We start from the raw sequence: 56,883 nt of genomic DNA, 5'->3' as shown, positions 1-56,883 counted from the left end.
ATCGTGCGCGCCGCGGCCCGAATGGTGGACGAGTTCGTGGCTCTTGCAGCTCCTCGCGCCTTTGATCCCGCTTTTGCTGCGGCAACGGTGACCATATCGTGCAACTACTATGAACGCGCCACGCTGGTGCCGGTTCTGGTGCAGCGGCTGCGCGCCACTGCGCCGGGACTCAAGCTGCGGGTCATCACCTCGACGGTGCGCGGGCGCGAGCAGCTGAGCCGAGGTGAAAGCGATCTTCTGATCGGTCCCGTCAAGATCGACGAGGCTGGATTCTATGGCCGCCGCTTGCTTGGGGATCACTATGTCTGCGTGCTGGCTCATGACAATCCGCTGGGTGATAGCCCTCTGGATGTGGCGCGGTTCGCGGCGGCCCCGCAGGTGGTTATCACCTATGGCGGCAACTGGCGCTCGCGCTATCTGGTCGAGATGGAGGCGGCGGGCCTTGCCCCCAACATGGCGCTGGAACTGCCCAGCCCCGCAACATTGCGCGAAATCCTGCCCGGCACCGATCTGATCGCCACTGTCCCGCTGCGATCGGCACGGACTTTCGGAGCAGGGCTCAGGATTGTGGACTGCCCGTTTCCGGCGCCGTTCGGGATTGACCTCTACTGGACCACGCGCACGCATCACTCGCCGATGCATCGCTGGCTGCGCGGTTTGATCGGCCACATCGCCGCCGAGCTTGAGACCGATCAGCCGGGAAAGTGACAGGCCACGCGGTTTTGCCCGCGCGACTCCAGCAAGGGTTGCACACGGCGGCAGATATCCTGTGCCTTGGGGCAACGCTCGACAAAAGCGCAGCCTTTGGGCGGGTTGATCGGGCTGGGGGGATCGCCGCTGATCTTGACGGGGCGCACATAGCCGCGAGATTTGCGCCGCGCGAGGCTTGGGGCGGCCGATAGCAGCGCCTGCGTATAAGGGTGCTGCGGCGTGTCGAACAGCGCTTCGCGCGGGGCCATTTCCACGATCTTGCCCAGATACATCACCGCGACATCATCGCAGACATGCCGCACCACGCCCAGATCATGGCTGATGAACAGATAGCTAAGGCCCAGTTCCGCCTTGAGCCGCGCCAGCAGGTTGAGGATCTGCGCCTGAATAGCCACATCCAGCGCCGAGACGGGCTCGTCGCAGACCAGCAGTTTCGGATTGGTCGTCAGGGCGCGCGCAATCGAGATGCGCTGCCGCTGTCCACCGGAAAACTGGTGCGGGAACAAGCTCAACTGGTCAGGGCGCAGCCCGACCAGACGGAACAGGTCGGTGACGCGGGCCCGGCGTTCCTCGGGGGTGCCGATTTCCATCAGGTCCATCGGTTCGCGCACGATATCGGCGACACGGGCGCGCGGGTTGAGGCTGCTGTAAGGGTCCTGAAAGATCAACTGCACATCGCGGCGGCGCTGGCGCATGGCTGCATCATCCAGTTGCAGTAGATCCTCTCCCTGAAAGATCACCTTGCCGCTGGCCGCCTCGACCAGCCGGATCGTGGCCATCGCGGCGGTGGTCTTGCCTGATCCGCTTTCGCCGACAATCCCCAAGGCGCGGCCCTGTTCCAGTCTGAAGGACACCTGCCGCACCGCCTCCAATACAGGGCGCGGGCCGAACAGCCCCTGACGCGGCAGCGTGAATTGCACGGTCAGATCCTGCACATCCAGCAGCACGCTCATATCCGGCCTTCCTGCACGGCATGGCAGGCAGCGGGGTGGTGGCCATGGTTGACCAGAAGCGGCTTGCCACTATCGCAGCGCCCGTTGCGATGTGCGCAGCGCTCGGCAAAGGCGCAACCCGCCCCCAGCCTGTGCAGCGGCGGCACCACGCCGGGGATTTCGCGCAGTTCCGTATCGCCCTTGCCAAGCGCGGGGATGCAGGAAATCAGGCCCCGCGTATAGGGATGCTGCGGATGATCCAGCACATCATCGGCATCGGCTTCCTCGATCACCCGGCCGGCATACATCACGGCGACACGGTCGGCCATTTCGGATATCGCGCCCATATCATGGGTGATCAGGATGATCGCCGCGCCGAAATCGCGCTGGATCTCGTTCAGCAGATCGAAAATCTGCGCCTGCACTGTGACATCCAGCGCCGTTGTCGGCTCGTCCGCGATCAGCACGCGTGGACGGCAACTGACTGCCATGGCGATCATCACCCGCTGGCGCATGCCGCCTGACAACTGATGCGGATAATCCCGTGCCCGCCGGTCGGGGCTGGGGATGCCCACGCGGTCCAGCAGCGCCACGGCATCGCGGAACGCCTGCGCGTGCCCCACTTTCTGATGCAGCATGATCGCCTCGGCGATCTGGTCGCCCACGGTGAAGACGGGGTTGAGGCTGGTCATCGGCTCCTGAAAGATCATTGCCAGTTCGGCGCCCCGCAGCGCGCGCATACGTGCTTCGGACACGCGGGTCAGATCCTCGCCCGCCAGCCGGATCGCCCCGCCTGCGATGCGTCCCGGCGGGCTGGGGATCAGGCCCATCACCGAAAGAGCTGTGATCGACTTGCCACAACCGCTTTCACCGACCACGCCCAAGGTCTCGCCCGCGTTGACGGTCAGGGATACGGAATCCAGCGCCGTCACCTCGCCATGCCGCGTGTTGAACGCGACGCGCAGATTCTCGATCTCCAGCAGCGCGCTCATCTTTCCCTCAGTTTCGGATTGAAGGCGTCGTTCAGCCCGTCACCGATCAGGCTGACGGAAAACACGGTTAGGAAGATCGCAAGGCCTGGAAAGGTGACAGGCCACCACGCATCCAGAATATAGGCGCGGTTCGATCCGATCATCAGCCCCCAACTCATCGTGTTGGGATCGCCCAGTCCCAGAAAGGACAGCCCCGCTTCGAAAAGGATCGCCACGCCGATGGTCAGCGTGGCTGACACGATCAGGGGCGGTGCGGCATTGGGCAGGATCACCTGCCAGATGATGCGCCGGTTCTTGGCGCCGATGGCGCGGGCCGCGGTGACATATTCCAGTTCCTTGATCTTCATCACCTCGGCGCGGGTCAGGCGGGCGGTTTGCGGCCAGCTGACCACGCCGATTGCCAGCGCGATGGTTGTGAGCGTGGGCGAGAACAGCGTGACCAGCACCATCGCGAAAAGAAGCGTCGGCAGCACCTGAAAGAACTCGGTGATCCGCATCAGCAGATTGTCCACCCATCCGCCATAGAACCCCGCCAACGCGCCAAGGCTGATTCCGATCACCATGGTGATTGCCGCCGCCGCCGCGCCCACCGCCAGTGTCGGCCCGCCGCCTGTCACAAGGCCTGCAAAGATATCGCGGCCCAGATAGTCGGTCCCAAGCAGAAATTCCGGCGCGACACCGGGCGCTTCATGCGGCGCCCAGACGATTTCGTAGGGGTTGCCGGCAAAAAAGAATGTCCCCCACAGCGTAGCCAATACGATGATGCTCAAGACGACCACGCCGATCATGGCAGGAATATTGCGGCGGAACATTCGCCATGCCTCGCGCGCGGGGCTTTCGGGTTTGAATGCGACAGCGTCGGTCACGCGCCTCTCCTTCCGGTGTCTTCTTGCCTCAAATATCCATGTGGACCCGTCGGGCAGTAAGTGACGCAAGAGGTTGGGTCCGGTCCGTCTGCGTAGATGATCCCTGCGCCGCCGCTCATGTCTTGCCCCGCAGGCGCGGATCGGCCAGCCGGTAGCTGAGGTCCGTCAGCAGGTTCGCCACCACGACCATAGCGCTAGCAAAGAACAGCACGCCCAGCACGGTGGGATAGTCGCGCCGCAGGATTGACTCGAAGGCCAGCCGCCCCATGCCGGGCCAGTTGAACACGGTCTCGACCAGCAGCGCGCCGGAAATCAGGTTGCCGAATTGCAACCCCGCGACCGTCAGGATCGGCAGCGAGGCGTTGCGCAGCGCATGTTTGAACAGGATCGAGTGTTCCGGCGCGCCCTTGGCCCGCGCCGTGCGGATATAATCCGATCCCAGTACGTCCAGCATCGAGGCGCGGCTCAGGCGCGCATATTGCGCCAGATAGATCAGTGCCAGCGTAAAGGCCGGCAGCACCAGATGATGCGCGATATCCACGGATCTGACCCATAGACCGGCATCGCGCAGGCGGACCGATTGCATGCCTTCCACTGGAAAGATCGGAAAGACGCTTGCGAACAGTATGATCAGCATGATCCCTGTCCAGAACACCGGCACGGCATAGCCTACGGTCGCCACCACCGACACGACTCCCGACAGCACGCCATTGGGTTTGCGCGCGGCGATCACGCCCAGAAAGACGCCCAGCAGGATCGACAGAACTTGCGCGCTCAGCACCAGCAGGATCGTCGGACCGATGCGGTTCCCGATCAGGGTCGCCACCGGCTGGTTGAAGAAAAAGGACTGCCCCAGATCGCCTTGCAAGATGCTGCCCAGATAAATGCCAAGCTGCGTCAGCAACGGCTTGTCCAGCCCGTATTGGGCGCGGATCGCATCGAGCAGGGCGGCATCCCCGCCGCCCATCTCGCCCGCGATGACCACGGCAGGATCGCCGGGGGCCAGACGGATCAGAATGAAGTTCAGAACCACAACGCCCAGCATCAGGACGAGGCCGTAAACCAGTCGCCGGAAGAGGAAAGATGCGCTCATAAAACCTGCCTGACTGGTGGGATGCGAAGGACAGATTCGCAGGCCGTGGGCATATCCTGCACCACGGCCTGCGCGTTTTTCAGGTCAGTTTGCGTCCGGCAACTCGACCATATCCATCGGATGCATCGGTCCCCAGATGCCCAGCGGCGGGTTGACCATGCTGCTGGTATAGGCCGTGTGATAGGGGGTAGCGTTGATGAAATAGACCGGCACCTCGCCCACCACGATCTGCTGGAACTCGGCATATAGCGCCTTGCGCTTGTCTATATCCAGTTCGACTGCTGCGGCGGCCAGCAATTCATCCACCCGCGCGTTGGAATAGCTTTGCGTGTTCGACCAGATCACGCCCTGCCGGATGTTGTCGGTCAGGTAGGTGCGGTGCACCCCGATCACCGGATCGCCCCAGTTGAACACGTTGTCCATGGTCAACTCGAAATCATGGCCGGCAACGCGTCCGGCCCAAGTCGGGAAATCGGGTGCCGCGCGCACGGTGACGGTGATGCCGATCTTGTCCAGTTGCGACTTGAGGTATTCGGCAATAGTTTTTTGCTGCTCCGCAGGGCCGGGGATGTAGTCGACGCTCAATTCCATCCCGTCGGCAAATCCGGCCTCGACCATCAAGGTTTTGGCCTTGTCCAGATCCACGTTGAAGGGCTCGACCGAGGCGTCAAAAAACGGGCTGCTTTCGATGATCGGCCCGCGTTGCTGGGTCGAAACCCCGCGATGCAGCGCCTTGGTGATGAAATCGCGATCCACCGCATAGGCAATAGCCTGCCGCACGCGCATATCGCTCAGTTTGGGCGAAGCAGTGTTGAAGGCCAGCCAGTTGATCGGGCCGATGCCGGCATAGCCCTCGTTGGTGATGGTCAGGCTCTCGACCTTTTCCAGACGGCGGATATCCTGACTTCCGGCCAGAAACGGATACATATCCGCCTCGCCATTCTCCATGGCGATGACCATTGCGGAAGGGTCCTGAATGATCCGCAGAATGATCTCGTCCAGTTTGGGGCGGCCCTCAAGGAAGAAATCGGGGTTTTTCTTGAGGACAATCGCCTCGCCCGGAGTGAATTCGGTCACGATGAACGGTCCCGATCCGACGGGCATCGCATTGGCGGGATGCGCTTTCACATCCTGCCCGTCCCCGAAGACATGTTTGGGAATGATCGGCGCCAGCGCGGGTGACAGGGCCAGTAAAAGCGCGGGATGCGGTTTGCTCAGGCGGATGATGGCGGTATGGGCATCAGGTGTGTCGATGCTTTCGACGGGCGCGAACATGGTCTGGAAAGGGTGGTTTTCCTTGATCGTCATGATCGAAAAAGCCACGTCTTCCGACGTGACAGGCTTGCCGTCATGGAAGGTTGCATTCTGCACAAGGTTCAGCGTCAGGCTCAGGCCGTCCTCTGACATTTCCCAGCTTTCGGCAAGATAGGGCTGCGGCGTCCAATCTTCGTCATAGCGCAGGGGCGAGGCGAAAATCTGCGTGCTGGGCACCGCGGTGGCGATGCCGGACTGGACCGCACCGTTCAGGTGGCGCGGCACCTGGTTGGCGACGATCACAAGCGTGCCGCCTTCGGCGAACAGGGGGGCAGAGGACAAGGCAGACGCGGCGATCACGGCGGCGCCCATCAGGCGGGTCATTAATTTCATGTCAGTCTCCCGATTGAATGTTTTTGTGGTCTTAAAGCCTTTTCCTTTCACGTTACCCGCCTGCCTATCTTCGGAAAAGAGCGTTTTTTATGCATGATAAAGCGAAGTTTCAGCGGCATTGGCCTTGGCAGGAGACAGGATCAGGTCGTCCGGAATCCCTTGACGCGCAAGATTGGTGCTCATGTCCTGCACCGTCGGCCCGATGGTCGAGCGGCGCGAGGTCTGCGTATAAGCGACGGCGAATTCAGGCGTATCCACCTGCCCTGCAAAGGGCCGCGTGATGTAGCCATTCGATCCGTCACGCTCAAGCCGCGTCGACGCAACGACGCGGCTTGAGCGTGAAGAACATTCCTGTCCCTATCACACCGCGTTTCTCTGGATGGTAAAAGCATTTTGCCTAAGGGCCGAGCTAGTTTACCTCTTGGGGGAGCAGCAGGAGGGTGACATGACGGAAATTACTGTTTTCGGCGCGAAAAAGATCATCACAATGGACCCCAACCGCCCCGAGGCAACGCATGTTGCCGTGTTGGATGGCAAGATATTGGCCGTGGGTGGTGCGGATTGCGCCGGTGCGTGGCAGGGTGCCGGCCACAAGCTGCGGCACGATGACAGCCTCGGCGATACCGTTCTGATGCCCGGTATGGTCGAGGGCCATGCCCATATGATGGCAGGCGCGATGTGGAAATTTGCCTATGCCGGATTTCATGACCGGATGGACCCAAAGGGCAAATGGTGGAAGGGCAAGCCGGACCTTGATGCCGTGGTGCGCGATCTATCCGCCTATGAAAAAATCCTCGCACCCGGACAGCCGCTGCTGGGTTGGGGGCTTGATCCGATTTTTTTCGACGGCGAGCGCCTGAGCCGTAGGCATCTGGATAAGATCAGCAGCGATCGTCCCGTGGCGATCATGTTCTCGAATTTCCACCTGATGTGTGTAAATTCGAAAGCGCTGCAGATGGCGGGTTTTGACCGGTCGATCAATGCCGACGGCGTGGTCAAGGACGCGGATGGAGAGCCGACCGGCGAATTGCAGGAAATGGCGGCGATGTTCCCTGTGATGCGGCGCGTCGGGATGGATTTCCGCGGGTTGTCGCAAACCGAACCGGCCATGCGCAGCTATGGCGAGGTGTGCATGCGGGCGGGTGTGACCACCGTGACCGATCTTTATTCGCAGATGGAAGACAGCGATCTTGCTACCCTGCAAGCCGTAACCGGCGATGCGGCCTTTCCCGCAAGGCTGGTACCTGTGCTGGGTGTCGCGGGCAGCGATCCCGCACAGGCCGCCGCGCGGGCCGTTGCCCTGCGGGCGCGTTCCAGCGACAAGCTGCGCCTCGGGGCGGTCAAGCTGATGACCGACGGCTCGATCCAGGGGTGGACCGCGCGGGTGAAATGGCCGGGCTATGTCGGCGGGCAGGCCAACGGGGTCTGGAACATGGCCCCCGAAGAGATCCGGCGCATGGTCACCGCGATGCAGGCGGCGGGCGTGCAGATGCATATCCATGTCAACGGGGACGAGGCCAGCGCGGTCGCGATCGACGCCATCTCGCAGGCCGCGCGCAGTCACCCCTGGGCGGATGCGCGCCATGTGCTGCAACACTGCCAGTTGATGGGCGCGGACCAGTTTGTGGCCTGCGCGGAACTGGGCATCTGCACCAATATTTTCTCGAACCATATCTGGTATTTTGGCGACCAGCACATCGCCTTGACCGTCGGCGAGGATCGCGCCTGTCGCATGAACGCCGCGCGCGCGGCGCTGGATGCAGGCGTCCGTGTGGCGCTGCATTCCGATGCGCCTGTCACGCCACTTGGCCCGCTCTTTACCGCATGGTGCGCGGTGAACCGGCAAACCATGTCGGGCCGCACGATGGGGGCCGCGCAATGTATCACCGTGGCCGAAGCGCTTTATGCCGTGACGCTGGGGGCTGCCTTTACCCTGAAAATGGATCACGAGATCGGCAGTATCGAGACCGGCAAACGCGCCGATTTCGCGATCCTTGGCGATGATCCCACGGCGGTCGATCCGGTGGCTTTGAAGGATGTGCCGGTGCTGGGCACGGTTCTGGACGGGCGGGTGCATCTGGCATGAGCCAACCGCGCCTTCCCCTGACCGTAATCGGCGGCTATCTGGGCGCGGGTAAAACGACCCTGCTCAACCGCTTGCTGCACGAGGATCACGGCCAACGGATCATGGTCATGGTCAATGATTTCGGCGCGATCAATATTGACGCCGATCTGATCGCCGCAGCGGATGGCGATACAATCACGCTGACCAATGGCTGCGTCTGCTGCACGATGGGTGCGGATCTGTTCATGGCGATGGGCGATGTGCTGGATCGAAACCCGCGCCCCGATCATCTGGTGATCGAGGCTTCGGGCATTGCCGATCCGGCCCGTATCGCGGCGGCCGCCAAGGCCGAACCCGATATGGCCTATGGCGGTATTGCGGTTGTGGTGGACGCGGATCACTGGCCCAAATTGGCGGATGACGCGCAAATCGGCGTGCAGATGCGCGGGCAGGTGGCGGTGGCCGATCTGCTGCTGGTCTCGAAAACGGGGGGCACAGTGCCTGTGCCGCTCGCTATGCGTCTGGCCGCGTTGAGCGCTGCCCCTCTGGTCGATCTGGCGGACTGCAGCGCTGTTGCGCCCCTGCTTCTGGGCGGGGTAACGCCTTTGGTGGACAAGGGAGTCGCTGCCCCGCATCCGGACTATCTGGGCTGGAGCCATGACAGCGATCAAGTCTTTGACCGCGACGATCTGGCCGCGAAACTGGCGGCGGCACCTGCTGCGCTTTACAGGATCAAGGGTTTGGTGATGGCAATTGAGGGGCCGGGCTGGGAGGTGCAGGTCGTGGGGCGAAGCGTTGCGATCAAGCCCGCTAGAGCACCTGTGGATCGCACGCGACTTGTCGCCATTGGCCCCCACGCGGATCTGACGCGCGCCGATGTTGCCGCGTGGTGGTCAGCGCCTTGAACCCTCAGCAGGACGTGCGGGTCGTGTCCTTGCCTTCGGGGCTGCAAAACAGCCGGTAGAGTAAGCCAATCACCTCATAGGTATTCTCGTCCGCAAGGCTGTAATAGATCGTCTTGCCCTCGCGCCTTGTGGTCACAAGACCTTCCTCGCGCAGCCGCGCCAGCATCTGGCTGACAGCCGCTTGCCGTATTTCCAGCAGGCTTTCCAACTCGCCCACGGATTTCTCGCCCGATCCCAGATGGCACAAGATCATCAACCGGCCTTCATGGGCCAGTGTCTTGAGATATGTTGCCGCTGCTTCGGCACTGCGCGCCATCTCGGATGGCGGGGCGGGTGGGCTTTGTGTCGTCAATTCTGCCGTTTCCTGCATCCTGTTGCCCTTTTCTTAGCACAGCCCTTTGACCAGAGCGAGATTACTCCTCATAGGCCGGAGCACCGCCCTCAAAATGGTTCTCGTTCTGGTAATCGCAAGGGGCATCCTGCATTTGCAGATGCAGGCCGGTTCCAGTGAATGGATTCGCGCGGGCCAGATCCTCATCCACTTCGATCCCCAGGCCGGGGGTTTCGGGTGGCACCACATAGCCGTTTTCAACCCTGATCGTGCCCTTGATCAACCCGTCATGGAACGGTGTCTCGATCGTTTCGATCATCAGCAGGTTGGGAATGCTGGCGGCGAGATGCACATTCGCGGCCCATTCCACGGGGCCTGCATAGAGATGCGGTGCCACCTGCACATTGAAGGCCTCGGCCATCGCGGCCACTTTTTTCACCTCCCAGATGCCACCGGCGCGCCCCAAGGCAGGTTGCAGGATTTCCGCGCCACCCGTGCGCAGCAGTGTGGCGAATTCCGCCTTGGTGGTCATCCGCTCGCCCGTCGCCAGCGGGATACGCACGGCCTGTGCCACCTTCTGGAACTCCAGCAGATTGTCCGGCGGGATCGGCTCCTCGTACCAGAGCGGGTTATAGGGTTCCAAGGCCTGCCCCAGCCGGATCGCCCCTGCTGTGGTGAATTGCCCATGCGTGCCGAACAGCAGGTCTGCACGATCCCCTACTGCCTCGCGGATGGCGCGGCAGAAGGCGACAGAACGGGTGATGTCGCGCATCGCAGGCATATGTCCGCCGCGCATCGTATAGGGGCCGGCAGGATCGAATTTGACGGCGGTATAGCCGCGGTCCACCGCGTCCAGCGCCGATTCAGCCGCCATTTCGGGCGAGACCCAGAAAGGTGCGTGTTCCTGATGCGCCAAAGGGTAGAGATAGGTATAGGCGCGCAGCCGGTCGTTGATCTTGCCGCCCAGCAAGGCCCAGACAGGACGCCCGCGATCCTTGCCAAGAATATCCCAGCAGGCAATCTCCAACCCCGAAAATGCCCCCATCACCGTCAGGTCTGGCCGTTGCGTGAAACCGGATGAATAGACGCGGCGGAACATTTTTTCTATGTTTTCAGGGTTCTCGCCCTGCATATGCCGCTGGAACACATCCGTGATGACGGCGCGCATCGCGTCCGGCCCGACACTTGCGGCATAGCATTCACCCCAGCCGGTGATGCCGGTATCGGTTGTCACCTTCACCAGTATCCAGTAGCGCCCGCCCCAGCCAGGTGCGGGCGGTGCGGTGACGATGATATCAAGGTCGGTCAGTTTCATCGCCGGTCGCTCCTTTTGAGTGTTCGGGGCAAGATGACGGGCGGGTCAGTCGTTCAGAATGATGACGTTGCGCCGTGCCGCACCTGATTTGGTATCGGCGATCGCCTCGTTGATCTGGTCTAGTGTCCAGCGACCCGAGATCAACTCGTCCAGCTTGAGCCGCCCCTGCTGGTAGAGGTCCACCATCCAGGGAATATCGCGCTTGATCACCACATCACCCATTTTCGAGCCGATCATGCCTTGGCCGACAGCGGCCATGACAACGGGTTCATAGCTTGAGGTCTGGCCGGAATGAGGCATGCCCACCATCACGACGCGGCCCCCATAGCCCAGATAGCGCGGGGCGGTGTCATAGGCGGGGATCGCGCCCACGGTCACGATGACTGCATCCGCGCCGCGCCCCAGAATGCGCTTGGCGCGGCTCCAGGGTTTGGGGTCGGTGGCAAGGATGCCGTCGGTCGCGCCGAATTCGCGCGCGACTGCAAGCTTTTCTTCGCTCATATCCACGGCGATGATGCGGCGTGCACCGGCAATCCGCGCGCCCTGAATGGCGTTCAGCCCGACACCGCCTGCGCCGATCACGACGACATCCTGCCCCGCACGCAGCCCTGCGGCGTTGACCACGGCACCCACACCGGTGATCACACCGCACGACAGGAGCGAGGCCACATCCTTGGCCATGTCATCAGGGATTTTTACGATCTGGCTTTGATCGACGACGACCGCTTGCGCAAAAGCACCGCAAGCCATGGCCTGGTGCAGTATGCCGCCATCCGCTGTGCTGAGAGGGCCTTGATCGCCGTTATAGGGCGTCTCGCAAAGGGTCGGCTTGCCTGAGCCGCAATTGGAACAGCCACCACACGCACGGATCAGCGTGACCGCGACGCTGTCGCCCACCCCGATGCCTGCCACGCCTGCGCCGACGGCTGTCACCTTGCCTGCCGCTTCATGCCCGTAAACCGCTGGCAATGTGCCTCCCCATGCGCCTTCGGCAAAGGAAATGTCGGAATGGCAGATCGCCACCGCGTCCAACCTGACCTCGACCTCACCCATTTCCGGTGCGCGCAGGCGCACATCTTCGATGGTCAACGGGGTGCCGAAAGCATGGCACACGGCGGCCTTGATGGTTTGCATGGGGTGGTCCTTCCTTGGGCGATTGTCGTCCGGTTCTGCCAGAACCTGCCCGCGCCGGATCGGTGGCGCAAGTGCAAAAGTATTTTCCGCTTGCCGGAAAAAGATATGGATGACTAGCCCTATCCGGCCAGCCGCCGCCCGCGCAGCAGATAGAGAGCCGTTGCCAGCGCCATAATCACCGCTGAAAGCAGAAACGGTGCGCCTGGCAGATAGATCGCCGCATCCGCCCGTGAGAAGGCCGAGAATGTCTGCGTCATCAACAGCGGAGCCAGAACCATTGCTATCGCTGTCAGACTGGCCAGAACGCCTTGCAACTCGCCCTGCGCGTTGTCTGCCACGGCACGCGAGAGGATGCCCTGCAAGGCAGGCAGACCGATCGCGCCCAGAGCTGTGACAGGGATCAGCAGCAACAACAGCACGCCCGACGAAATGAAGCCGAGGATCACCAGCGCCACCACCTCGATCAGCAGGCCCAGCATCACCGCGCCCGCGTCCCCCAGAATGCGTGTGGCCGGACCGACAAGCGTGCCCTGCACGACCGCGAGCGAGATGCCATAGATCGCCAGCGATACACCGATGAGTCCCGGCGACCAGTCGAAACGCTCGGCTGTGAAATAGGCCCAGATCGCGGGATAGACGACGGTGGCGAAGTGATAAAGGAAATAGACCCAGATCAGCGGCCCGACGCCCGCCAGACGCGAGACAGACCGGATCGCACCGAAAGGATTGGCGCGGCGGGCCTCGAACTTGCGGCGGATGCGGTCGGTCACGGTCTCGCGCAGCACGAACCAGCCGAAACCGGCATTAGCCAGCGCCAAGAGGGCGGCTGCGATGAACGGCGCGCGTGTGCCCCATTCGGCCAGCAGGCCGCCGATCACCGGTCCCAGCACAAAGCCGATGCCGAAGGCTGCCCCGATCAGCCCGAAATTGCGCGCCTTTTCATGTGGTTCCGAGATATCGGCCATATAGGCCGAGGCCGTGGAATGCGTGGCCGCCGTGATGCCCCCTACGATGCGCCCCGCCAGCAGCAGCCAGATCGACCCGGCCAGCGCCATCACCACGTAATCTGCCGCCATCACCAGAAGCGAGATCAACAGCACCGGACGCCGCCCGAACCGGTCCGACAACGCGCCCAGGAAGGGGCCGAACAGGAATTGCATCAGGGCAAAGGCGGTGGACAGGACGCCGCCCCAGACGGCCGCTTGCGCCAATGATCCGCCCGTGGTCTCGCGGATCAGACCCGGCATCACGGGCAGGATCAGCCCGATCCCTATGGCGTCGATCACCACCGTGATCAGGATGAACAGAACCGGCAAGCGCATCTGGGGCTTTCGCTATGTTGAAGCTACCAACCTAGACCTCGTCCGTCACGCAGGGAAGCCTTGCCGCAGGGGAAAGACCTAGCGGGTATAGAGCACCGGAAACCAGTCCTCGCGCAGTTTTTGCCCCGGCTGCATCTCATGCCCTGGAAAAGGTGGCGAGGTGCGGCCCGGCCTTTTGACATAGCGCGCATCATCGCCCACCAGCCGGAGCGAGAATGCGCGGCGGCGCTGGGTGGTTTCGTTTCCGCGTGCGCCGTGCAAGGTGCTGTAATGGAATGCGACCGCATCACCCGGTTCCATATGCCATTCGCGCACCTCCATCCCTTCCGCGTCAGGATCGGGGACAGGCATATAGGTGTCGGCATCGGGATAGAAATTCTCCTCGGACAGCCAGCGGGTCGGCAGAACGGGGCGTGACCATAGATGCGAGCCTGCGACACAACGCAGACTGGCGGCCTGCACCGGATCAAGCGGGGACCAGAAGCTGACGGTCTGGCGACCCTCGACGAAGTAATAGGGTCCGTCCTGATGCCAAGGCGTCGGCTTGGATGTCCCCGGCTCCTTGACCAGAATGTGGTCGTGGAAGAGCTGCACGCTTTGTGATCCCATCAGATCGGCGGCGACCTCGGCAGCAGGAGAATCGCGGATCACGGATTCGAATTCGGGGATGCGCTGCCAGTTGCAATAGTCGTCGAAAAAGCGCCCGCCCTCGCCTGCTTTCAGGTTCTCGGCACCGTAAGGGCCGGGATCGGTCATATTGCGCTCGATCCCTGCGGCAAGCGTGTCGACATGATCCTTGAATAGACCCTTGATCAGGACAACGCCATCGCGCTGGTAATCGGCGATGTCTTTGGGGGTCACAAGCGGATGGGGCATCGGGCGGTTCCTGTTGGGGGCAGGTTCACTATCAGCGCAAAGCATCGGTGCGGTAAAGCGTGACTTTCAGCCCGCCATTCGACACCGGCGGGGTTGGGGGTAGAAAAGGCAGGCCGGTGGCTTTGGCAAGGGAGGGGTCGCTGGTCACGATACCTACACGCCAGCCGCGAAACCGCTCGGCCAGTGTTTTGCCCAAGGCACCGTAAAGCGCGAAGAGCAATTTGCGCTCGCCGATGCGCGCGCCGTAAGGCGGGTTAACCATGACCAGTCCCGGCGGACCTTCGGGGCGGACAAGATCGCTGATCGCATGGGTCTTGAAGCTGGCAATCTGCGCCACGCCCGCCCGTTCCGCATTGGCCGTGGCGCTGCGGATCGCACCTGCGTCGCGGTCCGAGCCGTAGAACCGCAAAGTTGTTTCTGTTGCTGCGGGCGCGCGCATCTGTGCCCATGCACCTGCGTCGAAACTGGCCAGATCCTCGAAGGCGAAATGCCGCGACCGGCCCGGCATCAGGCCAAGGGCGGTTTCGGCGGCCTCGATCACGAAAGTGCCCGAACCGCACATTGGGTCAAGCACAGGCTCGGTTCCGTTATAGCCGCATTGCTGCAGGAAAAGTGCGGCCAGCGTTTCGCGCAAGGGGGCCTTGGCCATCGCCTGTTTATGTCCGCGCTTGTGCAGCGATGCGCCGGTCGTGTCGATGGAGAAGGTGCACAGATCATCCTCGATCCGCGCTTTCAGGCGCAATTCGGGTGCGTCCTCGACCGCTGGGCCGGTCAGTATTTCGACCCCAAGCGTTTCGCGTAAAGCGGTCTCGATCCGCTGTTTCGCCGCCCCCGCGTGATAGATCTTGGAGGTTCTGCACGTGACTTCGACCCTGACGGGCACATCGGCGCGCAACACCGAAGCCCAGTCGAACTTGCGCGCCCGCTTATCCAGTTGTGCCAGATGCATGGCGCGGAAACCGCCGATCCGGGCCAGCACGCGGGTCGCACCGCGCAGACACAGATTGGCGCGCCAGACATCGGCCCATCCGCCCTGCAGAGTGACACCGCCATGGGTGATGGCAGGGCTGACAAAGCCTGCGGCGCTGACCTCGGCCAGCAATGCGGGCTCCAGCCCCGGAGGGACGGCAAGAAATATCTCAAAAGGGGTGTTTTTCTCCATGCGCCCGCTTATCCGCTGCGCCATGCGGCAAGGCAAGCGCGAAGGCATCCGGCACCGATGGTCAAGGTATTGGCGCAGGCTTTTGCCGACAAGCGGATTTCCGGCGACGGCATCGGTTTTCTGTATGCGAAAGCACAGGATTTGCGTTACTTTGTGTACAAAGACAGCGAGGACTTATGACCGACAACCCCAGCACCCCGCGACAGGTCCGCAGCCAGTCGATCGCGACTGCGCTCGAGGCCGAGATCCTGTTGGGTGATCTTGCATCGGGCAGCCGTCTGGACGAGGTGGCGCTGGCGCGGCGCTTCGGCGTGTCGCGCACGCCGGTGCGCGAGGCGTTGCAGATGGTGGTGTCGCGCGCGCTGGCGGTGCGCCTGCCCTATAAGGGGGTGATTGTGGCGGATATCTCGCCCGAACGGATCGACCAGTTGTTCGAGGCGATGGGCGAGATCGAGGCGCTATGCGGCCGCTTTGCCGCGCAGCGCATGACGATGGAGGAACGTGCGGATCTGCTCAGCCAGCATGAGGCGATGGCGAGCATGGCGCTTGTGGGCAATTCCGAGGCCTATGAAGCGGCCAATACCCGCTTTCACCAGTTGATCTATACCGGTAGCCATAACGAGGATTTTGCCGAAATGGCAGAAACCATGCGCCTCAAGCTGTCGCCTTTCCGACGCTCGCAACTGGCCGACCGGGACCGGATCGCGCGGTCTACTGCCGAACACGCGCAGATCGTCGAGGCGATCATCGAACGCGACGGGCAGTCGGCGGAAAAGGCGCTGCGCCGCCATCTGCTGAGTGCGGCGCAGGCGATGCTGGAGAAATGGGCCCGCAACAGGGGCGATACTATGCCAGCGCGGTCCAAAGCATCCTGAGCGAGGTGATCGCCAGAAAGACAGCAAAAGCGCGTTTTACCCATTTGGCATCGAGCGCATGCGCCAGTTGCGCGCCGCGCGGGGCCAGCGTGGTGGAAATCGGCAGGATCAGCGCGGCGGCCACCAGATTGACATAGCCCAGCGACAGGGGCGGCCGGCCCTCGACGCCCAGTCCCGCGATGATCAGGGCGATCACTGCAGGCACAGCGATAATCAGCCCGAATGCGGCAGCCGTGCCCACGGCGCGGTGCACCGGCACCGAACAGGCGGTCAGGACCGGCACACCCAGTGTGCCCCCGCCAATGCCCATCATGGCGGATACCGTGCCGATAAGTCCCGCCAGCGCAGGCTGTGCGGCCTTGCCCCGCGGCAGATCATCCGACAGCACCAGCGTCTTGGGGCGGGCAAGGTTCACCGACACCGCCAGGCCGACAATGCCGAATACCAGAAGCAGCGCGGTCCCGTCGACCAGCCCCGCCACGGCACCGCCCAGCAAGGCACCAGCGGCCATCCAAGGCCCCCAGCGCTTGACCAGCAACATATCCACCGCGCCGCGTTTGTGATGCGCGCGCGCCGAGGACAGCGCCGTTGCGATGATCGTGGCAAGTGACGTGGCCACGGCCAGAGGCATGGCAAGTGCGGGATCGAACTGGATGAAAGTGAAGACCCAGAACAGCACCGGCACGATCACGATGCCGCCGCCCACACCCAGAAGACCCGCAAGGATTCCCGCAAAGGCGGCGGCAATCATCACGCCGCCGACAAGCAGGGCGATCTCGGTATAGCTTAGCAGTTCCAATGGAGTATCCGATCGGTTGGTGAGTATTCTTGTAGATCAGAAGGCCAGCGCGGCCCCGTCGGCACGCGGATCGGATGCCGCCTCTATCAGGCCCTGCGGGTGGAGCACAACCGCCCCTGCATGGCCTGCGGTATCCGAAAAGGGCGCGATCATCTCGACCTCGTGACCCGCGTCCTTCAGGGCGCTGACCAGCGCCGGATCGAAACGGTCTTCCAGTTTGAGCGTCGTCGTTGTCTCGCCCCAAGTTTTACCCAGCAGCCAGCGCGGTGCGGTGACAGCGGCTTGCAGGTCTTGTCCATAGATCACGTGGCGGGTGAAAACAGCCGCTTGCGTCTGGGGCTGGCCTTCGCCGCCCATCGTGCCATAGGCCATGACGCGGCCATCGTCCAGTTGCGCCAGCGCGGGGTTCAGCGTGTGGAACGGGCGGCGGTAGGGGCCAAGCTGGTTCGGCCCGTCGGCGAGCGCGAAACCCGCGCCACGGTTCTGGAAGAACACGCCCGTATCCCTGCAGGTCAGGCCCGATCCGAATTCCCAGAACACCGACTGGATGAAGCTGACGACCATGCCGTCGCGGTCGGCTGCGCCCATCCAGATCGTGTCTCCGGGCTTGGCCTCATGCGGCCAAGGCAGGGCGCGGGTCATGTCGATATTGGCCGCCAGCGCGTCCAGATGTCCGGGATTCAGCCAGTCCTGCGCAGGGCTGGGCATCGTGTCTGGATCGCCCAATTCGGCATTGCGTTGGATAAAGGCTTGCTTCGTGGCCTCGATCAGCCCGTGAAGATGCTCGAACCCCTCGGCTTTGGTTGCGCGCAGACGGTCAAACAGGGCAAGGATCATCAGGGATGACACGCCCTGGGTGGGGGCAATCATGTTGTAAAGCTGCCCCGCGCTGGTGGTCACGGTCAGCGGTGTGACCTGATCGGCAGCGAAGAGGTGGAAATCGGTCAGCCGCAAGGGGCTGCCTGTATCTTCTAGAAAGGCGGCATGGGTGGTGGCGATATCGCCCCTGTAATAGTCGTCCAGCCCGACCTCGGCCAGCCGCGCCAGCGTATTGCCAAGCGCCGTCTGGCGCAGAAGGTGGCCGGGCGCGGGCGGCGCGCCATCCACAAGGAAAGCCGCATCAAAGCCTGGCACACCTTTGAGCGTGTCCAGCTTGGCCGCCGTTGTCAGCGATTGGTTGGCGGTGACGGCGATTCCGTCATGGGCCAGGGCAATCGCAGGAGCGAGCAGGTCCGACAGCGGCATGCGGCGATCCTTTGGCACCAAGGCCAAAGCCTTGGCCCATCCGTCGATTGTGCCCGGCACGGTCAATGCGGCCAGCGGACCACGGGCGGGCAACACGCCTGTGACGCCGCGTTCGGTATACCATTGCGGCGTGGCAAGGCCCGCCGCACGACCACAGCCAGAGATACCGACCGGCGCTTCGCCCGGGCGGTGGATGACCCAGAAGCCATCGCCGCCGATACCGTTCATATGCGGATAGGCCACGGCGACCGCTGCGGCCGCGGCGACCATCGCTTCGATTGCGGTGCCGCCTGCTTCCAGAATGTCGCGTCCGGCCAAGGCTGCGGCACGATGCGGCGCGGAAAATGCGCCTTTGTAGCCCATCGAAGATGTCAGCATATCACCACCCGATCGCTTGGGGCAGCCAGAGAGCCAACCCGGGGAAGATAAAAACCAGTGCCAGCGCCAAAGCTTGCAGACCGATGAATGGCATTGCTCCTTTGTAAATGTCCAGAGTACTGACTTCCGGCGGGGCGACACCTTTGAGGAAAAACAGCGACCAGCCGAAAGGCGGTGTCAGAAACGAGGTTTGCAAGTTCAGACAGATCAGGATGCCAAGCCAGACCAGATCGACGCCATTCGCAATAAAGAAGGGCAGGAACAGCGGCAGGGCGATATAGGTGATCTCGATCCATTCCAAAAAGAAGCCGAGCACGAAAACCAGCAGCAACATGAACAACAGCGCGCCGTTCACCCCGCCCGGCACCCATTCGAACATGCGTCCGACAAGATGCTCGCCGCCCAAGCCACGGAAGGACAGGCCGAAGACCTGCGCGCAGATCAGGATGAAAAACACCATCGAGGATATCAGAAGGGTTGATCGCGCGACCTGTTTCAGCAGATCGAAGGTCAGGCGGCCCGACAGCGCGACAAAGACCAGCGCGCCTATAGCGCCCATCGAGGCGGCTTCTGTCGGTGCGGCAAGTCCCCCGATGATAGAGCCAAGAACCGCGATCACCAGACCGATGGGCGGGCCGACAACCAGCACCACCTTTTTCGCCAGCATCAAGCCGCTCATCGCGTCGCGTTCTTCTTTGGGGATGGGCGGCATCAGGGCGGGATTCCATGCGGCCAGCACAAGGATCGCCACGATATACACAGCAGCCAGCGTCAGGCCGGGGATCATCGCGGCAGCAAACATTGTGCCCACGGACTCGCCTAGGATTTCCGCCAGCAGGATCAGAACCAGCGAGGGCGGTATGATCTGACCCAGCGTGCCACTGGCGCAGATCATGCCTGTCGCCAGCGACTTGGGATAGCCACGGCGCAGAAGCGTCGGCAGCGTCAAAAGGCCGAGCGTCACAATCGTGGCCCCGACGATACCGGTCGCAGCCCCCAGCAGCACACCGACAAGAATGATTGCCACTCCCATGCCTCCCGCGACCTTGCCGAAGACATGGCCGATGATGTCGATCAACTCCTCTGCCAGTCGTGATTTTTCGAGCATCACCCCCATGAACACGAACAAGGGGATTGCCATGAAGGTATAGTTTGTGACCACGCCGTAGATCCGCGCCGGCAGCAGGTTGAACAGCATCGGACCAAAGCCCAGATAGCCGAAGACCAGCCCCGAAGTGGCAATCGCGATGCCCACCGGGATGCCGACGATCAGCAGTACAAAAAAGGCGGCGATCATGCCGATCGCCAGAAGTTCTGTCGGAGACATTGGTGTTATTCCTTGAAGTTCAGTGTCCCGAATGTCCGGGCGCGTTCGCCGGATTGGTTAGGCCGAAACCGTGGCGCAGCGCGTGGGCCAGACCCTGCAATGCCAGCAGCGCGAACCCAAGCGGGATCAGCCCCTTGAGCGCCCAGCGAAAGGGTAAACCACCGGGGTTGGGCGAGGATTCAGCGCGCAACCATGATTGCTGCACCCACGGAAGCGACAGCCAGACCGCATAGATGGCAAAGACCATCAGGGCCAAACCGCCGACGACCTCGATCGCGCGGCATAGCCATGGCGGGAAGCGTTCGAACAGGACATCGACGCGCACCTGTTCGCCGCAGTAAAGCGCATAGGACATGCCGAAAAGGGCGATGGGCGAAATCAGGTGCCATTGCAATTCCTGCAACCAGACCGCGCCGGTCCGCAGAAAGTAGCGGATGAACACGTCACCCGCCACCATCAGCACCAGCGCCACGCAGGTCCAGGCCGCGATCCAGCCAAATAACCGGACCGCGCCCTCGATCCCGTTCACAAAGCGTGACAGGGCTTGCATGATCAGACCTTGAGGATGGACTTGTGCCACGGTCCTTCGCTGACACCCGCCCAGCGGTCGTGGTTTGCCTTGAACGACATGTAGCTGTCATGGACTTCCTTCACCAGCGGGTCTGCGTCGGCGCGGGTGGCCAGCGTGTCGGCTGTGGCGGTGCGCAGCGCCTCGACCACGGCTTCGGGCAGGACAGCGGCGGTCACCCCGAAATTGTCTACCAGATCCGACAGTGCCTCGCCGTTGTTCGCCTCGGACCATGTCATGCTTTCAAGGCAGGCGGCCATGCAGGCGGTTTTGACGATTTGTTGCAGATCGGCGGGCAGCGCATCCCATGCGGCCTTGGAGATCAGCAACTCGCCCGTGGTCGATGGTTCGTGCCAGCCGGTCGTGTGATAGAACTTGGCGGCATTTTGCAAACCCAACCGGCGGTCCTGATAGGGGCCGACGAATTCGGCCGCGTCGATCACGCCACGCTCCAGTGCGGGGAAAATCTCGCCGCCCGGCAATACACGGGCATCGACGCCAAGGCTGGCATAAACCTGCCCTGCCAGACCGGGAATTCGCATCCGCAGGCCCTGAAGTTGGCTGATATCCTCAATCGGTTCGCGGAACCAACCTGTCATCTGCACGCCCGTGTTGTTCATCGGGAAGGCCACCAGACCGAAAGGCTCATAGACCTTGTGCCAAAGCTCCAGCCCACCGCCGTGATAAAGCCATGCCATATGTCCGGCAAAGCTCATCCCGAAGGGGACGGTGGTGAAATACTGCGCGGCAAAGGTTGTGCCCGACCAGAAATAGCTGTTGGAGGCGTTCATCTCGATCACGCCCTGCTGGACGGCGTCGAAGCCCTCCAATGCGGGGATCAACTCACCTGCCGCGAAGTGCTGGATCGTCAGGCGGCCGCCGGACATGGTGGCGATTTTCTCGATGATATCCGTGGGGCTGCCCGGTCCGACTGTGTAGAAGGGCGAACCGGGACCATAGGAATTGGTCATCCGCCAGTTGAATGTATCTTGCGCCTGCGCCACGCGCGGGGCGGCCAGCGGGACTGCGACGGCAGCAGCGGCGGTGGCTGTCAGAAATCTGCGACGTTCCATAGTGTGACCTCTCAGTCTGAGTTTTTGTTGATCCTCCGCACATCGGGGTGCGGATTGGGTATGGTGCGTCTCCTCCGTGATACGACAGCTAGGGCAGGTTTCCCGGCAGGGGCAGAGGCCGCGCGCGGATTCCCCCGGCCTGAAATCAGTATTGTATACAATTTCCGCAGCGTATCCGCGAAGTGAATACAAATTGGGCGCTTTGCTAAAGCGCAACATTGCCGCGCTTTGGATTTGACAACCTCAGGTCGGAAAGACAGGCTGGCGCTTCCTGCGTTTAGTCTCCGGATGGACCCAACGGTGCCTTACCGATTTATTCATACCGCCGATCTCCATCTCGACTCGCCGCTGAAGTCCCTTGCCCTGCGCGAGCCAGCCTTGGCCGATGTGATCGGTGCGGCCAGCCGGACGGTGTTCGCGCGGATCATTGATCTGTGTCTGGAGGAACGCGTCGATGCCCTGCTGGTGGCAGGCGATCTATATGATGGCGCGCAAACCTCGATGAAAACGGCGCGATTCCTGACGCAGCAACTCAGGCGGCTGGACGAGGCGGGGATCGAGACTTTTCTGATCCGCGGAAACCATGACGCTGAATCGCGGATCACCGGACAACTGGTCTTGCCGCCCTCGGTCACGGTCTTTGGCGCGCAGGCAAGCGTCGAGCAGCGGGAAAAGGACGGCTTGGCTATTGCCATTCACGGCATCAGCTTTGCGCGCCCGCATGCGCCCGACAGCCTGCTGGAGCGGTTCAAGCCGCCGGTGCAGGGGGCGGTGAATATCGGCATGCTGCATACCAGTCTGGACGGCTCACTTGGCCATGACCCCTATGCGCCCTGTCGTCTGGCCGATTTGCAGGCCAGCGGCTTTGACTATTGGGCGCTGGGCCATATCCACGTCCGCGCGCATCATATCGGTGCCGCCCATGTCGTGATGCCCGGTATCCCGCAGGGCCGCGATATCGGCGAGGCAGGCGCGAAATCGGTAACGCTCGTGACCATAAGCAATGGTGGCCGCCTAGAGGTTGCCGAACGCATGACCGCACTGGCCCGTTTCGAGCGGGTGGCGGTGCCGCTGGACGGGGCAGGGGATTGGCCCGAAATCGTGCATCGCCTTGGGGCGGCCTTGCGCGCCGCGCGGCGCGAGTTCACCGAGGACCATCTGGTCTTGCGTCCGGTGCTGACGGGCGTGACCCCGCTGCTGTGGCGCTTGCGCCGCGATCAGGGGCTTTTGCTGGACGAGGCGCGCGTGACCGCCGAGGGGATCGGCACGCTCTGGATCGACAAGATCGTGCTGGACTGCACCGAAACCCCGCGCCCCGACATGGCAGGCCCGCTGGCCGAGCTTTCCGCCCGCATCACCGCGATGACGACACCACCCGCACAGCCGCCCGATACGGTTCTGACCGAAGCCGATGCCGTGATCGAGGCGCTGATCAAGGCCTTGCCGCCGGCTTTGCGCGGACTGATGGGGGATGATCCGGCACAGCAGGCCACACTGCGCGACGCGTTGCTGCAGGTCGGGGCTGCCGAGGTTCTGGCCCATCTGCAAGGGTTGGAGGACGAGGGCTGATGCGTCTTCGCCGTCTTGATCTGACCCGCTATGGCAAGTTCACGGACCAGAGCCTCGATTTCGGGGCGGCCCCGACAGATGGGCCGGACTTCCACATCATTTATGGCCCGAACGAGGCGGGCAAATCCACCACCATGCAGGGCTGGCTGGATCTGCTATTCGGCATTCCGGCGCAAAGCCGGATGAATTTCCTGCATCCCTATGGCGCCATGCAACTGGGGGCGGTGATCGAGACTGGCGCGGACAGGCTGGAGCTGATCCGCACCAAGGGGCGGATCAATACGCTGAACGATCCGGCCGGCACGGCTGTTTCCGAAGCGGTCCTACAGGGCGCTCTGGCAGGTATCGAGCGCGCGGGCTACGAGGCGATGTTCAGTCTGGATGACGAGACACTTGAAAAGGGCGGCGAAAGCATCCTGTCCAGTCAGGGCGATCTGGGGCAGATGCTGTTCACCGCCAGCAGCGGGCTGGCCGAGATGGGGCAGGCGCTGAACGGGTTGCGCAGCAGCGCGCAGGTTTTTTTCAAAGCGGGCGGGCGCAGTGGCAGGCTGTCAGACCTGAAAAAGACACTGGCCGAGCTTGAGCAGCAGATTGCCGCGCAGGATACCGGCGCCCGCGAATTTGCGCATCTGGCGCAGGCGCGCGATCAGGCGCATGAGGCTTGGGCCGCCGCACAGACGCAACAGGATGAAACCGTCAGAGAACTATATCAGGTCGAACGACATCTTGCGGCCGTGCCGCTTGTGTCCAGGCTGGGGCGTATCCATGCAAGTCTTGGCGATATGCCCGACCTGCCAGCTTTGCCGCAGGGCTGGGCGGACGAACTGACCACCTTGTTGCGCGATCAGGCGCAGATCGCTGCGCGGCGCGATGCACAGCAAGGCCAAATGGCCAGCCTTGAGGCCGAGTTTGCGGAGACCGTCGATGATCCGGCCATGCTGGCGCTGGCCGGTGACATGGCCGAGGCCGAGTTGTTGAAATCAGCCTATGATGGCGCAGTCAGCGATCTGCCGCATCGTCAGGCCGAGGCGGATGAGGTGCAGGCCCGCATTGATGTCCTGTTGCGGCAACTGGATTGCGCGGGGCGCGATCCGGTAGAGGTGCTGCCTGCAGCGGCGGTTGTCACAACGCTGCGCGGTTTGATGGAGCGTCACTCGGGCATGGTTGCTGCATGGACCAGCGCTCAGCAGGAGGCAGAGGATGCCCTGGTGCGGCTGGACAGTCTTGCGGCGCGGCTGGACCGGGCGGGCGGGGCGCTGGCCGATCCGGACCTGCTGGACGATGTGATGCAGACCCATCTGCGCGACGATCCCGAGGCCGAACTCGCGCGGGCGCAAAGCATTGCTGCCACAGCCCGCGACAGGCTGGCCGCGCAGATCGCGCGGCTGGCCCCTTGGCAGGACGATGCCGCCGCGTTGGAGGCGCTTCACCTGCCCGCCGCCGGACAGGTTCAGGACTGGCGCCGCGGATTGGCCGAGGCGACAGCCGGGCTGGAGCGCCGCCGCGCCGACTTGGCCCGCTTGCAGGATGAGGTCGCACGGCTTGAGGCGCAATCGACGGCGATGGAGCAGGCTGGCACCGTGCCCATCGCGGACGCAGCCGCCGTGCGCGCCTTGCGCGAAAAGCTCTGGGCCGCGCATCGTGCCCGTCTTGATGCCGACTCCGCCGACCGCTTCGAAGATGCCCTGCGGCGCGACGACCAGATCACGGCGGCGCAGGCCCGCGTGCAGACGGAGGCACAGACGCGCAGCGCCCTGCAAGAGCGTCTGGCCATACTTGGGCTGGATATCGCGCAACATGACACGGCGGCCAAGGATGCTGCTGCGCGGCTGGAGACCTTGCAGAACACGCTGCGCGACGCTCTGCCTGACGGTTTGCCGCAAGATACCTCGCCTGAGGCACTGGAAAGCTGGATCAGCCGCCGCGAAACCGCGCTTGAGGCGCTGGCCGACCTGCGCGCGGCCGATCGTTCGGTGATCGCGGCGCGGGGACTTGTGGACCGCGCGCAAACGGCTTTGGCGGCGACACTGGCGGCATGTGGTCTTGATATTGCGCAAGACACACCGCTTTCAGTTCTGGCGGCAACCGCGCGCGGCGCGTTGCAACGCGCACGCGATCAGGCCGCATTGGTCGAGGCGCGGGATGCGGCGGCACAGGATCTTGGCCGCCGCCGCACCGATCTGGACAGGGCGGAAAAGGCCATGCAGCGCTGGCAGCAGGACTGGCAGACCGCCTGCGCGCAGACTTTTCGGGGTCAGGCTCACGCCGATGTTGCGGGGATGAGCGAGACATTGGATCAGTTGCAGCGGCTCGAACAGGCCTGGACCGAATTGCGCGGTCTGCGGGACCGGATCGCCAAGATGCAGGCCAATCGCACGCGATTTGCACAGGTCGTCGCGGACCTTGCGGGGCAGCTTGATCTGACGGACGGGACCACGGCGGGGCAATGGGGCAGCCTGCGCGCGCGCTTGCGAATCGCAAGCGAGGGGGAGGCGCGGCGGGCCACGTTGCAGGACAAGATTGTATCCGGCGGGCGCGGTTTGCAGGCTCTGCAGGGCGATCTTGACCGGATCACGGCAAGGCTGGCCGAGATGTGCAGCCATCTTGGATGCGACGATACCGAGTCCTTGCAACAGGCCGTGGGGCAGGCGCAGCAACGGCAGGATCTGCTGGAACAGCGCCGCCAATATGAACAGGATATCTGCGAGAGCACGGGCTTTGACCGGCTGGCAGATGCGCTGGAGGCGTTGGAGGGGCTCGATCGCGCGGGCCTGCTGACCGAACGCGACCGTCTGACCGAGGCACGGGACCGGCAGGCGCAGGAACTACAGCAGCTTTATGCCGCGCGGTCGCAGGCCGATGACAGGATTGCCACAGTCGGTGGGGATGACGCTGTCGCGCGCCTGCAGGAAGAGCGGCAGACCCTGCTTTTGGAAATCACCGAGGAGGCCCGTGGCTTTTTGCGGCAGCGGTTGGGTATCCTTGCGGTGGACCATGCCTTGCAGGGCTACCGCGACAGCCATCGCAGCGCGATGATGCAACGCGCCTCGGACGCGTTCCGCACCATCACGCGGGGCGAATACAGCAGTCTGGCCGCACAGCCCGAGGGCGATCGCGAGGTGCTGGTGGCGATCGGCGCGAACGGGGCGTCGAAACTGGCGCGAGATCTGTCCAAGGGGACGCGGTTTCAGTTGTATCTGGCACTGCGCGTCGCGGGCTATCACGAGATCGCAGGCGCGCGTAGCACCGTGCCCTTTATCGCCGATGATATTCTGGAAACCTTCGACGACAACCGCGCTGCGGAAACCTTTGCACTGCTGGCCGGAATGGGGCGGGTGGGGCAGGTCATCTATCTGACGCATCACCGCCATCTGTGCCGGATCGCGAAGGATGTTTGCCCGAACGTAGCGGTGCATGATCTGGGCTGACCGCTCAGGGGGCTGTCTGCCCCCATGTTCAACAGTGTTGAACATCCCCCCAAGGATATTTGCCGCAGGAAGAAGCGGCTTGGGGGGCAGAGGGCCAGCAGCGTTTGGACCGTGGTCTGGCCTGCATGCAGCACGCCCTCAATCAGGCCGGGGCTGCGGGTGGATGTTTCGGATACGCCAGTATGCAGGCGGCCGCCCAGATGTGCGTGGCGCAGGATGGCGGGGCCGATCTCCGGATGCGCGCCCGCGCCATCCCGATCCGTGCCGGTGCAGACCAGAGGATCGCGGGCCCAGTCCTGCACAGTGATCTGCAACGGTTGCGCCGCATCGGGCCCAAGGCAGCGGATCAACTGCGCGGATCGCCTGGTGGAGTTTGTCCTGATCGCGCATAGCTGGTGGGCCACCCGACAAAGCCGAACAGGGCAGCAGCGCCATCATGGGATGCGTGGTCATGCAACTCGGTCAAGGGACCGGTGCGGCTGGCGATGTGGCCAGACGCCTCGATCACGGCGACCTGCCGGCCTGCTGCGTGCAAAAGATATGCGCAGGTCGGGCCGGAGAGTCCGGCCCCGATGATAACATAATCGACGCGGTCTATGTTGTGGCTCTTTCCGGCAGGGGTGGCTGCCGTTCAAACGGCGTGTTGCGGCCGACCGTTTACAAAAAATTCACGTAGTCGCAACAAATCAGTTGCGCTGCGGCCTTAGGCGGGACGGGTAACGCAGGGGGACAGCGATGTTTGCCGTCAAGACACTGACCAAGACTTTCGGTACGAATACAGCCTGTGACAAGGTGAGTTTCGCCGTAGCGGAACCGAAGATGATCGGGATTATCGGGCGTTCGGGCGCGGGTAAATCGACGCTGCTCAGGATGCTCAACCGCCTGACCGACGCCAGTTCTGGCGAGGTGATCCACGAGGGACGCGATATTCTGGCGCTGACGGGGGCCGACAAACGCGCATGGCAATCCGATTGCGCGATGATTTTCCAGCAGTTCAATCTGGTGCCGCGCATGGATGTGGTCAGCAATGTGCTGCATGGCACGCTGAACCGCCGCTCGACCCTGTCGACGATGTTCAATCTTTTTCCAACCGCCGATATCGAGCAGGCGATCGCCATTCTTGACCGTTTGGGGATAGCCGCCCATTCGCCCAAACGGGCCGAGGCCTTGTCGGGCGGGCAACAACAGCGCGTGGCAATCGCCCGGGCGCTGATGCAGGACCCCAAGATTATTCTGGCCGATGAACCCATCGCCAGCCTCGACCCGATGAACGCGCAGGTCGTAATGGAGGCGCTGCGCCGCATCCACGAAGAAGACGGGCGCATGGTCATCGCCAACCTGCATACGCTGGATACAGCGCGCCGCTATTGCGACCGCGTGATCGGGATGCGTGACGGCAGGATCGTCTTTGACGGCACGCCCGAGCAACTGACCACGGGCGTTGCGCGCGACATCTACGGGGCCGACGCGAGCTTTAGCGAGGAGGCCACCAGCACCAGCATCGAGGCGCTGGAACGCTCGGATGCTGCGGCGCGTGCGATCCGTGCGGCAGAGACCACAGTTTAACACCTGCAACCACCCCCGCCCAATCCTGCGCGGGGGTTTCCACAAACCGGAGAGACACATCATGAGAAAACTGATTGCTGCCATGGTCGCCACGACCGCCCTGATCAGCCCTGCCATCGCACAAGAGCAGATCACCGAATTCCGTATCGGCCTGCTGGGCGGCGAGAACGCACAAGACCGTCTGGCGTCCAACGAATGTCTGCGTGCCTATACCGAGGAAGCGCTGGGCGTGCCGACCAAGCTGTTCACCGCAGCTGATTACAACGGCGTGATCCAGGGCCTGATCGGTGGAACGCTGGATATGGCGTGGCTGGGGGCTTCTGCCTATGCCGCTGTTTATCTGGAAAATCCTGACGCGGTGACCCCCGTTCTGGTCAAGACCAACCTTGACGGCTCGTTCACCTATCATTCGATCGGTTTTGCCCGCACTGATAGCGGCATTGCCTCGCTGGACGACATGAAGGGCAAGGTTTTTGCCTTCGGTGATCCGAATTCCACTTCCGGCTATCTGGTGCCGTCGGTCGAAATTCCTGCAGCGATTGATGCGACCATGCAGTCGGGCGACTATTTCGGCGAGGTGCGCTTTGTCGGCGGTCACGAACAGACCATCGTTGCTGTCGCCAATGGCGATGTGGATGCGGGTGTGACATGGGCCGATGGTCAGGGTGACTGGGAAGACGGCTACAACTCCGGCGCGCTTCGCAAGGCTGTGGATGCGGGTCTTGTGGACATGAACAATCTGGTCGAGATCTGGAAGTCCAAACCGATCCCCGAAGGCCCCATCGTTCTGCGCAATGCACTGCCCGATGACGTCAAGGCCAAGATGACCGAGTTGACAGAGAACCTGCACGCGAATGATCCGGATTGCGCCTATGGTGTGGCGGCCGGCGAGACAGCAGGTTTCACGCCCATCGGCCATGATGCCTATGAGACAATCATCGCCGTGCGTCAGGCACAGATGTCCAAGACCAACTGATCTGCCGATCTGCAACTCTGCGGGTTCCGGGCCTGTCCCTGGCCCCGCTTTCATATGACAAGGGCGCCCCATGGCCGACCTGACAGCTTTCCACCAGCTTTCCACGACCAGTGATAGCTACCTTGCGATGACACGCCAGAAACGGATGTATTCCGGACTGACAATCACCTTGTTCGTGATTGCCATGATCTTTGGCTTTCGCATCGTCGAGAGGCGCAGCGCGGGTGGCTTCATGGACGGCCTGCCGCGCGTTTTCGACTTTCCGGCCAGTCTCGTGTCCGAGGCCTGGGAAAAGCGCTCGAACCTTCCGGGCTATCTGGTCGAGTTCTTTCCTGCCTTGGTCGAGACAATCAATATCGCGGCGGTATCGACCTTGCTGGGGGCAGCGTGTGGCCTTTTGCTCTCGCTGGTCTCGACCCGTGGGCTGGCGCCGCTTCCGCGACTGATCCCCGTGTTCCGGCGCATCATGGATATCTTGCGCGCGTTCCCCGAGATCGTGATTGCGCTGGTGCTGATCTTCATTCTGGGCGGCGGTCCGGTGCCTGCGATGATTGCGATTGCGCTGCACACGGCGGGCGCGCTGGGCAAGCTGTTTTCCGAAGTGGCCGAGAATGCCGATCTTAAACCCGTGGAAGGTCTGCAATCCGTGGGGGCCAACTGGTGGCAGCGGATGCTGCTGGGCATTATCCCGCAGGTCGCGCCGAACTATCTGAGTTATGCGCTGATGCGGTTCGAGATCAATATCCGTGCCTCGGCGATCCTTGGTTTCGTAGGGGCAGGCGGAATCGGATACGAATTGCGGAATGCGATGACATTCGGCACGGGCCGTTTCGATATCTCGGCCGCCATCTTCATCCTGCTGTTCCTGACTATCGTCTTCTTCGATCAGGTCTCAAGCTATTTCCGCAACAAGCTGGTAAAGGGAACGCAGATATGACGATGACGCTCGCCGCCCCGCAGGAGAGTGATCCACGGCAGGCTGCGATGGCCATGTTGCGCCGCAAAAGAAGTATTGCGCTGTCCGTTCCGGTTCTGGTGCTGGTCTATTTTGTCTATGTCTTTTTCGCCTTTGACGTGGCGGGACTGGCCGGGCGCGCCAAGATGGATAATGCACGCATCCTGATGGCCGACAGTTATAGCCACAAGGTCCATATCACGCGCGACGCCCGCGCCGGTCGGCTGGAATATTCTGTCGAGGGCGAGGCCAAGGGCCGCTATCCCGAGGGGGAAAGTCCGAACTGGGTAACAGGGGGATTTGACGACACCGTCATTGATCTGGGCAATGGCCATATCATCCGCTTTCTGCCTGACCGCCGCGTGACCTATGATATGCCCGACTTCGGTCTGATCGAGATGACACGCGTCAACGACTCCATCGAGACCCGCTTCGAGGGTTTTGCCGAAGGAGACAGCCCCGACTGGGCCAGTGTGTCGGGCAACCGCGTGGCGATCACAACCCCTGCCGGACGGTTGAACGTCACCCGCTCGAAAGACGAGGTGTTCCGCTATTTCTTCGGGTGGGAACTGTTCTGGTTCGCACTGGACAGTCCCTATCACGGCGTCAGCCTGCTTGCCTTGCTCACCGGGCCGCAGATCGACCCCGCGCGGTCAAATCTGGCGGGCGCTTGGGGGGACTTCTGGAACAATCCGATGTGGCGTCACGCCGAGGTGATGTGGGCGATGGGAGAAACTATCCTGATGGCCTTTCTGGGCACATTCGGGGCCGCGATCATCGCGCTGCCGCTGGCTTTCCTGGCCGCCAGAAACTTTGCGCCCGTGCTTGCCCTGCGCTTCGCGGTGCGGCGCGTGTTCGATTTCTTGCGCGGTGTGGACGGGTTGATCTGGACTATTGTCCTAAGCCGCGCCTTCGGTCCCGGCCCACTGACGGGAGCATTGGCCATTCTGGTGACGGATACGGGCAGTTTCGGCAAAAGCTTTTCAGAAGCGTTGGAAAATGTGGACGGCAAGCAGATTGAAGGTGTGCAATCCACAGGTGCCAAACCTCTGCAACGCTATCGCTTCGGCGTGATCCCTCAGGTGACGCCGATCCTGCTGTCGCAGATCCTGTATTACTTCGAATCCAATACACGCTCGGCGACGATCATCGGCGCTATTACCGGTGGCGGTATCGGGTTGTTCCTGACGCAGGCGATCCAGACCCAGAAAGATTGGGAAGAAGTGACCTATTACATTGTGCTGATCGTGCTCATGGTGATGCTGATGGATACGGTGTCGGGCTGGCTGCGGCGGCGGTTGATCAAGGGCGACGGCAGCGGACATTGATGGCGGCGGATTCGAGGATTTACGGCAAGATGAAGGATGTGGCGGCGTGAAGGATCTGAAGGCGGATACGCCGATGCTGCACGAGGCTTGCACGACCACGGATGTGCGGTTCGGTGCATGGTGCGAAATCGGGCGCGGCACGCGCTTGGCGCATGCCGAAATCGGTGATTACAGCTATTGCGACCGCTATTGTGATATCGCGAATGCAACCATTGGCAAATTTGCCAATATTGCCAGCTTCGTGCGGATCGGTGCCACAGATCACCCGCTGGACCGTGCGTCCCTGCACCATTTCATGTATCGCAGCGCGTCCTATTGGCCCGATGCCCAGGATGACGCGGACTGGTTCGCCAAGCGCCGCGCGCGGCGTGTTCTGATCGGGCATGACACATGGATCGGCCATAATGCCCAGATCAAGCCCGAGATCACAGTCGGGCACGGAGCGGTTGTGGCGGCAGGGGCAGTGGTGACCAAGGATGTGCCGGACTATGCCATTGTTGCCGGTGTGCCCGCGCGCATGGTCCGGATGCGTCTGTCCGCCGATCTGGCGCAGCGGATGATCGCGCTGGCGTGGTGGGACTGGGATCACGCGCGATTACGCGCGGCACTGAGGGATTTTCGCGCGCTGTCTGCAGAGGCATTCCTAGAGCGTTACGGCGGATGAACCGGCCTATTCGGCGGCCAGCGCCATTGCGGCGCGTCCACCCAGAAAACGCCTTGCGGCCTCGCCTGTCAGATGTGTCAGCCTGCCCGCAACCAGCGTGGCCTCGATGCGCTGCGTCGCCGCGTTGACCACGCACAGATCGGCGCGCTTGCCATAGTCGATTACGCCACGGTCGGACAGATGCATGATCTGCGCCGGACGGGCGGAAATCATCGCCCATGCAGCGGGCAGGTCCAGCAGACCATCCTCGACCAGACGAAAGGCGGCGCGGGACAGGGCAGGATAGTAATAATCCGACACCAGCGCATCGCACATGCCGCGCCGGATCAGATCGGTTGCGGCGATATTGCCCGATTGCGAGCCGCCGCGCACCACATTGGGTGCGCCCATCAGCACCGGATCATTGACAGCGCGCGCCAGTGCTGCGGCTGAACGGGCGGTGGGAAATTCACATATGCGCGCACCGATCATCGAGAAGCGTTCGCGGGTTTCGCCGTCGGGGTCGTCATGGCTGCCATAGACCACGCCAAGCGTGTCAAAAGCCTCGGCCAGACGGCAAAGGTAGCGTGGCACCTGTGGCGATTGCTTGCGCGTCGCTTCGACCAGCGCCATTTGCTCGGCGGCGCTGCGGCCCGATTTGGCGGCCCAGAGGGCCAGTTCGGTCGGGCGCGACTGCGCCAGTTGCACGCCTTCCTCCAGATGGTTGTTGAACACCACATAGTCGACCCCGTAGCGGCGCACGGCGGCCAGCAGGCGATCCGCGGTATCCACGGTATGTGTCTCGACGCGCAATTGCAGGCGCAGGTCGGTCATCAGGTGCGGGCGCAGATCAAGCATTGCCTGCAACATGTTTTCGGCCATATCGGGGCTGCGATGCCCCCCCTCCCATGACCAGCTTTGCGCCAGCCATGCGGTTGTCACACCATTTGCCGCCGCATCGCGGTCGGTTGCGTGCAGGCCGGTCTCGACTGGAAACGGGGCCGAGGGGCGTGGGGCGATGTGACGCTCGAACGCGTCACCATGCAGGTCGATGATGCCGGGCAGGACCAGAAAACCCGTCAGATCCACCTCGGGCAGCGGCCCTTTCGAGATCATGCCATCCTTGATCGCGACCGAGCGTTTCTGCATTGCGCCGTCGCGCAGCACAGAGGCGCCGATCAACCTGAGGGGCGGGTGGGAATAGGGTGTCATCACGGCCTGTCCTGATTGTGTGGCTTTGTGGATAACTCAAAAGAATGTCTGTTATGTGACGGTTTTATCTATCGTTCATGATGCTTAGGGTGACGTGATCGCCTGCGAAGCAGGTATGTCCGAACTCGATCGGTTTGCCGCCCGGATCGACATTGATGCCGATACTTTGCAGCACCGGATCGCCTTCGCGCAGCATCAGATGCTGCGCCTCGATGGCACTGGCGCGGCGGGCAGACAGGCGGGTGCTGGCGCGGGTGTAATCCGGCACGCCGCAGGCCGCGAGGGCGCGCGTCACTGACCCGCAGGATTGCAGATGCCTGGGTAGATCGGGAAAGCGCGCGGCGGGATAGGCGCTGCGGAAATGCGCGATGGGCAGACCATCGGCCAGCGAGATGCCTTCGGCGGCATGGACTTTCGCGCCTTCCGCAAGCTCCAGCGCCGCGATCTCGGAAGTATCGGCGTTGCGCGTTTCCAGATGCAGGAAAATCCGTTGCGGCAGGCGACCAGCGGCGGCGAGGTTCTGGTGGAACCTTACGCGGCGGCCCAGCGGGTAATCTGTGGGGGTGCGGGTCACGAAAGCACCAGCGCCGCGCCGCGTGGTGATGGTGCCATCCTCGACCAGGGTGGACAAGGCGTGGCGCACAGTATGGCGGTTGACGCCAAAGCGGCGCGCAAAGGCAGCCTCGGTCGGCAGGCGGTCGCCGGGGCGGTATTGTCCGGCGCTGATCTCGGCGCGCAGGATCGAGGCGATTGAGGACCAGAGCGGGGTTGTCGTCATGCAATGTCACCAAAGTTTCATGAAGCCGCGCTTGCCAGACGGTTCAAGGATGCGTAAAGATTTGTATAGTTGTATAGTAATCTAGACAAATTGACAAGATGTCGATTGTCCGGATCGCAGAACGGAGGCGGAAATGGACCGCAGGGACTGGATGGGATTGCTGGCGCGGGCGCCTGCGGATGTTTTGGACAGGCTTTGGCAGGGTCTCGGGTTGGCCCCTGCCTTTGAATGGCTGCGCCCGCCCGAGGTGGGGGGCGTCATGGTGCGGGGCCGGACGGGGGCCACGGGCGCGCCGTTCAATCTGGGCGAAATGACCGTGACCCGCTGCGCGCTGGTGCTTGAGAGCGGCACAGTCGGGCATGGCTATGTGCAAGGGCGCAACAAGCAGCAGGCTGAAAAAGCCGCGCTGGTCGATGCACTGATGCAGGAAGATGCGGCAGACCGAATCCGTGCAGCGCTGTTGGAGCCTCTGGCAACGCAGATGCAAGCCACGCAGGACAGACGCGCGGCCAAGGCCGCGGCGACGAAGGTCGAGTTTTTCACATTGGTACGGGGAGAGGACTGATGGATCAGGCAGTCATGTCGGGTGGTTTTGTCGATCCGCCGATCCAGTCGGCTTGGGCCTTTCGCGCGGCGATGACTGCGATGGCGCGGCCCGGCGAAATCGTAACTGTAGACGGTGGCTCGGCCCCTGCGCCGGTCTCGGTAGCGGCCTCTGTGCTGCTATTGATGCTCTGCGATCCCGGAACGCCGGTCTGGCTGGCCTCCTCGCATGACAGCGCTGCACTGCGCCGCTGGATTGCGTTTCATACCGGCGCACCGGTCGTGCAGACGAAAGAGCAGGCGGTTTTCGCACTTGGCAAATGGGATAGGTTGTGTCCGCTCGCAGCCTTCCCTGTCGGAACAGCGGAATATCCCGACCGCGCGGCAACGCTGATTGTCGAGATGGACGAGTTGCAGCCGGAGGGCGCGGTGCTTCAGGGGCCGGGGATCAAGGGCAGCGCGCGGCTGAACCTGCCTGATGTGGCGGTCTTTCGCGCCAATCGCGCCCTGTTTCCGCTGGGGCTGGATTTCTTTTTCACCTGTGGCGACAGGCTGGCGGCCTTGCCGCGCAGTGCCGTTGTGACTGCTGCCGGAGGAAGTGTCTGATGTATGTGGCTGTCAAAGGCGGCGAACGCGCGATCGAGAACGCTCATAGCTGGCTGGCCGAGGAACGGCGCGGTGATGTGGCGGTGCCGGAACTGGGTATCGCGCAAATCCGTGAGCAGATGGCACTGGCTGTAAACAGGGTGATGGCAGAAGGTTCGCTTTACGATACCGATCTGGCGGCGCTTGCGATCAAGCAGGCGCGCGGCGATCTGATTGAGGCGGTGTTTCTCATCCGCGCCTATCGCACCACGCTGCCGCGTTTTGGGGCCTCCCTTCCGGTCGATACGGGCGAGATGCGCTGCGACAGGCGTATTTCGGCGACGTTCAAGGATGCGCCGGGCGGGCAGGTGCTGGGGCCAACATTTGACTACACGCATCGCTTGCTGGATTTCAAACTGGCGGCGGATGGTGAGGTGCCGCCAGCGGCGCAGGCTAAGCCGCAAGAAGGGCCGGTGCCGCATATCGCTGGTTTTCTAAACCGTGATGGTCTGATCCAGACCGAAGCGCCAAGCGACGAGGCCCCGCCCGATCTGACGCGGGACCCGTTGGAGTTTCCGGCCAACCGCGCCCTGCGTCTGCAAGCCCTGACGCGTGGGGATGAAGGGTTTGTGCTGGGCCTCGCCTATTCCACACAGCGTGGCTATGCGCGCAACCATGCCTTTGTGGGCGAGTTGCGGATCGGCCGTGTCGCGGTCGAGATGGAACTCCCCGAACTCGGTCTTGCCATCGAGATCGGCGAGGTTGAGCTGACCGAATGCGAGACCGTGAACCAGTTTGCGGGCTCGAAAACCGAACCTGCCCAATTCACGCGCGGCTACGGGCTGGTCTTTGGGCAGACCGAGCGCAAGGCGATCTCGATGGCTTTGGTCGACCGCGCGTTGCGCTGGCGCGAATTGGGCGAGGATAATCTGGCCGCGCCCGCGCAGGACGAGGAATTCGTGCTGTCGCATTGCGACAACATTCAGGCCACGGGGTTTCTGGAGCATATCAAGCTGCCCCATTACGTCGATTTCCAGTCGGAACTGGAACTGGTCCGCCGGTTGCGCGCCGACACCGAAGCCCTGCATGAGGCTGCGGAATGATGATGCGCGCCCGCTCTTCCAGTCCGTGCGGACTGTCCTCGCATTCTGACCGGAGGCTTGCTTATGTCTGATTACAACTTTGCCTATTTGGACGAACAGACCAAACGTATGATCCGACGCGCTATCCTGAAGGCGCTTGCTGTTCCGGGCTATCAGGTTCCCTTTGCCAGCCGCGAGATGCCGATGCCTTACGGTTGGGGCACGGGCGGGGTGCAGGTCTCTGCCGCCTGTCTGGTGCCCGAGGACCGCCTTAAAGTGATCGACCAAGGCGCGGATGATACGACGAACGCCGTGTCGATCCGGCGGTTTTTCGAGAAGACCGCAGGGGTTGCCACGACCACAAAGACAACCGAGGCCACATTGATCCAGACACGTCACCGCATCCCCGAAGAGCCGCTGACGCGCGATCAGATCCTTGTCTATCAGGTGCCCATCCCCGAACCCCTGCGCTTTCTGGAACCGCGAGAGACCGAGACCCGCAAGATGCACAGCCTGGAGGAATACGGGCTGGTGCATGTGAAGCTGTACGAGGATATCGCGCGACACGGACAAATCGCCACCTCCTACGCCTATCCGGTCAAGGTCGAGGGGCGCTATGTGATGGATCCTTCCCCGATCCCGAAATTCGACAATCCGAAGCTGGAAAGCGAGGCGATCCAACTTTTCGGGGCGGGCCGCGAACAGCGGATCTATGCGCTGCCACCCTATTGTCATGTGGTGAGCCTTGATTTCGAGGATCATCCCTTCGTGGCCAGCAAGGCCGATCACGCCTGCGATCTGTGCGGCTCGAACAGTACCTATCTTGACGAGGTGATCGTGGATGATGCGGGCGGGCGGATGTTCGTATGCTCTGATACCGATTATTGTGAGGGGCGCCGCGCGGCAGGCCATTTGGGGCGGCTTGCCGCGCCGCTGGGACAGGAGAATGCGGCATGACCCCGCTCTTGCAGGTGAAGGGCCTGACCAAGCGCTATGGCGCGCGGATCGGCTGCACGGCTGTGAATTTCGATCTGTTCCCCGGCGAAGTGATGGGGATCGTGGGCGAAAGCGGGTCGGGGAAGTCGACCTTGCTGAACTGTCTGGCGGGCCATCTTGAGGCAGATGCCGGATCGGTGGTTTTCGATACCCGCGCGGAAGGACCGCGCGATTTGCGCGCCATGTCCGAGCCGGAGCGCCGGATGCTGTCGCGCACCGACTGGGCCTTTGTGCACCAGAACCCGCGCGACGGTTTGCGGATGGGCGTCAGCGCGGGCGGCAATGTCGGCGAGCGGTTGATGGCCGTGGGCGCGCGGCACTATGGAGGCATCCGCGCACAGGCGCTGGACTGGCTGGACAGGGTCGAGATTGACGCCGACCGGATCGACGACCGGCCTACGGCGTTTTCCGGCGGGATGCAGCAACGCTTGCAGATTGCGCGGAATCTCGTGACCGGACCAAGGCTTGTGTTCATGGATGAACCCACAGGCGGACTGGATGTCAGCGTGCAGGCGCGGTTACTGGACCTGCTGCGCGGCTTGGTGCGCGAGATGGGGCTGAGTGCGGTGATCGTGACCCATGATCTGGCCGTGGTGCGTCTGCTGGCGCATCGGCTGATGGTGATGAAATCGGGCCAAGTGGTCGAGGCGGGCCTGACCGATCAGGTGCTGGACGATCCGCAGCATGGCTATACCCAATTGCTGGTCTCCAGCGTGTTGCAGGTCTGAAAAGGGAATGGCGATGATCGAGATTACAGCTTTGTCCAAGAACTTCGTGCTGCACAATCAAGGCGGTGCGGTGATCCCCGTGATGCGCGATGCAGCATTGGCTGTGGCGCGGGGGGAATGCGTGGCGCTGACCGGCGCATCGGGGGCGGGGAAATCTACACTGATGCGTATGGTTTACGGCAACTATCTGGCCAATGCCGGTGTGATTCGTGTCGGCGATCTGGACGTGGCGCAAGCCGCTCCGCGCCAGATCATCGCGCTGCGGCGCGATACGCTTGGCTATGTCAGCCAGTTCCTGCGCGTGGTGCCACGTGTGCCTACGCTTGATGTGGTGGCGGAACCGCTGCTGGCGCTGGGGCATGAGCGCGCCGCAGCTTTGGCCCGCGCCCGCGATCTGCTGGGGCGACTCAATATCCCGCAGCGGCTATGGTCGCTCTCGCCCACCACATTCTCGGGCGGGGAACAACAACGCGTCAACATCGCGCGCGGCTTCGCACACACCTATCCGGCGCTGCTGCTGGACGAGCCGACGGCCAGCCTTGATGCCGCTAATCGCGAGCTGGTGCTGACTTTGATCGAGGAAGCGAAGGCACGCGGTGCCGCGATCCTGGGAATTTTCCATGACGAGGCGGCACGCGCGCGGGTCTGTGACCGAGTGGTCGACGTGTCGGGATTCACACCGGGGATGATCAACTGATGGTGGCGCAAACCTTGGGTCGTCTGGTCGCTATTGTCGGCCCCTCGGGGGTGGGTAAGGACACGCTGCTGGCAGGGGCAAGGGCGTTGCGACCCGCACTGGTGGTGGCACGCAGGGTGATCACCCGCCCCGAAGAGGCGGGGGGAGAGCCTTTCGAGGGTGTCAGTCTGGTCGAGTTCGAGGCCCGCAAATCGCGCGGGGCCTTTGCCCTTCATTGGGTGGCACACGGCCTGTCTTACGGTATCCCCGCCACGATTCATGCCGACATGGCAGCAGGACGCATTGTGCTGTTCAACGGCTCGCGCGGGGTCTTGTCGCGTGCGAGGATGCTGTTTCCCGATGTTGCGGTGATCGTCGTGACGGCGGATCGTGCCACGCTACAAATGCGTCTTGCGGCGCGCGGGCGGGAAAGCGGCGCCGATCTGGACCGCCGGTTGGAACGCGCGGATTTCGCCCTGCCGGATGACATGGAGTATCATTTGGTCGACAATAGCGGCGCTGTCGCAGACGGGGTTCAGGCGCTGGTGGCCGTGCTGGACCGTCTGGCCGAAGACCCAAGGGGATAGCGGTGGACCAGATGGAACATACCGCCCTCATCCTCGCCCATCAGGCAAAAGCTGTCGATGGCGAAGGGGCGTGTCAGCAGCGGCGCCAGATGCGGGGTCAAGATGCCAGCGACGGCCTCGGCCTCGGGACGCGGCAGGCGACCTGTCAGGGTGATGTGGAAGCGGAATTCGTCCAGCACATGCGGATAGCCCCATTGCAACAGCATCGACTCTTGCGCGGGCGTCAGGCGCGCGGCGCGTCGGCGGGACAGTTCGCTCTCGGTCAGGGGTGCGCGGTGGCGGTCCAGTGTGGTCACGGCGCGCGCGGCCATATCCCGAAGCGCTGCGGATTCCCCGTCAGGGATCAGGGCGAGAAATCCACCCAGCCGCGCCAGGGCAAGACCTTCCAGTATCACAGGTTCCAGCCTGTCGGTCAGCGCCGCGACATCGGCCATCAGCGCGGCAAGGCTTGTGGTTTCGGCCAGCCGGAAGGGCGGTTTGATCGTCGCATGCAGCCCGTATTTGCGCGGGGTTGCGGTGATCTCGTCCAGCGGGCGGGGCAGGCCGGTGATGACAGGGTGATCTGTCGCGCATCCGGCCAGAGCATCCCAACCCAGCCAGCCCGCACCAAAGCGCGCAAGCGCGCCATCGGGCATCACGTAGATCGCATATCTTTGAAATCGGGTCATATCGGCAGCTTTGCATCAAGGTTGTCACAGTTCGGTGACACAGCCCAGATATGTCAACTGCAAGGGGACCACCATGACTGAAACAATCCTGAACAATGCCCGCCTCGTCCTGCCGGAAACGGTGATCCAAGGCCATCTGGTCATCCGCGACGGGCTGATCGCCGCCTTCGGCAGCGGCATGGCGGTGGGCGGCGAGGATTGCGAGGGCGATCTGGTCATTCCAGGCCTGATCGAATTGCATACTGACAATCTGGAACGGCACATCCAGCCACGTCCCGGTGTGGACTGGCCCCATGCGGCGGCGATCATTGCCCATGATGCAGAACTGGCGAGTGTCGGCATCACAACTGTTTTCGATGCGATGCGCGTGGGGTCCATCCCCTCGGGTGTCGGGCGCTACAAGGCCTATGCGCGCGGCCTGTCGCGCGAGTTGCTGGAATTGCGGGCGCAAGGCGCGCTCAGGATCAGTCATTTCCTGCACCTGCGCGCCGAGGTCTGTTCCGAGACGCTGATCGACGAGATGGCCCAGTTCGGCCCCGAAGACCGCGTGGGGATCGTCAGCCTGATGGATCACACACCGGGGCAGCGGCAGTTCCGCGATATGTCGAAGCTCAAGGCTTATGTGATGGGCAAGAATGCCATCACCGAGAGCCAGTTCGCCGAACATGTCACCCGCCTTTTCGATGTGCGCGCGCGCTTGGGTGACGCGCATGAGGCCGCAGCCGTATCCGAGGCGCGCCGCTATGGTGCGGTTCTGGCCAGCCATGATGACACCACCGCCGGACAGGTGGCTATATCGGCCGGTCACGGTATCCGGCTGGCCGAGTTTCCCACCACACCCGAGGCGGCAGCCGCTTGCCGCGCGCATGGAATCGCCATCATGATGGGCGCGCCGAACCTGATCCGTGGTGGATCGCATTCGGGCAATGTGGCCGCTGCCGAGCTTGCTGGCATGGACCTGCTGGATATCGTCTCGTCCGACTATGTGCCGGCGTCTTTGCTGACTTCGGCGCTGCGACTGGGCGAGATCTGGGGCGATCTGGCGCGCGGGATTGCCTCGGTCACGGCTGCCCCTGCACGTGCGGCGGGTCTGCCCGATCGTGGCCGTATCGCTCAAGGCCTGCGCGCCGATCTTGTCCGCCTGCGCCCCGTTGCGGGCAGCGCCGTGGTGCGTGGGGTTTGGTCGGCGGGGCGGCGCGCCGCGTGACAGGGCAGGTGAACCGCCCTGTCATCTTGCCTCAACTACTCGGATCACGCGGGTCGCGGCGTCAGTAATCGCGCTCGATATAGACACCGATCCCTGTGCCTCCATCCGAGTTTAGACGCCCGCGCACAGTGATCGAACGGGTGACGTTGAGGTTCAGGTTGATCTGGGTCTCGCCTGCCGTGTTCACTGTCACATCGGTATAGATATTGTCCGAGATGTACTTGCCGACGCGGGCTTCGGTCTCGCCGGTGTCGGTGGTGGTCAGGTCCAGATCATCAACACCAATGGCCCCGCGCAACCCTTCGCTCAGACCGTTGCTGCGACCTGATAAGGTGCGGACGGCCCCTGCAAGCTGCACGGCCTGAAGTGGGGAAATCTCGGTGATCCCACGCCCGAACAAAAGCAGGGCCAGCACCTCGTCCTGTGGCAGTTCGGGGCTGGAGGTCAAGGTCAGTTCGGGTTCCGAGGCAAGCCCCTCAAGACCGATACGGATCGCGCTGCCCTGGGCCTCGGTCTCGGCGATGAAGCGGATGAAGGGGTCGAACGCGCCTTGCAGACTAACCAGACCGGTTGTCAGATCCAGACGCTGGCCCAGAATGCTGAGCCGCCCGCGTATCAGATTAAACTGGCCCTGCGGCACCAGATTTGCGGTCGTGCCGGTCAGACGCAGCCTGCCACCCAATTCGGCGTCAAGGCCACGGCCCCGTACGAAAATACGCGAGGGGGCATTGATCACGAGGTCGATGGGAAAGGCCAGGCCGGGGCCGCTTGCGGCATTGGGATCGGCAATCAAGCCAGCCCAAAGTCGCGTCTGGCGCGTGGCAGTCGTTTCGCCGCGATGTTCAAGGTCGGGCAGATTGGCGAAGGTCGGCCCCAAGGATTCGGGGATACGCAATTCGACGGTGTCAAGATCAATGCTACCGCCGATCTGCGCGCCACCTGTCAAAGGGCCTGTTACGGTGACACGACCTTGCGCCGTGGTCTCGTACAGGTTGCGCTGTTGCAGCACGGCACCTTGCAGATCAATGGTCAGATCGGCCGGAAAGGGACTGCTCAGTGTGACCGGTCCCGACAGGTTGAGCCGCCCACCCGACGACAGGTTGCTTTGGGCCTCAATCTGGGCGCGACCGGATGACAGGCGCACGGCCGCGCCCAGATCCGCCAGTGCCAGACCGGCGGCGGGGATCACGACCCTTGCGCCTTGCGTGCTCAGCGTGCCGGAAACGGAAGACAGGGCAGGCGCGCCATTGACCGCCAGGTCGTAGGACAGCACACCCGCCACGGAATTTGGTCTGAGGCGCGCATTGGCCAGCGACAAGGGCGCGCTGCCCTGCAAGGTCACATCCACCTGCTGGCCATCCCGGGCGACAGTGCCTGCGGTGCGCGCGGTCAGACCGCCCGGTCCGCTAGCTGTCGCTTCGATCCGCCAGTCGCCGCCGCTGCTTTGCACAAGCCCGTTGGCCGATGCGGGGCCCGAGATGTCGGGGGCGATCAGGCCGATATCGCGGAGATAGGAATCAAAGCGCAGGCGGCTGTCATCGGCCGAGATCCTGCCGGTCACATCCGTGACACCCTGCGGCGTCCGCAATTCCAGCACATCCAGAATGGTCATGCCCTCGGCGGTCTGTCGCAGGTCGAAGACAAGGCTGCTGGCGCCGCGCATTAATGCGTCGGCATTGGCTTGACCGATCCGCAGGTTCTGCCCGTCCAGCCTTCCATTGGCCGCGCCGCTGCGGGCCAGCAGATCGCCAGAGGCATCAAGGCTTAACCGGGCTGCTCCTGACAGGGGGCGTCCGGCAACTGTGGACCATGTGGCCAGATCGCCCAGTTCCGCGCGAACCTGTCCTTCCGCGAGCAAAAGGTCGATCCCGTCGCCGGTCACGGTGCCCGTGAGGCGCGCGGTTGTCGCTCCGGGGGCTTCGGCATCCAGCGTAATCTGCCATGTCTCGGCCTGCTGGCGCGCGCCCAGCGTGACGGCGACAGGACCGGACAGACCGTCAAGAACCAGACCTGAGTCCAGCAGGCGGGCGCTCAGATCGACGGTGCTGTTATCGCTGCGCAAGGCTGCGCGCACACGCAGGTCTGTGCCGGTGGTCACGATCTCGAACAGATCGACGCGCGTGCCGGAAGGGTCACGGCTGGCTTGCAGGGCGATGTCGCTTGCGCCGGTGATCAGCGGATCAATGCGCGGCTGGCCAAGCGACAGATTCTGTGCGCGCCCCGACAGATCAAGGGCAAATGCCCCTGTCAGCGGCTGCACATTGCCGCGCGCCGTCAGATTTGCCGTCCCGCCAAGCTGCTGGCCGGACAGGGCTGCAAAGCGTCCCAGATTTCCAGCCGAAAGCTGCAGGTCGAATGCCGCGTCCAGATCGGACAGGGCGGTTTCACCCTCGCCCAAGGCGATTTCGGCCGCACCTGTCAGGCGGGTCTCGGCGAATTCCAACACCAGTTCGGGGATCTGGAAAGGGCCATCCGTGCTCCAGTCAAAGCGCAGCGCGCCAGTGACATCGCCGCCCAGGGCCTGCGCCAACGCGGGATCGCCTGTTTCCAGCCCTTCGCTGGCAAGACTGATCTGTCCGTTGACCACTCCGACAGCCGAGGCGTCGGCGCCGCGTGCAATCAGGCCCGTGCCCGTCAGTCCCAGACGGGCCGCAGTCAGGTCAGGACGGTCTAGGCCGCGGATGTTCAGATCCAATGCCCAGCTATCGCTGTCGCTAGCATCATAGGCCAGTTTCAGGTCGGCCCCGTCCACGCGGGTTTCTGGGCCCGACAGTGGCAACAGGACAGCGCCGCCATCGGGGGCCGCGATCCGCCCTGCGAGCGCAAGTCTTTCGGGCCAGCCGTCGGCGGCGAACGCGGCACGTCCGCCCAGGCTGAGGGCATCGGCCGTGAGGTCCAGTTCGTCCAGCAGCATACGACCATCCGGCGTCTGTGTGACGATCACCGCAAGCTGGATATTCGGGCCGAAAAACGCGCGGTATTCCGGTGCGAAAACAGGCGCGATATCGCCGCCGATCTGCACGGTCACGCGGCGGGTGACCGCTTCTTCTGCGGGGGTGGCACTTTCGCTTTCCGTGCCGGTGTCTTCCTCTGACACTGCGGCGCGCAGCGTTTGCAGAACGACCTGTCCCGCCAGCCGTTCCTGTGCATCGGTGGACAGGGTCAAATCGGCCGTGAAATTGTCGATCGGTCCTTCGCCCGTCACCGTCAGGTCCAACGATGGTGCTCCGGGAAGGCCCATCAGGGTTGCGGCGATGCCGTTCGCCTCTTCCGCGACAGACAGGTTCAGCGTCAGAGCGCGGGTTGCGTTCTCGTAGGCACCCGACAGGGTCAGTTGCCCTTGCGGACCGTCGATCCGCGCCACCTCAAGATCGGCAGTGCCTTGTCCGCCCTCAAGCGAAGCGCTGCCTTCCAGACTGATCTCGACGGCTTGCCCCAAAATAGCTTCGCCAAGGCTGACGCGTTCCGCTGCGACACGTCCGATCTGGATAGCGACCGGCAGGTCGGGCAGACTGAACCCTGTTGAGGCCGCAGCTTCGGGCAGTCCCGGTTCGGGAACGGGCGGGCGCAGAAGCTCGATTTCGGCCACGGTCAGTTCGGTCACGTCGATCCGGCCCCGCACCAAGGCGGCGCGATTCCAGTCAAGCACAAGATCGCTGAGCCGCAGCCAGATGCCTTCGCTATCCGCGATTGTCAGTTCCGCAATCGTGGCGCGCGCGCTGAGTGCACCTGCAAAACCCGTGATCCGCACGTCGCGTCCGGCACCGGACAGGTTGTCCTCAAGCAGACCCTGCAGATAGCCGCGATCTTCCTCGGCGGTTTGCGCGGTAGCAGGGGCTGGTATGCCCAGAAATGGGGCAAGAAGCAGCAGAAAGGCGATCAGAATATTCCGCATCAGAATGCCTGTCCTATGCCGATGTAGACTTGCACGCCATCTCCTGTGCTGCCCCCGACGGGACCGGCCACGTCAAGGCGCAAGGGGCCGACCGTCGTGTCATAGCGCAGCCCCAGACCGGCCCCTGAATGCCACTCGCCCGTGCCGTCATAGAAGCTCTCCTGACCGATATAGCCCGCATCGGCAAAGCCCACGACACTGAACTTCTCGCTGACCTTTGCGCGCACCTCGCCCGAGAAACCGAAGAAACTGCGTCCGCCAATCCCGCGCCCGCCGCCCAGATCGACGAAAAGCGACTGGTATGGCTGGCCGCGAACGGTGCCACCGCCGCCCGAATAGAACAGAAAGTCGGGCGGGGTATCCAGAGCGTCAGGGCCGAACAGCGCGCCGATCTGCGCGCGGCCTGCCAGAACCACACCATCATTCTGACCAAAAGCCTGATAGGCGCGCGCGTCGAAACGCAGCCTGCCGCCGCTGTCATCGCCATCTGTGTCGATGAACGGCATCGCCTCGGCCTTGAGATAGAAGCCTTCCGTCGGATTTAGCAGGTCGTCGCGGCGGTCCCATGTCAGCGCGCCGGGCAGGGTCACAAGAGTGAATTCCCGCGTGCGGGGGCGTCCGCCGACTTCGCGCATTGAAAACTGCGAGGTGACACGGGATTGTTCCAGCGTAATGCCCAACTCGCCTAGAAGCGTATCCGAAAAAGTCCGTGTGGCCCCCAGACCGACATAGGCCCGTTCGGTCAGGAAAAACTCTTCGTCCAGACGTTCGACCCCGACGACAGCAAAGAATCCGGTATCGGGGCCGTAAACCGCAGGACGCTCGAACCGCGCACTGAGGCCATAGTCCAGCCCGCCGGTCTGCGCGCCGATTCCGCTGATATTGCCCTCGACGCGGAACCGTTCGGCCCCGCCCAGAAAATTGCGGTGCATCCAGAAGCTGTTGAGGCCCAGACCCGTATCGGTGGCGATCTCTGCCCCGAATCCAAAGCGGCGCGGTCTTTCATCGACAACGGCAATCCCGATATCCAGCGTGTCGCCGGGCCCCAGCAACTCTGCCTCGGTCAGCGCGACCGAACGGAACGCACCCGTGCGGCGCAAACGTTGCGCGGCCTTGGCGACTTCGTCGGAGTCGTAAGCCTCGCCTTCGGGCAGGCCGGCGATCCGGCGGATCGCGGTCGGGCGCACAGAGCTGCCCTCTTTCACCTTTGTCGCACCAAAGGTCACGGCTGGTCCGGGGGTCACGGCGATCTGCGCGTCCAGACGGGCCTCGGGGTGGATGGCCGTGACTCGTTGATCCGTCACTTCGACCTTGGCATAGCCTGCAGCGCGCCAGTCATTGACCACCGTTGTGGATGTATCGCTGATGACAGTGGCCCGCGCGATGGCACCGCGGCGGAAATCCTCGGGGGTCGTGGTGCCGGGGGCAAGGGGGCCGATCTCGGTCTGACCGAAGGTGAAGCGGCGCCCCGGATTGACCCGTATCTCGGCCACCGAGATGCTTGCGGGTGGATCAAGCGGCGGAATCTCTGCTGCCTCGCGCCCGTCCACGCGGATACTGACCGTGCCTGAATAGTACCCGCTCGCATAAAGCAGATCGACCATGCGCCGGTAATCGGCCTGTGCTGCGGCCAGAAGATCCTGCGGGTCGGTCACCTCGTCGCGCTCTGCTGCCGCCAGTAAGGAGCCTGCGGTTAGTCTTTCTTGCAGGCTTTCGCTGTCGCTGTTGTCAAGAGAGATGTCCAGACGATCAAGGGCAGTTGCGGGCAAAGCCGCTATTCCCAGCACGATATGCGCGCTCAGCGCCATCACGACAGGGCCTTTGATGCGTCGTGTCAGGGACAAGTCCTGTCCTTTCAAAGATTGCAGTGCCTTGTCCGGAAAAAGAAATGGCACGATGTCTCGGCAGGGTAGAGTGCTTAGGGGGAAACCTCCACCCGATTTCCCTCACTTCTTCATCAGGTCAGGCCGGTTCATGCGTGGGCTTGCCGACATTCCGCCCGCCATGTGTCAGGGGATGACGGCCAGCCAGAGCCAGATGGTGATGACAGACAGACCTGTTCCCAGTAAAACGGACGAGGCCGCCACACGCCGCGCGCGGCCATACATATTGGCGAAGATATAGCCATTCACCCCCGGTGCCATCGCGGCTGTCAGGACAGCGGAACGGAAACCGGCCTGCCCCAAATCGGTCGCGCGGCCCATCAGCCAGACGGTCGCCGGATGCAGCACCAGCGAGGCGGCGACGACCCAGCCAATCACTTTGAGATCACCCTCGGGGCGGTAGCGCACCAGCACGCCGCCCAGTCCGAACAACGCGGCGGGAAGGGCCGCGCGCACCATCAGATCAAGCGTGCCTGTCACCGGCGCGGGCAGGGGGATGCCCCCCAGATTGACGACAAAGCCCAGAAGGATGCCAAGGATCAGCGCGTTGCGGAACATGGCGCGACCCACGGTCAGCACTAGACGGGCAGGGGACTGGCCTGTGCCGCGTGCGCGCACAATCTCCATCGCTGTGATGCCAAGGCCATAGCAGAAGGGTGAATGCATCGCCACAATGGCATAGTTGGCTTGCAGCGCGTCTGCCCCATAGGCGCGTTCCGTGATCGGCAGGCCCAGCATCAGAGAGTTGGAAAACAGGCAGCAAAAGCCGATGGCGACGCTGTCTTCCCACTCGCGGCCAAAAATGAACCGCGCGCCCAGCATGCCTGCAAGGAAACCCGCTGTCGCGCCGGTATAGAAGGAAAACAGCAGGCGCGGATCGAAGCTTTGCGCCAGATCGAGTTTGGCAATCGCGCTGAACAGCAGGCAGGGAATGGCGAAGCTTTGGGTGAAGCTCATCAACCCGTCCACGGCGCTGTCCTTGAAATAGCCAAGCCTGACAGCAAGATAGCCCATGCCGATGACGCCGAAAACCGGCAGGATAACGTCCAGAAGGGCTTGCATCGGATCGGGCCTTGGTGCGGTGGCACGGGTGCTTGCGCTCCGCGCGGGGATATTTGTGGCAAGAAGAAACGGGTGGGGTGTCTAGACGGGGTAGCGGATCACCATACCGTCATAGGCAGGCGTGATATGGGCAGGGGTCTCGTCCGCGACAGTCTGGTAGTCGAGGTCGATATGCATATTGGTCAGCACCGCACGACGCGGGGCGATCTGTGCGATCCAGTCCAGCGTCATGTCCAGATGGGCGTGGGTGGGATGGGGTGTGCGGCGCAAAGCGTCGACGATCCAGCAATCGAGATTTTGCAGATGCGGCAGGGTGTCATCGTAAAGGCGCACGGCATCGGGCAGATAGGCCAGATCGAGGATGCGGAATCCCAGCGCGTCGATGCTGCCGTGATTGGCGCGGAACGGGGTCAGGGTGATCTCGCCGCCCTTGCCGGTCACGGTAAGGGGGCCGTTTATGGTGAACATGTCGAGGATCGGCGGATAGGGGCTGTCGGCCGGTTGCATGAAGGCATAGCCGAAGCGGGAATAGAGATCGTTCTGCGTGTCGCCATCGGCCCATACGGGCAGGCGGCGGCGCATGTTGAAAACGATCATCCGCAGATCGTCCAGCCCGTGGACATGGTCGGCATGGCTGTGCGTATAGACGACCGCGTCCAACTCGCCCACGCCGGTATCCAGCAACTGTGCGCGCAGATCGGGCGAAGTGTCGATCAGGACGCGAGTGATGCCTGCCTCGGTTTCGCGCTCGATCAGCAGCGAACAGCGGCGGCGGTTGTTCTTCGGATTGGCCGGATCGCAATCGCCCCAATGGCCGCCAAGCCGCGGCACCCCGCCGGAGGAGCCGCAGCCGAGAATGGTAAAGCGCATCTCGGCCATCAGGCAGCCGCCTGACGGTAACGGGCGGCCTTGGTGAACAGGCGGTCGAAATTGGCCTGTGTCGCTGCGGCGAAATCGGGCAGGGGGATGCCAAAAACCTCGGCCCCTGTTTCGGCTGTGTGCAGCGTATAGGCGGGTTCATTGCGCCTTCCGCGAAAGGGTTTGGGCGCCAGATAGGGTGCGTCGGTTTCCACAAGGATGCGGTCAAGCGGGGTCGCCGCGAAAATATCGCGCAATTCCTGTGACTTGGGGAAGGTCGCGATGCCCGACATTGACAAGTAGAATCCCAGATCAAGCGCCGCGCGGGCCAGTTCGGCGCTGGAGGAGAAGCAGTGCATGACGCAGCTAAAGGGGCCGCTGAGGTATTCCTCGGTCAGGATGCGGGCCATGTCGTCATCTGCGGCGCGGGCGTGGATGATCAGGGGCAGGCCGGTCTGTCGCGCGGCGTCGATATGCACGCGCAGGCTGTCCTGTTGCAGGGCAGCACTTTCGGCGGTGTAGTGGTAATCCAGACCGGTCTCGCCGATGCCGACGCATTTTGGGTGGGCTGCGATCGTGGTCAGTTCGTCCAGTGTCACCATCGGCGTATCGGCGACCGACATCGGATGGATGCCGAAACTATAGAACACGCTGTCATGCGCCTCGGCGATGGCGCGGACGGCGGGTTCGTTGCGGGCCTTGGTGCAGATCGTGACCATACGCGTCACGCCTGCGGCATGGGCGCGGGCAATCACCGCATCAAGCTGACCCTCGAAATCGGGGAAATCGAGATGGCAATGGCTGTCGGTGATCTGGGTCTTGGTCTGGGTGGTATGATGGTTGGTCATTGTCTGCCTTGGGGGCCGGATCAACCGCCCGCGGTTTTCTGAATCCTGAAGACCGTATCTAGGACAAGCGAGGCAGGGTCAAGGTTGACCGCCCGCCCGTGCCCCGTGCGGGCGCTGATCTGTTGTGCCGTGGTTGCCCATGCGCGCGCGCTGTCCGGTCCGGGCGCGAGGCGCGCCATCATCGCGGCCTCGCCGGGTGCTGCCTCGATGGTGGGGGGGTGACCGGCGGCACCGCTGCGCGCCAGCCGCGCCAGCATCAGATCGACCAGCGCCAGCAACAGGTCCAGCCGGTTCGTGGCCCCCCGCGCGGCGGCGGCATCGGCCAGCCGCAAGGCGCGCGGGCGGTCCAGATCGGGCAGGCGCGCAAACATTGAGATCAGGTCAGCATAGATGGACAATCCGCCCTGCGAGATGAGGCGCATCGCCTCGCCGACCGATCCGGCGGACAGTTCCGTCAGCGCAGCCGTGTCAGCGGGCACCTCGACCCCTGCCTGATCCAGCGCGCGGGTCATTTCGTCATGCTCCAGTGGCTGTAGCCGCAATTCGCGGCAGCGCGAGCGGATCGTGGGCAAAAGCCCCGTCGGTTGGTGCGAGATCATCAGAAAGAAGCAGCGCGCAGGCGGTTCTTCCAGCATTTTCAGCAGGGCATTGGCGGCCTGACTGTTCAACTCGTCTGCGGCGTCGACAATCACCACGCGACGCCCGCCTTCGGTCGCGCTGAGATGCAGAAAGCCGGCCAGTTTGCGCACCATATCGACGCGGATATCATTGGACAGGCGGTCGCCCTTGTCGGTGGGGCCGCGCCGCAGCAGGAACAGCCCCGGCTCGGACAGCGCGCGCAGGCGACGGCTGACAGGGTCTTCGGGGTCGATATGCAGGGTAGTGGGCGGTTCGGGCGCGAACATGCTTGGCCCTGTATCCTCGGCAGTGGCCAGCAGAAAACGGGCGATCCGCCATGCCATCGTGGCCTTGCCGATGCCGCGCGGACCTGTCAGTAACCATGCATGATGCATCCGGCCCGACGTATAGGCCTGCAAAAAGGACGCCTCGGCGCTGGATTGCCCGAATAGTGCTGCGGTGTCGCGCGGATGCGGGGCACCTTCCAGCCGGTCGGGTTCGGGAAGCGTGTCTTCGGTCATGCGACTGTGGCTCTGGCCAGATGGTCGGCCACGATCCGCGCAACATCGGCGGCGACCTCTTCTGGCGCGCGGGCACCATCAATCACGCGGATGCGGTCGCTATTGTCGCGGGCCAGCGCCAGAAAACCGGCGCGCATCTGTTCCTGCATCTGCTGGCCGAAGGATTCAAAGCGTTCCTCGGCTCCCTGCCGCCCGAGGGCGCGAGCCAGACCGGTGGTCGGGTCCATGTCGATCAGAAGGGTGAGATCCGGTTCCTGCCCGATCATCAGATCGTGCAAGCTGTCCACCATCAGCCGTAGTCCTGCCCCCCGCAATCCCTGATACATGCGGGTGGAATCGGCAAAGCGGTCGCAGATCACGATCCGGCCTGCATCCAGTGCGGGGCGGATCGTGCGCTCCAGATGGTCGCGGCGCGCGGCGGTGAACAGCAAGATCTCGGTTTCGGGCGACCAGCGGTCGGGCGGGCCTTCCAGAACCAACTTGCGGATTTCCTCGGCCCCCGCAGAGCCGCCGGGTTCGCGCGTCAGAAGAACGTCTTGACCACCCTTGCGGAGCGCATCCGCCAGCAATCGGGCCTGCGTTGACTTGCCGGACCCGTCTATGCCTTCAAAGCTGATGAAGCCCCCGCCTGCAGTCAAGATCCGCTCTCGCCTGTTGCCACATTGTCCTGCGTGAACCGCTCAAGCAGCACTTGCGAGGTGGTCAGAACGCGCGTCACAAACCCGCCCAGAGGCACGTCGCGGTCAGCGACCAGCGGCACCCGCACCGGTTCAAGTCCCTCGCGGGTCAGGATCATCTCACCCAGAATCTGTCCTTTGACGACGGGCGCGTTGATCGGCCCCTGATGGACGATTTCGGCCTCGATACTGTCGCCGGACAGGGCAGGGACCAGCATTGTCACATCGCTTTCCGGAACCATCCCGACCCGTGTCTGATCGCCACGCCAGACATCTGCCTCGGCAATCACCTGTCCGGCTTTCGCCACGCTGCGTTCGGCGAACTGGCGAAAGGCCCAGTTGACGATGGCGGCGGACTCCTCGGCGCGGGTCTGGTCTGTGTCCATGCCGCTGATAGCAAATATCACGCGCCTGTCGCCCTGTGCGGCCGATCCGACGAGTCCGAATCCGGCCTCTTCGGTGTGGCCGGTTTTCAGGCCGTCCGCCCCGATATCCAGCCGGAACAACGGGTTGCGATTTAAGCGGTTGGCAGGCGCGCGGTTCTTGTAGTCATATTCCCGCTCGTTGAAATAGAGGTAGTAGTCGGGGAAATCCTCGATCAGCCGCTGTGCCAGCACACCAAGATCGCGCATCGACATGCGGTGCTGCGGGTTCGGCCAGCCCGAGGCATTGGCCAGCGTTGTCTCGGTCATGCCCAACTCGCGCGCGCGTTGCGTCATCAGGGCCGCGAACCCGTCTTCGGTGCCTGTGGGCGACAGGCCTTCGGCCACGACAACGCAGGCGTCATTACCCGAATTGACGATAATGCCGAGGATCAGCTCACGGACGCTGGGTGTGTCCTGCTCGTTCAGAAACATGGTCGAGCCGCCCATCGCCCGGGCGCGCGACGAGACCGGAAATGTCGTCTCCATCGTGACGGTGCCGCGCTCCAGCGCCTCGAACAGCATGTAGAGCGTCATCAGTTTCGACATCGAGGCAGGCGGAAGCGGCGTTTCGGCGTTCTTGGACAAAAGCACCGTGCCGGTTGTCTGGTCCATCACGAAGGCCGAGCCTGCCCGCGTGTCGAAAGCCTGCGCTGCAGGCGCCATAAGCGCCGCCACAATGACCGCGATGCCAGCAGTATGGCGCAGGCTGGGCGAGAATCGGGTGAAGTGTTTAGTCATCGGTGACGTCCTTTCCGGTCCTTTGTCGCGGCTCTGCCTGCAGATACTCCTGGCAAGGTGTCTTGCAGGCAAGTGGCGCCCGTCATCTGGCTAAAGCGTCGCTGTCGCGCCTTTATCACAGCGACGGGCCCTAGTTGGTGACAGCATAGGCATCGGTAAAGCCCTCGGTCTTGATCTTGGACAGCAGGGATGTCCGTTCCGCTGCGCTAGAGGCAGGGCCGACCAGAACCCGCCAGAAATCCTTGCCCTGGCTTGTCTGCCGCTTGACCAACGGCACCATGCCTGCATTCCGCATGGCTGTTGCCGCGCGTTCTGCATTGGCCTCAATACTGAAAATCCCAATCTGCAGGAATGGTTTGTCGAGTGAAGAAGCCCTTGCCGGTGGTGAGGGGGCAGCGGGTGGTGCTGTAGGCGCCCTGGTCGGCACGGCCGTTGCAGGCGGTCGGGCTGGCGGGCTTGCCTCGATCGCGGCCGCGGCCGATGCGATGGGATCAAGCCTGCTTTCGGTGATCTCCGAGGGGGCGGGAACTGTTCCCTCCTCTACGGAGACCTCTGTTGCGTCTGCAGGTGCGGTTGTGTCCGACACTTCCTCGCGGCGCAGAGCGGTGACGTTCAACTGCACAGGTTGACCGGCCAACATCCCAAGCGTTTCAGCAGCATCCGATGATACCTGCACGCGCGGTCCGGGGGTGTCGACCTCGCGCCGGAACAACGCGCCGATCACGAAATTTCCGTTTGTCGTATTGCGGACAATCACGCGTTCAGGTTCGCTGACATCGGGGTGCGCCACCCAGACCCCGCCAAGCGAGGGGCGGCCATCCCACAACCCTGCCTCGGTAACCTGAAACACATCCGGCGCTTCGACATCACGCTCGACCATCCGGACCGATCTGGTATCGCCCGCGCCTTGCTGCGCGCCACCAATGCCCTGAAACAGGCTCATTTGCCCGCTTTCATCGCAGGCGGCCAGCGTCACAACGGCCACCCCTGCCAGAAGCCATGCTTTTATGCCTGACCGGCGTTCTGTGCCGAATTGAATCAATGTCATATCTTGCCCCTTGCCCTGCTGCCTCGACGCCATAATGACAGGTTTCGCCGGTTATGCGGTCCTTCTGCCAGTCACCCTGCACCACAAATCACACGGTGCAAGGCGGCGTTGCGCGCAGTCTAGCGGTAACAGCCTGTCAAGAAAAGTGACTAGCGGGCCGTGACGGGATTTTGGGCGAAAAACCCCTGAAAATGCTCTCGCGCGCCCGTGCGTCCGGACCATGCTTGAGGCGGGCAATGCACTCAGACCGCATGATTGCTCTGATGGCTGAAAATCCCCGCCCTGAAAACTTGTGCTTGCAGGAGAGGACGAAGAAAAATAGAGGAACACCCATCCGAATGCGGTGAGCAGTATTGAGCGGTTTTGAAACCCTACATTCTGTTCTCCGCAGCAACAGGACACGGATGGGTGGCCGAGTGGTTTAAGGCTCTAGTCTTGAAAACTAGCGTGCGGGGAACCGTACCGTGGGTTCGAATCCCACCCCATCCGCCAATAAGTGTTGAAATTAAAAGATAAAATCTGACATTTTTTGATTTACCCCACAAAAAGACCCACATAGAAAAAACGCTTGGGACAAGTCAGTAGTCGTCCAGCGCCTTTGATGTTTCGCGGGCATCTGCCAATAGTTCAGCTAATGCGCGCTTGAATTCATCACTTGCCCGCGACCGATTACCGTGACGCCATTTGCCATTGGCTGGCCCGCTTGGTGCGCCGCCCCTAGCCCCATGCATCCGGCAAACATTCCAACCGTTCACAGCGGGGCCTTTGCAACGGCAACCCGTGGTCTTGGCCTTTGCTGTGCATCTAGGAGCATCCGCAAGGCGCTGGGCGGGGTGCATGGGGTTGTTGTCCGGTTTCATTTGTTCCCCCCCTCCCTTTGAGTGCCCTGCGTCGCTTTACAAGGTATCTCTTGGAGAAAGCTAGCTTGTCTTATACAACGTTTCTTAAGCGACTTGATTGTTGGCACTTTTGTAGTGAGTGCCTTTGAGTGTTGAAATTGGATTTTTTGCTAAACGTGGTGGCGCGCGTGCTGAATACGTTCCTTCCGACGTTCATCTTCTCGTTAGCATTTAGCAAGTTTTTTTTGTTTATCTTTCGAGCAATCAATCGAGAGAGTTATAGAATTATCATTAGATTTAGTGTGGCAATCGGCAGCCTTGCTTTTGGTCTTTTTCTGGGCCTTTTTGTTTTCACTACTTCAATAAGTATAGCATCGGATATTCCGTTTAAGGTTCTTCAAGGCACACTGAATTTCAATGACTATCCTGGATCGTTATTTGTTAAGTGGGGTTCAATAGGTGCATTGCTTGGTGCTGGATATGCATTTTTTGGACAGTGGCCAGCCAGCTTAGATCAAGCATACACTCCTGAAAAATTCAAATTGACTTCAAAGCATATGGATGGTTCAGACTTCAAGTCTCTGCAGACGAAGTCAAGCAATTCTGTTTGGTTGTTTGGGAAAATGAAGCTGCTAGTGATGTTGATGATTGTTGTGTGGCTAGCAATATATTTAAGCAGTTGGGAAGTTTTGATTTCATCAAAGCTACGTCCTGTAGAAAGTGGTAGTTTTGCCGCGTTTTATAGTGAACGAGTGAGCAGGGAAGTTCCAAAGACGTTGGAGTGTACTTATTTTATAGCAACCGGGTTTCTGCATAAATCCTACTCCTACATTATGGCTGGAAGCGGCAAGCCAGCCTGCCCAAGAATTTTCTCATTCGCTGATAACTGAGAGCAGTTCGGTGGGGCATTTAGCGTTGAATTTATTTGTTGGTCTCTACTCGCTGTTGGACGTTACCGCCCCCACAATCGCCTGACCGCCTGCATTGACCGTCACATGTTCAACTGTGACCTTCTGTTGCCCTCCTGTGCGGTATCGCTTCAACGCATCCATCTGCGTAGTGAACGCGCGGGCCAGCTTGTTCAAAGCGCGCTCGGCTGCGTCCTGCTGTGGTATGTTTTCGACATGGTTCAAGCGTCTTGCCGGCATCATGGTCGCCGCATGGATCGCGCCCATCTGCGTGGCAAGTAGTGCCTCCAGTTCGTCACGCGGCTTGATGGACCGGACCACCGACAAAACAAAGTTGGAGTTGTCGCTGTCCACGCTTGTAGACTGTGAACCCAAGCAAGCGATTTGACCGATTAATCCCTTGTGAAATTCACAGTCGCGGGTGCCGATATCCGCCATTTGCACCACAGTCGCGATTTCCACGCTGTCACATTTGAAGGCGATGTGCAGCGCGGTTCCTTTCATGGATAGCTGCATGGGCGGGGCTGTTTCCTTTGCCTGCACTTCACAAGCAGTCTTTTCCATTCGTTTCCGGGTGATGGTGTCCATATTGGCCGAGATCACCGACCGCCGGATGTTGCATCTCGGATAGTCTCAGAGGCGGATTATGTGGCCGCTGACGCCATCATCCAGCGTAGTGCAGATTTCACAGATGCGCTGAACGCCGCCTCTGCACGTCCGGCAAAACCCGTCCGTCGCTTCAGGGTTGAGGTGCCCATTGAAGATACTTTGGGGCCTGATTTTGCTAGACGTGTTGAAGGGGTCGAAAGGATCGGTGACTTCGGCGATAGTGGCGCTCGCCCGGTAGATGTGAACTTTGAGGGTGGGACTGTCATCGCGGTATACACTCTGCGACCAGACGGTTCAGTCGATCTTTATACTCTCTACCCGAATAAGAGGTAAGCACATGCAAGATAAAGAGTTCTACGATTTGCTTCTCTGCTACCTTGCCACGGATTCATATGATCCCGAGGCATTAAAAGGACTGCTGACAGGTGATCCTCAGCTATCCGCCGCGTTCCGTGCAAATCTTCAAAGACTTGGCTCTGATGGGAATTGGTCTGTTGCAGCAGCTAGAAGAGATTTGAACTATGGTTTCAGGAACTCGAATGATCTTGGGAAATGGCTTTTGGATCTGGATAGTTTCTTGTTCGGGGATGGTCCGGTTCCTTAACTTCCTGAATTGAAACTACCGTGCGAGGCCAACCTAGTCTAGGCGGGGCGAGATTAGGCGCTGCGCGAAACGGTTGATCGAACTCTCCGTCGACAGCAGATTCTGCGCTTATCTTGACATGGCAATGCAAATGCATTACCTATTGCGGGTAACAAATGCCCCCTTTTTTCAGGAGACTGCCATGACAGCGCTCGCACAAGATGTCTC

The 56,883-nt window shown here is 62.3% G+C and carries 54 protein-coding genes and 1 tRNA gene (1 of these 55 only partly in view); 24 read left to right on the top strand and 31 right to left on the bottom strand.

Annotation, left to right across the window (positions count from 1 at the left end; all coding sequences use genetic code 11):
• Positions 1–708, top strand: the 3' portion of a protein-coding gene (locus K7H22_RS08545; RefSeq protein WP_230800327.1) for a LysR family transcriptional regulator. 222 nt of this gene lie to the left of the window's left edge; the window shows 708 of its 930 coding nt (coding positions 223–930); its start codon lies beyond the left edge, outside the window; the stop codon is at positions 706–708.
• Here the strand turns inward: K7H22_RS08545 and K7H22_RS08540 are convergent.
• The 6 genes from K7H22_RS08540 to K7H22_RS08515 all read right to left on the bottom strand — a co-directional run bounded on the left by K7H22_RS08540 (position 693) and on the right by K7H22_RS08515 (position 6,499).
• Complete coding sequence (locus K7H22_RS08540) at positions 693–1,664, bottom strand: ABC transporter ATP-binding protein (RefSeq protein WP_230800326.1); 972 nt, start codon at positions 1,662–1,664, stop codon at positions 693–695. The two genes, K7H22_RS08545 and K7H22_RS08540, sit on opposite strands and share 16 nt — an antisense overlap.
• Positions 1,661–2,635 carry an ABC transporter ATP-binding protein gene (locus K7H22_RS08535; RefSeq protein ID WP_230800325.1) on the bottom strand — a complete coding sequence of 325 codons (975 nt, stop codon included), beginning with the start codon at positions 2,633–2,635 and terminating at the stop codon, positions 1,661–1,663. The genes K7H22_RS08540 and K7H22_RS08535 overlap by 4 nt, the downstream gene beginning before the upstream one ends.
• Positions 2,632–3,501 (bottom strand): ABC transporter permease, encoded by an 870-nt coding sequence (locus K7H22_RS08530; protein ID WP_330165847.1) that lies wholly within the window; start codon positions 3,499–3,501, stop codon positions 2,632–2,634. Before K7H22_RS08530 ends, K7H22_RS08535 begins: the two co-directional genes overlap by 4 nt.
• A 115-nt stretch (positions 3,502–3,616) precedes the next feature.
• Positions 3,617–4,594, bottom strand: a complete 978-nt coding sequence (locus K7H22_RS08525) for an ABC transporter permease (RefSeq protein ID WP_230800324.1) — start codon at positions 4,592–4,594, stop codon at positions 3,617–3,619.
• Positions 4,595–4,678: 84 nt separating this feature from the next.
• Positions 4,679–6,241: an ABC transporter substrate-binding protein gene (locus K7H22_RS08520; RefSeq protein ID WP_230800323.1), complete on the bottom strand. Its 1,563-nt coding sequence runs from the start codon at positions 6,239–6,241 to the stop codon at positions 4,679–4,681.
• 87 nt (positions 6,242–6,328) lie between these two features.
• Positions 6,329–6,499: a hypothetical protein gene (locus tag K7H22_RS08515; protein WP_230800322.1), complete on the bottom strand. Its 171-nt coding sequence runs from the start codon at positions 6,497–6,499 to the stop codon at positions 6,329–6,331.
• A 187-nt stretch (positions 6,500–6,686) separates the two neighbouring features.
• On the opposite strand from K7H22_RS08515, the gene K7H22_RS08510 reads away from it, so the two are divergent.
• Both K7H22_RS08510 and K7H22_RS08505 read left to right on the top strand, forming a co-directional pair.
• Entirely contained in the window at positions 6,687–8,327 is a 1,641-nt protein-coding gene (locus tag K7H22_RS08510) for an amidohydrolase (protein WP_230800321.1), read from the top strand.
• Positions 8,324–9,211, top strand: a complete 888-nt coding sequence (locus tag K7H22_RS08505) for a CobW family GTP-binding protein (protein WP_230800320.1) — start codon at positions 8,324–8,326, stop codon at positions 9,209–9,211. Before K7H22_RS08510 ends, K7H22_RS08505 begins: the two co-directional genes overlap by 4 nt.
• A gap of 4 nt (positions 9,212–9,215) precedes the next feature.
• Here the strand turns inward: K7H22_RS08505 and K7H22_RS08500 are convergent, their stop codons facing one another.
• From K7H22_RS08500 to K7H22_RS08475, 6 genes are all read right to left on the bottom strand, one after another.
• Complete coding sequence (locus tag K7H22_RS08500; protein ID WP_230800319.1) at positions 9,216–9,581, bottom strand: ArsR/SmtB family transcription factor; 366 nt, start codon at positions 9,579–9,581, stop codon at positions 9,216–9,218.
• 43 nt (positions 9,582–9,624) lie between these two features.
• On the bottom strand, positions 9,625–10,857 hold the full coding sequence (locus K7H22_RS08495) for a mandelate racemase/muconate lactonizing enzyme family protein (protein ID WP_230800318.1): 1,233 nt from the start codon (positions 10,855–10,857) through the stop codon (positions 9,625–9,627).
• A gap of 45 nt (positions 10,858–10,902) precedes the next feature.
• Positions 10,903–11,991: a zinc-binding dehydrogenase gene (locus tag K7H22_RS08490; RefSeq protein ID WP_230800317.1), complete on the bottom strand. Its 1,089-nt coding sequence runs from the start codon at positions 11,989–11,991 to the stop codon at positions 10,903–10,905.
• A gap of 119 nt (positions 11,992–12,110) precedes the next feature.
• Positions 12,111–13,313: a TCR/Tet family MFS transporter gene (locus K7H22_RS08485; protein ID WP_230800316.1), complete on the bottom strand. Its 1,203-nt coding sequence runs from the start codon at positions 13,311–13,313 to the stop codon at positions 12,111–12,113.
• 78 nt (positions 13,314–13,391) lie between these two features.
• A complete protein-coding gene (locus K7H22_RS08480; RefSeq protein WP_230800315.1) occupies positions 13,392–14,189 on the bottom strand; it encodes a phytanoyl-CoA dioxygenase family protein in 798 nt (265 codons plus the stop codon).
• Positions 14,190–14,220: 31 nt separating this feature from the next.
• Entirely contained in the window at positions 14,221–15,351 is a 1,131-nt protein-coding gene (locus tag K7H22_RS08475) for a THUMP domain-containing class I SAM-dependent RNA methyltransferase (RefSeq protein WP_230800314.1), read from the bottom strand.
• 57 nt (positions 15,352–15,408) lie between these two features.
• Here K7H22_RS08475 and K7H22_RS20055 point away from each other — a divergent pair, with 57 nt between their 5' ends.
• Both K7H22_RS20055 and K7H22_RS08470 read left to right on the top strand, forming a co-directional pair.
• The gene (locus tag K7H22_RS20055; RefSeq protein WP_269063064.1) at positions 15,409–15,531 is read left to right on the top strand and encodes a hypothetical protein; all 123 of its coding nucleotides are present in this window, start codon (positions 15,409–15,411) and stop codon (positions 15,529–15,531) included.
• The gene (locus K7H22_RS08470) at positions 15,528–16,226 is read left to right on the top strand and encodes a GntR family transcriptional regulator (RefSeq protein ID WP_230800313.1); all 699 of its coding nucleotides are present in this window, start codon (positions 15,528–15,530) and stop codon (positions 16,224–16,226) included. Before K7H22_RS20055 ends, K7H22_RS08470 begins: the two co-directional genes overlap by 4 nt.
• On the opposite strand, the gene K7H22_RS08465 is transcribed toward K7H22_RS08470, so the two are convergent.
• Genes K7H22_RS08465 through K7H22_RS08445 form a run of 5 tightly spaced genes read right to left on the bottom strand, consistent with a single transcriptional unit; the run spans position 16,198 to position 21,616 of the window.
• On the bottom strand, positions 16,198–17,025 hold the full coding sequence (locus K7H22_RS08465; RefSeq protein WP_230800312.1) for a sulfite exporter TauE/SafE family protein: 828 nt from the start codon (positions 17,023–17,025) through the stop codon (positions 16,198–16,200). The two genes, K7H22_RS08470 and K7H22_RS08465, sit on opposite strands and share 29 nt — an antisense overlap.
• Before the next feature lie 36 nt (positions 17,026–17,061).
• The gene (locus K7H22_RS08460) at positions 17,062–18,648 is read right to left on the bottom strand and encodes a gamma-glutamyltransferase family protein (RefSeq protein WP_230800311.1); all 1,587 of its coding nucleotides are present in this window, start codon (positions 18,646–18,648) and stop codon (positions 17,062–17,064) included.
• Between the two features lies 1 nt (position 18,649).
• Entirely contained in the window at positions 18,650–19,975 is a 1,326-nt protein-coding gene (locus K7H22_RS08455) for a TRAP transporter large permease (RefSeq protein ID WP_230800310.1), read from the bottom strand.
• Between the two features lie 19 nt (positions 19,976–19,994).
• Positions 19,995–20,525 (bottom strand): TRAP transporter small permease subunit, encoded by a 531-nt coding sequence (locus K7H22_RS08450; protein ID WP_230800309.1) that lies wholly within the window; start codon positions 20,523–20,525, stop codon positions 19,995–19,997.
• A gap of 2 nt (positions 20,526–20,527) precedes the next feature.
• Positions 20,528–21,616, bottom strand: coding sequence for a TRAP transporter substrate-binding protein (locus tag K7H22_RS08445; protein ID WP_230800308.1), 1,089 nt, complete (start codon positions 21,614–21,616; stop codon positions 20,528–20,530).
• Between the two features lie 300 nt (positions 21,617–21,916).
• On the opposite strand from K7H22_RS08445, the gene K7H22_RS08440 reads away from it, so the two are divergent.
• From K7H22_RS08440 to K7H22_RS08430, 3 genes are read left to right on the top strand one after another with little or no spacing between them, the layout of a single operon-like run.
• Positions 21,917–23,185 (top strand): metallophosphoesterase family protein, encoded by a 1,269-nt coding sequence (locus tag K7H22_RS08440; RefSeq protein ID WP_230800307.1) that lies wholly within the window; start codon positions 21,917–21,919, stop codon positions 23,183–23,185.
• A complete protein-coding gene (locus tag K7H22_RS08435; RefSeq protein ID WP_230800306.1) occupies positions 23,185–26,613 on the top strand; it encodes an ATP-binding protein in 3,429 nt (1,142 codons plus the stop codon). The genes K7H22_RS08440 and K7H22_RS08435 overlap by 1 nt, the downstream gene beginning before the upstream one ends.
• A 59-nt stretch (positions 26,614–26,672) precedes the next feature.
• Complete coding sequence (locus K7H22_RS08430) at positions 26,673–27,005, top strand: hypothetical protein (protein WP_230800305.1); 333 nt, start codon at positions 26,673–26,675, stop codon at positions 27,003–27,005.
• Here the strand turns inward: K7H22_RS08430 and K7H22_RS20240 are convergent.
• Positions 26,960–27,187, bottom strand: a complete 228-nt coding sequence (locus K7H22_RS20240) for an NAD(P)-binding protein (RefSeq protein ID WP_419248168.1) — start codon at positions 27,185–27,187, stop codon at positions 26,960–26,962. The two genes, K7H22_RS08430 and K7H22_RS20240, sit on opposite strands and share 46 nt — an antisense overlap.
• A 161-nt stretch (positions 27,188–27,348) precedes the next feature.
• Between K7H22_RS20240 and phnC the strand changes: the two genes are divergently transcribed.
• From phnC to K7H22_RS08405, 5 genes are all read left to right on the top strand, one after another.
• Positions 27,349–28,179, top strand: coding sequence for a phosphonate ABC transporter ATP-binding protein (gene phnC / locus K7H22_RS08425; protein WP_230800304.1), 831 nt, complete (start codon positions 27,349–27,351; stop codon positions 28,177–28,179).
• Positions 28,180–28,240: 61 nt separating this feature from the next.
• The gene (gene phnD, locus K7H22_RS08420) at positions 28,241–29,155 is read left to right on the top strand and encodes a phosphonate ABC transporter substrate-binding protein (RefSeq protein ID WP_230800303.1); all 915 of its coding nucleotides are present in this window, start codon (positions 28,241–28,243) and stop codon (positions 29,153–29,155) included.
• Between the two features lie 70 nt (positions 29,156–29,225).
• Complete coding sequence (gene phnE, locus K7H22_RS08415) at positions 29,226–30,092, top strand: phosphonate ABC transporter, permease protein PhnE (protein WP_230800302.1); 867 nt, start codon at positions 29,226–29,228, stop codon at positions 30,090–30,092.
• A 2-nt stretch (positions 30,093–30,094) separates the two neighbouring features.
• The gene (gene phnE, locus K7H22_RS08410) at positions 30,095–31,438 is read left to right on the top strand and encodes a phosphonate ABC transporter, permease protein PhnE (protein ID WP_230800576.1); all 1,344 of its coding nucleotides are present in this window, start codon (positions 30,095–30,097) and stop codon (positions 31,436–31,438) included.
• A gap of 46 nt (positions 31,439–31,484) precedes the next feature.
• Complete coding sequence (locus K7H22_RS08405) at positions 31,485–32,102, top strand: chloramphenicol acetyltransferase (RefSeq protein ID WP_230800301.1); 618 nt, start codon at positions 31,485–31,487, stop codon at positions 32,100–32,102.
• Positions 32,103–32,108: 6 nt separating this feature from the next.
• Here the strand turns inward: K7H22_RS08405 and K7H22_RS08400 are convergent, their stop codons facing one another.
• Both K7H22_RS08400 and phnF read right to left on the bottom strand, forming a co-directional pair.
• Positions 32,109–33,293: an alpha-D-ribose 1-methylphosphonate 5-triphosphate diphosphatase gene (locus K7H22_RS08400; RefSeq protein WP_230800300.1), complete on the bottom strand. Its 1,185-nt coding sequence runs from the start codon at positions 33,291–33,293 to the stop codon at positions 32,109–32,111.
• A 64-nt stretch (positions 33,294–33,357) separates the two neighbouring features.
• The gene (gene phnF / locus K7H22_RS08395; protein WP_230800299.1) at positions 33,358–34,071 is read right to left on the bottom strand and encodes a phosphonate metabolism transcriptional regulator PhnF; all 714 of its coding nucleotides are present in this window, start codon (positions 34,069–34,071) and stop codon (positions 33,358–33,360) included.
• A gap of 133 nt (positions 34,072–34,204) precedes the next feature.
• Here phnF and phnG point away from each other — a divergent pair, with 133 nt between their 5' ends.
• The 7 genes from phnG to phnN all read left to right on the top strand — a co-directional run bounded on the left by phnG (position 34,205) and on the right by phnN (position 39,268).
• Positions 34,205–34,636 (top strand): phosphonate C-P lyase system protein PhnG, encoded by a 432-nt coding sequence (gene phnG / locus K7H22_RS08390; protein WP_230800298.1) that lies wholly within the window; start codon positions 34,205–34,207, stop codon positions 34,634–34,636.
• The gene (phnH, locus tag K7H22_RS08385; RefSeq protein WP_230800297.1) at positions 34,636–35,220 is read left to right on the top strand and encodes a phosphonate C-P lyase system protein PhnH; all 585 of its coding nucleotides are present in this window, start codon (positions 34,636–34,638) and stop codon (positions 35,218–35,220) included. The genes phnG and phnH overlap by 1 nt, the downstream gene beginning before the upstream one ends.
• The gene (locus K7H22_RS08380; RefSeq protein ID WP_230800296.1) at positions 35,220–36,302 is read left to right on the top strand and encodes a carbon-phosphorus lyase complex subunit PhnI; all 1,083 of its coding nucleotides are present in this window, start codon (positions 35,220–35,222) and stop codon (positions 36,300–36,302) included. The genes phnH and K7H22_RS08380 overlap by 1 nt, the downstream gene beginning before the upstream one ends.
• A gap of 63 nt (positions 36,303–36,365) precedes the next feature.
• Positions 36,366–37,238, top strand: a complete 873-nt coding sequence (locus K7H22_RS08375) for an alpha-D-ribose 1-methylphosphonate 5-phosphate C-P-lyase PhnJ (RefSeq protein ID WP_230800295.1) — start codon at positions 36,366–36,368, stop codon at positions 37,236–37,238.
• Positions 37,235–38,005 (top strand): phosphonate C-P lyase system protein PhnK, encoded by a 771-nt coding sequence (phnK, locus tag K7H22_RS08370; RefSeq protein ID WP_230800294.1) that lies wholly within the window; start codon positions 37,235–37,237, stop codon positions 38,003–38,005. Before K7H22_RS08375 ends, phnK begins: the two co-directional genes overlap by 4 nt.
• A gap of 13 nt (positions 38,006–38,018) precedes the next feature.
• Complete coding sequence (gene phnL, locus K7H22_RS08365) at positions 38,019–38,702, top strand: phosphonate C-P lyase system protein PhnL (protein ID WP_230800293.1); 684 nt, start codon at positions 38,019–38,021, stop codon at positions 38,700–38,702.
• Positions 38,702–39,268: a phosphonate metabolism protein/1,5-bisphosphokinase (PRPP-forming) PhnN gene (phnN, locus tag K7H22_RS08360; protein WP_230800292.1), complete on the top strand. Its 567-nt coding sequence runs from the start codon at positions 38,702–38,704 to the stop codon at positions 39,266–39,268. Before phnL ends, phnN begins: the two co-directional genes overlap by 1 nt.
• Here the strand turns inward: phnN and K7H22_RS08355 are convergent.
• Positions 39,217–39,936: a DUF1045 domain-containing protein gene (locus K7H22_RS08355; RefSeq protein WP_230800291.1), complete on the bottom strand. Its 720-nt coding sequence runs from the start codon at positions 39,934–39,936 to the stop codon at positions 39,217–39,219. The two genes, phnN and K7H22_RS08355, sit on opposite strands and share 52 nt — an antisense overlap.
• Positions 39,937–40,009: 73 nt before the next feature.
• On the opposite strand from K7H22_RS08355, the gene K7H22_RS08350 reads away from it, so the two are divergent.
• Positions 40,010–41,143, top strand: coding sequence for an alpha-D-ribose 1-methylphosphonate 5-triphosphate diphosphatase (locus tag K7H22_RS08350; RefSeq protein ID WP_230800290.1), 1,134 nt, complete (start codon positions 40,010–40,012; stop codon positions 41,141–41,143).
• Between the two features lie 61 nt (positions 41,144–41,204).
• Here the strand turns inward: K7H22_RS08350 and K7H22_RS08345 are convergent, their stop codons facing one another.
• From K7H22_RS08345 to K7H22_RS08305, 9 genes are all read right to left on the bottom strand, one after another.
• Positions 41,205–45,038 carry a translocation/assembly module TamB domain-containing protein gene (locus K7H22_RS08345; protein ID WP_230800289.1) on the bottom strand — a complete coding sequence of 1,278 codons (3,834 nt, stop codon included), beginning with the start codon at positions 45,036–45,038 and terminating at the stop codon, positions 41,205–41,207.
• Entirely contained in the window at positions 45,038–46,882 is a 1,845-nt protein-coding gene (locus K7H22_RS08340; RefSeq protein ID WP_230800288.1) for an autotransporter assembly complex protein TamA, read from the bottom strand. The genes K7H22_RS08345 and K7H22_RS08340 overlap by 1 nt, the downstream gene beginning before the upstream one ends.
• A 165-nt stretch (positions 46,883–47,047) precedes the next feature.
• Positions 47,048–47,983 carry an AEC family transporter gene (locus K7H22_RS08335; RefSeq protein ID WP_230800287.1) on the bottom strand — a complete coding sequence of 312 codons (936 nt, stop codon included), beginning with the start codon at positions 47,981–47,983 and terminating at the stop codon, positions 47,048–47,050.
• Positions 47,984–48,064: 81 nt separating this feature from the next.
• Positions 48,065–48,862: an MBL fold metallo-hydrolase gene (locus K7H22_RS08330; protein WP_230800286.1), complete on the bottom strand. Its 798-nt coding sequence runs from the start codon at positions 48,860–48,862 to the stop codon at positions 48,065–48,067.
• Positions 48,862–49,689, bottom strand: a complete 828-nt coding sequence (locus K7H22_RS08325; protein ID WP_230800285.1) for a TatD family hydrolase — start codon at positions 49,687–49,689, stop codon at positions 48,862–48,864. Before K7H22_RS08325 ends, K7H22_RS08330 begins: the two co-directional genes overlap by 1 nt.
• 20 nt (positions 49,690–49,709) lie before the next feature.
• Positions 49,710–50,828, bottom strand: a complete 1,119-nt coding sequence (locus K7H22_RS08320; RefSeq protein WP_230800284.1) for a DNA polymerase III subunit delta' — start codon at positions 50,826–50,828, stop codon at positions 49,710–49,712.
• A complete protein-coding gene (tmk, locus tag K7H22_RS08315; RefSeq protein WP_230800283.1) occupies positions 50,825–51,466 on the bottom strand; it encodes a dTMP kinase in 642 nt (213 codons plus the stop codon). Before tmk ends, K7H22_RS08320 begins: the two co-directional genes overlap by 4 nt.
• Positions 51,463–52,668, bottom strand: a complete 1,206-nt coding sequence (locus K7H22_RS08310) for a D-alanyl-D-alanine carboxypeptidase family protein (RefSeq protein WP_230800282.1) — start codon at positions 52,666–52,668, stop codon at positions 51,463–51,465. Before K7H22_RS08310 ends, tmk begins: the two co-directional genes overlap by 4 nt.
• A 130-nt stretch (positions 52,669–52,798) precedes the next feature.
• Positions 52,799–53,716, bottom strand: a complete 918-nt coding sequence (locus K7H22_RS08305; RefSeq protein WP_230800281.1) for an SPOR domain-containing protein — start codon at positions 53,714–53,716, stop codon at positions 52,799–52,801.
• Positions 53,717–54,118: 402 nt separating this feature from the next.
• Here K7H22_RS08305 and K7H22_RS08300 point away from each other — a divergent pair.
• Together K7H22_RS08300 and K7H22_RS08295 are read left to right on the top strand one after the other, a co-directional pair.
• A tRNA-Ser gene (locus K7H22_RS08300) sits at positions 54,119–54,208 on the top strand.
• 496 nt (positions 54,209–54,704) lie between these two features.
• On the top strand, positions 54,705–55,445 hold the full coding sequence (locus K7H22_RS08295; RefSeq protein WP_230800280.1) for a hypothetical protein: 741 nt from the start codon (positions 54,705–54,707) through the stop codon (positions 55,443–55,445).
• Positions 55,446–55,490: 45 nt separating this feature from the next.
• Here the strand turns inward: K7H22_RS08295 and K7H22_RS08290 are convergent, their stop codons facing one another.
• Positions 55,491–56,051, bottom strand: coding sequence for a hypothetical protein (locus K7H22_RS08290; protein ID WP_230800279.1), 561 nt, complete (start codon positions 56,049–56,051; stop codon positions 55,491–55,493).
• A gap of 358 nt (positions 56,052–56,409) precedes the next feature.
• Between K7H22_RS08290 and K7H22_RS08285 the strand changes: the two genes are divergently transcribed.
• Positions 56,410–56,676, top strand: coding sequence for a hypothetical protein (locus K7H22_RS08285; RefSeq protein WP_230800278.1), 267 nt, complete (start codon positions 56,410–56,412; stop codon positions 56,674–56,676).
• Positions 56,677–56,883: the final 207 nt, after the last annotated feature.

This window comes from Seohaeicola saemankumensis, assembly GCF_021021435.1.
In the GTDB taxonomy this organism is placed as follows: Bacteria; Pseudomonadota; Alphaproteobacteria; order Rhodobacterales; family Rhodobacteraceae; genus Seohaeicola.
This window is presented reverse-complemented; position numbering and strand designations above follow the sequence as displayed.

Bases quoted from the DNA above. Each gene is read 5' to 3' on its own strand.
- phnF (WP_230800299.1), bottom strand. From the start codon at position 34,071: ATGACGACAACCCCGCTCTGGTCCTCAATCGCCTCGATCCTGCGCGCC.
- K7H22_RS08450 (WP_230800309.1), bottom strand. From the start codon at position 20,525: ATGCAAGCCCTGTCACGCTTTGTGAACGGGATCGAGGGCGCGGTCCGG.
- K7H22_RS08455 (WP_230800310.1), bottom strand. From the start codon at position 19,975: ATGTCTCCGACAGAACTTCTGGCGATCGGCATGATCGCCGCCTTTTTT.
- K7H22_RS08500 (WP_230800319.1), bottom strand. From the start codon at position 9,581: ATGCAGGAAACGGCAGAATTGACGACACAAAGCCCACCCGCCCCGCCA.
- K7H22_RS08460 (WP_230800311.1), bottom strand. From the start codon at position 18,648: ATGCTGACATCTTCGATGGGCTACAAAGGCGCATTTTCCGCGCCGCAT.
- K7H22_RS08540 (WP_230800326.1), bottom strand. From the start codon at position 1,664: ATGAGCGTGCTGCTGGATGTGCAGGATCTGACCGTGCAATTCACGCTG.
- K7H22_RS08495 (WP_230800318.1), bottom strand. From the start codon at position 10,857: ATGAAACTGACCGACCTTGATATCATCGTCACCGCACCGCCCGCACCT.
- phnG (WP_230800298.1), top strand. From the start codon at position 34,205: ATGGACCGCAGGGACTGGATGGGATTGCTGGCGCGGGCGCCTGCGGAT.
- K7H22_RS08485 (WP_230800316.1), bottom strand. From the start codon at position 13,313: ATGCGCTTGCCGGTTCTGTTCATCCTGATCACGGTGGTGATCGACGCC.
- K7H22_RS08445 (WP_230800308.1), bottom strand. From the start codon at position 21,616: ATGGAACGTCGCAGATTTCTGACAGCCACCGCCGCTGCTGCCGTCGCA.
- phnC (WP_230800304.1), top strand. From the start codon at position 27,349: ATGTTTGCCGTCAAGACACTGACCAAGACTTTCGGTACGAATACAGCC.
- K7H22_RS08310 (WP_230800282.1), bottom strand. From the start codon at position 52,668: ATGACTAAACACTTCACCCGATTCTCGCCCAGCCTGCGCCATACTGCT.
- K7H22_RS08355 (WP_230800291.1), bottom strand. From the start codon at position 39,936: ATGACCCGATTTCAAAGATATGCGATCTACGTGATGCCCGATGGCGCG.
- K7H22_RS08510 (WP_230800321.1), top strand. From the start codon at position 6,687: ATGACGGAAATTACTGTTTTCGGCGCGAAAAAGATCATCACAATGGAC.
- K7H22_RS08470 (WP_230800313.1), top strand. From the start codon at position 15,528: ATGACCGACAACCCCAGCACCCCGCGACAGGTCCGCAGCCAGTCGATC.
- K7H22_RS08285 (WP_230800278.1), top strand. From the start codon at position 56,410: ATGCAAGATAAAGAGTTCTACGATTTGCTTCTCTGCTACCTTGCCACG.
- K7H22_RS08435 (WP_230800306.1), top strand. From the start codon at position 23,185: ATGCGTCTTCGCCGTCTTGATCTGACCCGCTATGGCAAGTTCACGGAC.
- phnL (WP_230800293.1), top strand. From the start codon at position 38,019: ATGATCGAGATTACAGCTTTGTCCAAGAACTTCGTGCTGCACAATCAA.
- K7H22_RS08400 (WP_230800300.1), bottom strand. From the start codon at position 33,293: ATGACACCCTATTCCCACCCGCCCCTCAGGTTGATCGGCGCCTCTGTG.
- K7H22_RS08475 (WP_230800314.1), bottom strand. From the start codon at position 15,351: ATGGAGAAAAACACCCCTTTTGAGATATTTCTTGCCGTCCCTCCGGGG.
- phnD (WP_230800303.1), top strand. From the start codon at position 28,241: ATGAGAAAACTGATTGCTGCCATGGTCGCCACGACCGCCCTGATCAGC.
- K7H22_RS08480 (WP_230800315.1), bottom strand. From the start codon at position 14,189: ATGCCCCATCCGCTTGTGACCCCCAAAGACATCGCCGATTACCAGCGC.
- phnK (WP_230800294.1), top strand. From the start codon at position 37,235: ATGACCCCGCTCTTGCAGGTGAAGGGCCTGACCAAGCGCTATGGCGCG.
- K7H22_RS08380 (WP_230800296.1), top strand. From the start codon at position 35,220: ATGTATGTGGCTGTCAAAGGCGGCGAACGCGCGATCGAGAACGCTCAT.
- K7H22_RS08290 (WP_230800279.1), bottom strand. From the start codon at position 56,051: ATGGACACCATCACCCGGAAACGAATGGAAAAGACTGCTTGTGAAGTG.
- K7H22_RS08325 (WP_230800285.1), bottom strand. From the start codon at position 49,689: ATGACCAACCATCATACCACCCAGACCAAGACCCAGATCACCGACAGC.
- K7H22_RS08505 (WP_230800320.1), top strand. From the start codon at position 8,324: ATGAGCCAACCGCGCCTTCCCCTGACCGTAATCGGCGGCTATCTGGGC.
- K7H22_RS08520 (WP_230800323.1), bottom strand. From the start codon at position 6,241: ATGAAATTAATGACCCGCCTGATGGGCGCCGCCGTGATCGCCGCGTCT.
- K7H22_RS08320 (WP_230800284.1), bottom strand. From the start codon at position 50,828: ATGACCGAAGACACGCTTCCCGAACCCGACCGGCTGGAAGGTGCCCCG.
- K7H22_RS08535 (WP_230800325.1), bottom strand. From the start codon at position 2,635: ATGAGCGCGCTGCTGGAGATCGAGAATCTGCGCGTCGCGTTCAACACG.
- K7H22_RS08305 (WP_230800281.1), bottom strand. From the start codon at position 53,716: ATGACATTGATTCAATTCGGCACAGAACGCCGGTCAGGCATAAAAGCA.
- K7H22_RS08345 (WP_230800289.1), bottom strand. From the start codon at position 45,038: ATGCGGAATATTCTGATCGCCTTTCTGCTGCTTCTTGCCCCATTTCTG.
- K7H22_RS08330 (WP_230800286.1), bottom strand. From the start codon at position 48,862: ATGGCCGAGATGCGCTTTACCATTCTCGGCTGCGGCTCCTCCGGCGGG.
- K7H22_RS08490 (WP_230800317.1), bottom strand. From the start codon at position 11,991: ATGCAAACCATCAAGGCCGCCGTGTGCCATGCTTTCGGCACCCCGTTG.
- phnH (WP_230800297.1), top strand. From the start codon at position 34,636: ATGGATCAGGCAGTCATGTCGGGTGGTTTTGTCGATCCGCCGATCCAG.
- K7H22_RS20055 (WP_269063064.1), top strand. From the start codon at position 15,409: ATGGTCAAGGTATTGGCGCAGGCTTTTGCCGACAAGCGGATTTCCGGC.
- K7H22_RS08335 (WP_230800287.1), bottom strand. From the start codon at position 47,983: ATGCAAGCCCTTCTGGACGTTATCCTGCCGGTTTTCGGCGTCATCGGC.
- K7H22_RS08375 (WP_230800295.1), top strand. From the start codon at position 36,366: ATGTCTGATTACAACTTTGCCTATTTGGACGAACAGACCAAACGTATG.
- phnN (WP_230800292.1), top strand. From the start codon at position 38,702: ATGGTGGCGCAAACCTTGGGTCGTCTGGTCGCTATTGTCGGCCCCTCG.
- phnE (WP_230800576.1), top strand. From the start codon at position 30,095: ATGACGCTCGCCGCCCCGCAGGAGAGTGATCCACGGCAGGCTGCGATG.
- K7H22_RS08350 (WP_230800290.1), top strand. From the start codon at position 40,010: ATGACTGAAACAATCCTGAACAATGCCCGCCTCGTCCTGCCGGAAACG.
- phnE (WP_230800302.1), top strand. From the start codon at position 29,226: ATGGCCGACCTGACAGCTTTCCACCAGCTTTCCACGACCAGTGATAGC.
- K7H22_RS08525 (WP_230800324.1), bottom strand. From the start codon at position 4,594: ATGAGCGCATCTTTCCTCTTCCGGCGACTGGTTTACGGCCTCGTCCTG.